The 52,084-nt window shown below is 64.4% G+C and carries 53 protein-coding genes and 1 tRNA gene (1 of these 54 cut by a window edge); 29 read left to right on the top strand and 25 right to left on the bottom strand.

From position 1 onward, the window contains the following. On the bottom strand, positions 1–1,143 hold a 1,143-nt coding region (locus tag C7441_RS08230), incomplete at its 3' end, for a GGDEF domain-containing protein (protein ID WP_109612425.1). A 122-nt stretch (positions 1,144–1,265) separates the two neighbouring features. Beyond that, positions 1,266–2,450, bottom strand: a complete 1,185-nt coding sequence (locus tag C7441_RS08225) for a GGDEF domain-containing protein (RefSeq protein ID WP_109612424.1) — start codon at positions 2,448–2,450, stop codon at positions 1,266–1,268. 214 nt (positions 2,451–2,664) lie between these two features. Between C7441_RS08225 and C7441_RS08220 the strand changes: the two genes are divergently transcribed. From C7441_RS08220 to C7441_RS08205, 5 genes are all read left to right on the top strand, one after another. Continuing rightward, a complete protein-coding gene (locus C7441_RS08220) occupies positions 2,665–2,979 on the top strand; it encodes a hypothetical protein (protein ID WP_109612423.1) in 315 nt (104 codons plus the stop codon). Between the two features lie 114 nt (positions 2,980–3,093). Next, positions 3,094–5,001 (top strand): propionyl-CoA synthetase, encoded by a 1,908-nt coding sequence (locus tag C7441_RS08215; protein ID WP_109612422.1) that lies wholly within the window; start codon positions 3,094–3,096, stop codon positions 4,999–5,001. A gap of 112 nt (positions 5,002–5,113) precedes the next feature. After that, positions 5,114–5,281 carry a hypothetical protein gene (locus C7441_RS24015; protein WP_019170736.1) on the top strand — a complete coding sequence of 56 codons (168 nt, stop codon included), beginning with the start codon at positions 5,114–5,116 and terminating at the stop codon, positions 5,279–5,281. A 20-nt stretch (positions 5,282–5,301) separates the two neighbouring features. Then, positions 5,302–5,883 carry a DJ-1/PfpI family protein gene (locus C7441_RS08210; protein ID WP_109612421.1) on the top strand — a complete coding sequence of 194 codons (582 nt, stop codon included), beginning with the start codon at positions 5,302–5,304 and terminating at the stop codon, positions 5,881–5,883. Between the two features lie 90 nt (positions 5,884–5,973). Further along, positions 5,974–6,693: a helix-turn-helix transcriptional regulator gene (locus C7441_RS08205; protein WP_109612420.1), complete on the top strand. Its 720-nt coding sequence runs from the start codon at positions 5,974–5,976 to the stop codon at positions 6,691–6,693. Positions 6,694–6,699: 6 nt separating this feature from the next. Here the strand turns inward: C7441_RS08205 and C7441_RS08200 are convergent, their stop codons facing one another. Further along, complete coding sequence (locus C7441_RS08200; RefSeq protein WP_109612464.1) at positions 6,700–7,347, bottom strand: class I SAM-dependent methyltransferase; 648 nt, start codon at positions 7,345–7,347, stop codon at positions 6,700–6,702. An 88-nt stretch (positions 7,348–7,435) separates the two neighbouring features. Next, the gene (locus tag C7441_RS08195) at positions 7,436–8,146 is read right to left on the bottom strand and encodes a DUF1013 domain-containing protein (RefSeq protein WP_109612419.1); all 711 of its coding nucleotides are present in this window, start codon (positions 8,144–8,146) and stop codon (positions 7,436–7,438) included. A 233-nt stretch (positions 8,147–8,379) separates the two neighbouring features. Here C7441_RS08195 and C7441_RS08190 point away from each other — a divergent pair, with 233 nt between their 5' ends. The 3 genes from C7441_RS08190 (at position 8,380) to C7441_RS24010 (ending at position 11,643) form a co-directional block, all read left to right on the top strand. Next, positions 8,380–10,578 carry an esterase-like activity of phytase family protein gene (locus C7441_RS08190; protein ID WP_109612418.1) on the top strand — a complete coding sequence of 733 codons (2,199 nt, stop codon included), beginning with the start codon at positions 8,380–8,382 and terminating at the stop codon, positions 10,576–10,578. A gap of 524 nt (positions 10,579–11,102) precedes the next feature. Next, a complete protein-coding gene (locus tag C7441_RS08185; RefSeq protein WP_109612417.1) occupies positions 11,103–11,420 on the top strand; it encodes a hypothetical protein in 318 nt (105 codons plus the stop codon). 61 nt (positions 11,421–11,481) lie between these two features. Next, the gene (locus tag C7441_RS24010) at positions 11,482–11,643 is read left to right on the top strand and encodes a hypothetical protein (protein WP_019172867.1); all 162 of its coding nucleotides are present in this window, start codon (positions 11,482–11,484) and stop codon (positions 11,641–11,643) included. Positions 11,644–11,819: 176 nt separating this feature from the next. Here C7441_RS24010 and C7441_RS08180 read toward each other — a convergent pair whose 3' ends face one another. The 5 genes from C7441_RS08180 to tkt all read right to left on the bottom strand — a co-directional run bounded on the left by C7441_RS08180 (position 11,820) and on the right by tkt (position 19,507). Further along, positions 11,820–12,845: a class I fructose-bisphosphate aldolase gene (locus C7441_RS08180; RefSeq protein WP_109612416.1), complete on the bottom strand. Its 1,026-nt coding sequence runs from the start codon at positions 12,843–12,845 to the stop codon at positions 11,820–11,822. Between the two features lie 263 nt (positions 12,846–13,108). Next, on the bottom strand, positions 13,109–14,305 hold the full coding sequence (locus C7441_RS08175; protein WP_109612415.1) for a phosphoglycerate kinase: 1,197 nt from the start codon (positions 14,303–14,305) through the stop codon (positions 13,109–13,111). Positions 14,306–14,401: 96 nt separating this feature from the next. After that, a complete protein-coding gene (locus C7441_RS08170) occupies positions 14,402–16,213 on the bottom strand; it encodes a potassium/proton antiporter (protein WP_109612414.1) in 1,812 nt (603 codons plus the stop codon). A 177-nt stretch (positions 16,214–16,390) separates the two neighbouring features. Then, entirely contained in the window at positions 16,391–17,401 is a 1,011-nt protein-coding gene (gene gap / locus C7441_RS08165; RefSeq protein ID WP_109612413.1) for a type I glyceraldehyde-3-phosphate dehydrogenase, read from the bottom strand. Positions 17,402–17,521: 120 nt separating this feature from the next. Next, a complete protein-coding gene (gene tkt, locus C7441_RS08160) occupies positions 17,522–19,507 on the bottom strand; it encodes a transketolase (RefSeq protein ID WP_109612412.1) in 1,986 nt (661 codons plus the stop codon). 247 nt (positions 19,508–19,754) lie between these two features. On the opposite strand from tkt, the gene C7441_RS08155 reads away from it, so the two are divergent. Next, the gene (locus C7441_RS08155) at positions 19,755–20,027 is read left to right on the top strand and encodes a DUF4164 domain-containing protein (protein ID WP_019172861.1); all 273 of its coding nucleotides are present in this window, start codon (positions 19,755–19,757) and stop codon (positions 20,025–20,027) included. Between the two features lie 6 nt (positions 20,028–20,033). Further along, the gene (locus C7441_RS08150; RefSeq protein ID WP_109612411.1) at positions 20,034–20,396 is read left to right on the top strand and encodes a cell division protein ZapA; all 363 of its coding nucleotides are present in this window, start codon (positions 20,034–20,036) and stop codon (positions 20,394–20,396) included. A 203-nt stretch (positions 20,397–20,599) separates the two neighbouring features. Here the strand turns inward: C7441_RS08150 and rpoH are convergent, their stop codons facing one another. After that, positions 20,600–21,511 (bottom strand): RNA polymerase sigma factor RpoH, encoded by a 912-nt coding sequence (gene rpoH / locus C7441_RS08145; RefSeq protein WP_019172859.1) that lies wholly within the window; start codon positions 21,509–21,511, stop codon positions 20,600–20,602. A gap of 174 nt (positions 21,512–21,685) precedes the next feature. Continuing rightward, positions 21,686–22,714, bottom strand: a complete 1,029-nt coding sequence (locus tag C7441_RS08140; protein WP_109612410.1) for an RluA family pseudouridine synthase — start codon at positions 22,712–22,714, stop codon at positions 21,686–21,688. A 31-nt stretch (positions 22,715–22,745) separates the two neighbouring features. Between C7441_RS08140 and C7441_RS08135 the strand changes: the two genes are divergently transcribed. Beyond that, entirely contained in the window at positions 22,746–23,135 is a 390-nt protein-coding gene (locus tag C7441_RS08135) for a fimbrial protein (protein ID WP_109612409.1), read from the top strand. A gap of 125 nt (positions 23,136–23,260) precedes the next feature. Beyond that, positions 23,261–23,335, top strand: a tRNA-Glu gene (locus tag C7441_RS08130). A gap of 121 nt (positions 23,336–23,456) precedes the next feature. Here the strand turns inward: C7441_RS08130 and C7441_RS08125 are convergent. Together C7441_RS08125 and htpX are read right to left on the bottom strand one after the other, a co-directional pair. Further along, on the bottom strand, positions 23,457–24,860 hold the full coding sequence (locus tag C7441_RS08125) for an RsmB/NOP family class I SAM-dependent RNA methyltransferase (RefSeq protein ID WP_109612408.1): 1,404 nt from the start codon (positions 24,858–24,860) through the stop codon (positions 23,457–23,459). Further along, positions 24,851–25,867, bottom strand: coding sequence for a zinc metalloprotease HtpX (htpX, locus tag C7441_RS08120; protein ID WP_109612407.1), 1,017 nt, complete (start codon positions 25,865–25,867; stop codon positions 24,851–24,853). The genes C7441_RS08125 and htpX overlap by 10 nt, the downstream gene beginning before the upstream one ends. A gap of 109 nt (positions 25,868–25,976) precedes the next feature. Between htpX and C7441_RS08115 the strand changes: the two genes are divergently transcribed. Continuing rightward, the gene (locus C7441_RS08115; protein ID WP_109612406.1) at positions 25,977–26,198 is read left to right on the top strand and encodes a DUF1674 domain-containing protein; all 222 of its coding nucleotides are present in this window, start codon (positions 25,977–25,979) and stop codon (positions 26,196–26,198) included. A 69-nt stretch (positions 26,199–26,267) separates the two neighbouring features. Then, positions 26,268–26,729 carry a thermonuclease family protein gene (locus C7441_RS08110; protein ID WP_244916083.1) on the top strand — a complete coding sequence of 154 codons (462 nt, stop codon included), beginning with the start codon at positions 26,268–26,270 and terminating at the stop codon, positions 26,727–26,729. 141 nt (positions 26,730–26,870) lie between these two features. Here the strand turns inward: C7441_RS08110 and C7441_RS08105 are convergent, their stop codons facing one another. Continuing rightward, positions 26,871–27,686, bottom strand: a complete 816-nt coding sequence (locus tag C7441_RS08105; RefSeq protein ID WP_109612463.1) for a lytic murein transglycosylase — start codon at positions 27,684–27,686, stop codon at positions 26,871–26,873. 219 nt (positions 27,687–27,905) lie between these two features. Continuing rightward, on the bottom strand, positions 27,906–28,109 hold the full coding sequence (locus tag C7441_RS08100) for a YdcH family protein (protein ID WP_019172852.1): 204 nt from the start codon (positions 28,107–28,109) through the stop codon (positions 27,906–27,908). 238 nt (positions 28,110–28,347) lie between these two features. On the opposite strand from C7441_RS08100, the gene C7441_RS08095 reads away from it, so the two are divergent. After that, entirely contained in the window at positions 28,348–28,527 is a 180-nt protein-coding gene (locus tag C7441_RS08095) for a YdcH family protein (RefSeq protein ID WP_019172851.1), read from the top strand. A gap of 193 nt (positions 28,528–28,720) precedes the next feature. On the opposite strand, the gene C7441_RS08090 is transcribed toward C7441_RS08095, so the two are convergent. Both C7441_RS08090 and C7441_RS08085 read right to left on the bottom strand, forming a co-directional pair. Further along, positions 28,721–29,962, bottom strand: coding sequence for an MFS transporter (locus C7441_RS08090; protein WP_109612404.1), 1,242 nt, complete (start codon positions 29,960–29,962; stop codon positions 28,721–28,723). A gap of 156 nt (positions 29,963–30,118) precedes the next feature. Continuing rightward, a complete protein-coding gene (locus C7441_RS08085) occupies positions 30,119–30,310 on the bottom strand; it encodes a DUF1192 domain-containing protein (RefSeq protein ID WP_170125045.1) in 192 nt (63 codons plus the stop codon). Between the two features lie 138 nt (positions 30,311–30,448). Here C7441_RS08085 and C7441_RS08080 point away from each other — a divergent pair, with 138 nt between their 5' ends. Then, positions 30,449–31,429 carry an NAD(P)H-quinone oxidoreductase gene (locus C7441_RS08080; protein ID WP_170125047.1) on the top strand — a complete coding sequence of 327 codons (981 nt, stop codon included), beginning with the start codon at positions 30,449–30,451 and terminating at the stop codon, positions 31,427–31,429. Between the two features lie 172 nt (positions 31,430–31,601). Here C7441_RS08080 and ppa read toward each other — a convergent pair whose 3' ends face one another. From ppa to C7441_RS08055, 5 genes are all read right to left on the bottom strand, one after another. Continuing rightward, positions 31,602–32,138 carry an inorganic diphosphatase gene (gene ppa, locus C7441_RS08075; RefSeq protein ID WP_109612401.1) on the bottom strand — a complete coding sequence of 179 codons (537 nt, stop codon included), beginning with the start codon at positions 32,136–32,138 and terminating at the stop codon, positions 31,602–31,604. A 114-nt stretch (positions 32,139–32,252) separates the two neighbouring features. Further along, positions 32,253–32,759: a GNAT family N-acetyltransferase gene (locus C7441_RS08070; protein WP_019172846.1), complete on the bottom strand. Its 507-nt coding sequence runs from the start codon at positions 32,757–32,759 to the stop codon at positions 32,253–32,255. A gap of 86 nt (positions 32,760–32,845) precedes the next feature. Beyond that, on the bottom strand, positions 32,846–33,490 hold the full coding sequence (locus C7441_RS08065; protein WP_109612400.1) for a TPM domain-containing protein: 645 nt from the start codon (positions 33,488–33,490) through the stop codon (positions 32,846–32,848). Between the two features lies 1 nt (position 33,491). After that, complete coding sequence (locus C7441_RS08060) at positions 33,492–34,334, bottom strand: TPM domain-containing protein (protein WP_109612399.1); 843 nt, start codon at positions 34,332–34,334, stop codon at positions 33,492–33,494. 16 nt (positions 34,335–34,350) lie between these two features. Then, entirely contained in the window at positions 34,351–34,974 is a 624-nt protein-coding gene (locus C7441_RS08055) for a LemA family protein (RefSeq protein WP_109612398.1), read from the bottom strand. Positions 34,975–35,141: 167 nt separating this feature from the next. Here C7441_RS08055 and C7441_RS08050 point away from each other — a divergent pair, with 167 nt between their 5' ends. The 4 genes from C7441_RS08050 (at position 35,142) to C7441_RS08035 (ending at position 37,759) form a co-directional block, all read left to right on the top strand. Further along, on the top strand, positions 35,142–35,390 hold the full coding sequence (locus tag C7441_RS08050; RefSeq protein ID WP_026060516.1) for a hypothetical protein: 249 nt from the start codon (positions 35,142–35,144) through the stop codon (positions 35,388–35,390). 5 nt (positions 35,391–35,395) lie between these two features. Beyond that, a complete protein-coding gene (gene pdxY / locus C7441_RS08045) occupies positions 35,396–36,280 on the top strand; it encodes a pyridoxal kinase PdxY (RefSeq protein ID WP_109612397.1) in 885 nt (294 codons plus the stop codon). After that, on the top strand, positions 36,277–37,053 hold the full coding sequence (locus C7441_RS08040) for a DUF429 domain-containing protein (protein WP_109612396.1): 777 nt from the start codon (positions 36,277–36,279) through the stop codon (positions 37,051–37,053). The genes pdxY and C7441_RS08040 overlap by 4 nt, the downstream gene beginning before the upstream one ends. Positions 37,054–37,114: 61 nt before the next feature. Next, positions 37,115–37,759, top strand: a complete 645-nt coding sequence (locus C7441_RS08035; protein ID WP_109612395.1) for a carbonic anhydrase — start codon at positions 37,115–37,117, stop codon at positions 37,757–37,759. Between the two features lie 109 nt (positions 37,760–37,868). On the opposite strand, the gene C7441_RS08030 is transcribed toward C7441_RS08035, so the two are convergent. After that, on the bottom strand, positions 37,869–39,095 hold the full coding sequence (locus C7441_RS08030; RefSeq protein ID WP_342353266.1) for a multidrug effflux MFS transporter: 1,227 nt from the start codon (positions 39,093–39,095) through the stop codon (positions 37,869–37,871). Positions 39,096–39,097: 2 nt separating this feature from the next. Beyond that, complete coding sequence (locus C7441_RS08025; protein WP_109612393.1) at positions 39,098–39,574, bottom strand: MarR family winged helix-turn-helix transcriptional regulator; 477 nt, start codon at positions 39,572–39,574, stop codon at positions 39,098–39,100. A 156-nt stretch (positions 39,575–39,730) separates the two neighbouring features. Here C7441_RS08025 and C7441_RS08020 point away from each other — a divergent pair, with 156 nt between their 5' ends. Together C7441_RS08020 and typA are read left to right on the top strand one after the other, a co-directional pair. Then, positions 39,731–41,785 carry a M3 family metallopeptidase gene (locus C7441_RS08020; protein WP_109612462.1) on the top strand — a complete coding sequence of 685 codons (2,055 nt, stop codon included), beginning with the start codon at positions 39,731–39,733 and terminating at the stop codon, positions 41,783–41,785. A 172-nt stretch (positions 41,786–41,957) separates the two neighbouring features. After that, the gene (typA, locus tag C7441_RS08015; RefSeq protein ID WP_019172835.1) at positions 41,958–43,784 is read left to right on the top strand and encodes a translational GTPase TypA; all 1,827 of its coding nucleotides are present in this window, start codon (positions 41,958–41,960) and stop codon (positions 43,782–43,784) included. A gap of 138 nt (positions 43,785–43,922) precedes the next feature. Here typA and C7441_RS08010 read toward each other — a convergent pair whose 3' ends face one another. Further along, a complete protein-coding gene (locus C7441_RS08010; RefSeq protein ID WP_109612392.1) occupies positions 43,923–45,719 on the bottom strand; it encodes a hypothetical protein in 1,797 nt (598 codons plus the stop codon). 284 nt (positions 45,720–46,003) lie between these two features. Here C7441_RS08010 and C7441_RS08005 point away from each other — a divergent pair, with 284 nt between their 5' ends. The 7 genes from C7441_RS08005 to C7441_RS07975 form a co-directional block, all read left to right on the top strand. Further along, positions 46,004–46,978, top strand: coding sequence for a dTDP-glucose 4,6-dehydratase (locus tag C7441_RS08005; protein ID WP_109612391.1), 975 nt, complete (start codon positions 46,004–46,006; stop codon positions 46,976–46,978). A 30-nt stretch (positions 46,979–47,008) separates the two neighbouring features. Further along, positions 47,009–48,172: a DegT/DnrJ/EryC1/StrS family aminotransferase gene (locus C7441_RS08000; RefSeq protein WP_109612390.1), complete on the top strand. Its 1,164-nt coding sequence runs from the start codon at positions 47,009–47,011 to the stop codon at positions 48,170–48,172. Between the two features lie 46 nt (positions 48,173–48,218). Next, a complete protein-coding gene (locus C7441_RS07995; protein WP_040693003.1) occupies positions 48,219–48,845 on the top strand; it encodes a class I SAM-dependent methyltransferase in 627 nt (208 codons plus the stop codon). Then, positions 48,842–49,798: a lysylphosphatidylglycerol synthase transmembrane domain-containing protein gene (locus tag C7441_RS07990; protein ID WP_109612389.1), complete on the top strand. Its 957-nt coding sequence runs from the start codon at positions 48,842–48,844 to the stop codon at positions 49,796–49,798. The genes C7441_RS07995 and C7441_RS07990 overlap by 4 nt, the downstream gene beginning before the upstream one ends. A 109-nt stretch (positions 49,799–49,907) precedes the next feature. After that, positions 49,908–51,077: a DegT/DnrJ/EryC1/StrS family aminotransferase gene (locus tag C7441_RS07985; protein ID WP_109612388.1), complete on the top strand. Its 1,170-nt coding sequence runs from the start codon at positions 49,908–49,910 to the stop codon at positions 51,075–51,077. Next, positions 51,077–51,841 carry a class I SAM-dependent methyltransferase gene (locus C7441_RS07980; RefSeq protein ID WP_109612387.1) on the top strand — a complete coding sequence of 255 codons (765 nt, stop codon included), beginning with the start codon at positions 51,077–51,079 and terminating at the stop codon, positions 51,839–51,841. Before C7441_RS07985 ends, C7441_RS07980 begins: the two co-directional genes overlap by 1 nt. A gap of 1 nt (position 51,842) precedes the next feature. After that, on the top strand, positions 51,843–52,084 hold the beginning of the coding sequence (locus tag C7441_RS07975) for a glycosyltransferase family 2 protein (protein WP_170125043.1). The gene runs 748 nt beyond the window's last position; 242 of the gene's 990 nt are visible here — the first part of the coding sequence; the start codon lies at positions 51,843–51,845; the stop codon falls past the right edge of the window.

Raw genomic sequence — 52,084 nt, 5'->3', positions numbered from 1 at the left:
CCGCACGCAGTCGCGCCCGCCCCGCTTGGCCTCGTAGAGCGCCTTGTCGGCGCGCGACAGCAGGTCGGAGAGGGTTTCGCGCGGCATCCGTTCGGCCACGCCGAAGCTGGCGGTGAAGCGCAGATGGGACGGAAGCCCCTCCACCGGCAGGCCGCAGAAGGCGGTGCGGGTCGCCTCGGCGAACAGCCGCGCCGTCACCAGATTGGCGCCCGGCAGCAATATGGCGAATTCCTCGCCGCCGATGCGGCCCGCGACATGGCCGGCGCTGGCGGTGTCGCGCAGGAAGCCGGCGAAGGCGCGGATCACCCGGTCGCCGCTGGCATGGCCGAACGTGTCGTTGATATCCTTGAAGTGGTCGAGGTCGCAGATCACCAGCGCCATCGGCCGGCCGCCGGCGTCGGCCTTGCGCAGCAGGGCCTTGGCGCGGTCCTCGAAGCCGCCACGGTTGAGCAGCCGCGACAGCGCATCGGTTTCCGACAATATGCGTACGTCCCCGATCACGTCGCGCGCCAGGATCACCAGGAACAGAAGCGCGATGGCGATGGCGAAGACCGTGCCCATGGCCTGCGAGACCAGCGCATAGTCGGTGCTGAGATAGGTCTGCGGCGAGGCGCCGGTGCCGCCGAGCGCCTGCGACAGGAACGGCTTGCTGAGGAACTGCAGCGAACTCATCGCCAACAGGCACATCAGCACGGTGTCGAGCCGGCCGCGCGCGCCCGCCCGCCACAACGTGCCCGCGCCGATCGCCTGCATCACGAAATACGGCACCTGGTAGATCATCATGCGCAGGAAGGATGCGCGCGGCATGTCCTGGATGAGATAGCAGGCGATGATCGAAACGGCGAGCACCGCCGCCATCAGCCGCCACGGCACCGGCACCAGATATTTGCGCGCTATGCCGACATTGAACAGGGCCAGCGCCAGCAGGAACGCGGCGAAGGAGCCGACCACCACCAGCCGCGAACCGCCGAGATTGGCGATGCCGAATTCGACCAGCACATAGAACGCGCCCAGCCCGTAGACGCAGGCTATCCAGCGTGCCGCCACCTGCTTGGGATCGTAGACTGCGACCATGGTGAAGGAGGCGGACAGCAAGCCGGCGACGATCAGGTTGATTATGAGGACAACCACCGCTCCCGTCATGTTTCGTTGCGCCCCCCACGCATGGCGGCCTTTTCAATCATGTTCGTGCAAAAAAGCCGTTAACGCCGCCATCCGGGCGGCAGTCTGCAAGCGGTTTGCGGTCGGGCAAAGACGGTTTTCCTTCAGGGGCTGCGCGCGCTGGAGCGGGTGCCGGCAGGTGTCGAGGCAAGGCGCACGCAGTCGCGCCCGCCCCGCTTGGCCTCGTAGAGCGCCTTGTCGGCGCGCGACAGCAGGTCGGAGAGGGTTTCGCGCGGCATCCGTTCGGCCACGCCGAAGCTGGCGGTGAAGCGCAGATGGGACGGAAGCCCCTCCACCGGCAGGCCGCAGAAGGCGGTGCGGGTCGCCTCGGCGAACAGCCGCGCCGTCACCAGATTGGCGCCCGGCAGCAATATGGCGAATTCCTCGCCGCCGATGCGGCCGGCGACATGGCCGGCGCTGGCGGTGTCGCGCAGGAAGCCGGCGAAGGCGCGGATCACCCGGTCGCCGCTGGCATGGCCGAACGTGTCGTTGATATCCTTGAAGTGGTCGAGGTCGCAGATCACCAGCGCCATCGGCCGGCCGCCGGCGTCGGCCTTGCGCAGCAGGGCCTTGGCGCGGTCCTCGAAGCCGCCACGGTTGAGCAGCCGCGACAGCGCATCGGTTTCCGACAATATGCGTACGTCCCCGATCACGTCGCGCGCCAGGATCACCAGGAACAGGAGCGCGCTGGCCACGGAAAAGACAGTGCCCATGGCCTGGGAGATCATCGCATAGTTCGAATGCAGATAGGTCTGCGCGGTGCCGCCGCCCAGCAGAGGCTGCAGAAAGGGCTTGCTGAGGAAATGCAGCGCGCTCAGGACCAGCAGCCCCATCAGCGCGGTGTCCAGCCGGCCGCGCGAGCGCGCGCGCCACAAAACGCCTGCGCCGATCGCCTGAAGCATGAAGAAAGGCATCTGATAGACCATCGTGCGGCTGAATGCGCTGCGCGGCAGGTCGCTGACGAACCAGCAGGCGATCATCGAGAGCGCAAACACCGCCGTCAGCAGGCGCTTCGGCACCGGCACCGCGTATTTGCGGGCGACCCCGACGTCGAACAAGGTCAGCGCGCCGAGCAGCGTGGCAAAGCACAGCAGCAGCAGAAGCGGCGGCTCGCCGAGGCGGGCAACGGCGAATTCCAGCAGGAAATAGGCCGCACCCAGCCCGTAGACGCCAACCATCCAGCGCGCGATCGTCTGCTTGCGGTCGTAAAGCCAGATCGTGGCGAAGGACGCCGACAACAGGCTGACGACGATCAGGTTGATCGCCAGGACGACTGTCGCTCCCGTCATGTTTCCCCGCGCGCCCCCAATGCATGCCGCCATATGGCGCAAAACGGCGCTCTTATCCCATTGCCTGCCTTCTTCAACCATCCGTCGGCAAAGATCGGGTTAACGCGACGGAACGCAATTTCTGCAATTGCCGAAATTGGCCTGAGGGGTTGCCCCGGCGCGGAACCCGATGCCCTGCTTCGCGTTGCCTTGCGGGGTGACAAGGAGATCGCCGATGAAGACCGTCATGCTTGTCGATCATGAGGCAATTCGCGACTGGGTGGCCGCCCGCGCCGGCAGCCCGGCGTTGCAGGAGGCGACGTCGGCCGGCGGCGATCCGGTGCTGCGCATCGTCTTCGGCCAGAGCGCCTATGAAGACGACGACCGCCCGGAGCGGTCGGAGGCGACCGGCGGGCTGGAGCTGATCGACTGGGACGAATGGTTTACCCTTTTCGACAAGCGCCGCCTGGCTCTCGTCGTGCCGGAGGACAGGCCCGGCATACGCGACGAGTTCCACGAACTCGTCAGGCGCTTCGATCCCGGCGATTGAGGGGCGCGCGGAGGCGGTCAAAATTAGCCCATAGTCAGATGGACGCAACCCGCCATCATTGTCTAAGACACCATTCCGGCCATGCCGGATCGGTGTCTGGGAGGAGATGTCGCCATGTCGTCGCGCTATCGTGAAGTCTATCAAAGCTGGAAAAGCGATCCGGAAGGGTTTTGGGCCGAGGCCGCGCGCGACATCGACTGGTTCAGGCCGTGGGACAAGGTTTTCGACGCCGAAGCCGGCGTCTATGGCCGCTGGTTCGCGGGTGCCGAATGCAACACCTGCCACAATGCGGTGGACCGCCATGTCGCCGGCGGTCGTGCCGCCCAGCCAGCGCTGATCTATGACAGTCCGATCACCGGCCGGCAGAAGACATTCACCTATGCCGAATTGCTCGCCGAGGTGACGGCGCTCGCCGCCGTGCTGCAGGATCAGGGCGTGGGCAAGGGCGACCGCGTCATCATCTATATGCCGATGGTGCCGGAAGCGGTGTTCGCCATGCTCGCCTGCGCGCGGCTGGGCGCAATCCATTCCGTGGTGTTCGGCGGCTTCGCGGCCAAGGAACTTGCCACCCGCATCGACGATGCAACGCCGAAACTCATCGTCTCGGCCTCCTGCGGCGTCGAGCCCGGCCGCGTCATCGCCTACAAGCCGCTGCTCGACGGCGCGATCGACATGGCGCGCCACAAGCCCGAACGCTGCATCGTGCTGCAGCGCGACGAGCAGCCCTGCGAACTCATCGCCGGGCGCGACATCGACTATGCGCAGTCCGTCGCCGCGGCGAAGGCGTCGGGCCGCGAGGTGGCGTGCGTGCCGGTCAAGGCCACCGATCCGCTCTATATCCTCTACACCTCCGGCACGACCGGCCAGCCCAAGGGCGTGGTGCGCGACAATGGCGGCCACATGGTCATGCTGAAATGGTCGATGGAGAACGAGTTCGGCGTGAAGCCGGGCGAGGTGTTCTGGGCGGCGTCGGATGTCGGCTGGGTGGTCGGCCATTCCTACATCGTCTATGCGCCGCTCTTCCACGGCTGCACGACCATATTGTTCGAGGGCAAGCCGATCGGCACGCCCGATGCCGGCACTTTCTGGCGCGTCATTTCCGAGCATGGCGCGGTCGCCCTGTTCACCGCGCCGACCGCCTTTCGCGCCATCCGCAAGGAGGATCCGAACGGCAGCTTCATCCCGCGCTACGACCTCACGAAATTCCGCACCCTGTTCCTCGCCGGCGAGCGCGCCGACCCCGAAACGATCAAATGGGCCGAGCAGCGGCTGGACCGCCCGGTCATCGACCATTGGTGGCAGACCGAGACCGGTGCGCCGATCAGCCACAATCCGGTCGGGCTCGGCAGCCTGCCGGTCAAATACGGCTCGCCCGGCGTCTCCATGCCGGGCTATGACGTGCAGGTGCTGGACGATGCAGGCCATCGCGTGCCGGCCGGAACGCTCGGCAATGTGGTGATAAAGCTGCCGCTGCCGCCCGGCTGCCTGCCAACGCTGTGGCACGCCGACGAGCGCTTCCATCGCGCCTATCTCGACGAGTTTCCCGGCTACTACAAGACGGCCGATGCCGGCTATCTGGACGATGACGGCTATCTCTTCGTCATGGCCCGCACCGACGACATCATCAATGTCGCCGGCCATCGCCTCTCGACGGGGGCGATGGAGGAGGTGCTGGCCGAACATCCCGACGTTGCCGAATGCGCGGTGGTGGGCATACAGGACGCGCTGAAAGGACAGGTGCCGTGCGGCTTCGTCGTGCTGTCCTCGGCCGCCACGCGCGACACGGCCACGATCGAGCGGGAGATCGTCCAGCTCGTGCGCAACCGCATCGGGGCGGTCGCGGCGCTCAAGCTGGTCGTCACCATCAAGCGGTTGCCCAAGACGCGCTCGGGCAAGATCCTGCGCTCGACCATGCAGAAGATCGCCGACAGGGAGGAATGGGTGATGCCCGCCACCATCGACGATCCCGCCATTCTGGAGGAGATCAGGGCGGCGCTCGCCGCGCGCGGCCTCGGCGTGTGACGGCAGACATGGCGGCCGCCTGTAGAAGACGCGCGGCTGGCACGGGTTCCTGACGCACTGCTGTCAGCATGGGTGTGAGACACTGCCTCCCGTAAGCCAGAGGAGAGTCGCCATGTTCACCCCCGATGTATTCCGCACAGTGCGCCACTATGCCGGCAAGCTGCAGACCCTGCGCGACCAGATCCGCACGGAGCGTTTTCTGAATTCCCTGCCCGAAAGCCTCCAGAAGGATATAGGCTGGCCGGACAACTACGCCGCCCGGCGCGCGCGGCGCGGCTGAACCAGAAAGGAAGCGGCACAATGACGGACAGCAAGACGATCGGCTTCGTGTTCATCGACGGTTTTGCCGACTGGGAATATGGCCTGCTTTCGGCTTCCGCGTCGGAATGGTTCGCCACGCGCACCCTTTCGCTCACGCCCACCGGCGAAGCCGTCAGGTCGATGAGCGGCTTTCGCCTGATGCCGGATCGCGGCGCCGACCCCGCTGAAAACGCCGACCTCGATGCAGTTGCCGTCATCGGCTCCGATGTCTGGGCAACGCCGCGCGCGCCGGACGTTTCGGCGCTGCTGCGCACCGTCGAGGAGCGTGGCGGCGTGGTCGGCGGCATCTGCGCGGGCACGCTGGCGCTCGCGCGCGCCGGGCTGTTCGAGCAGGCCGACCATACCAGCAACGGCCGCGACTGGATATTGAAGCATGAGCCCGACTATGCCGGTGCTGCGCGCTATCGCGACGTGCCGCATGCGGTGGCGGACGGCCGCATCGTTTCGGCGCCGGGTTCCGCGCCCGGCACCTTCGCGCTCGCCTTCCTGGAAGCGCTGCTGCCTGGACGCGAGGAACAGCTTGCCGAGATGCGCGCATTGTTCGCGCGCGAATATTCATGAGATTGCCGAAGATGCTCCTGACATTATGTTGTCAGGAGCATCATGCCAACATGCGACGGTTCGATTCCTCCGTCCTGACAGATAGTGCCCATGCGACGCGCAGACCGGCTATTCCAGATCGTTCAACACCTTCGCGGCGGACGTCTCGTCACCGCGCAGAAGCTGGGGCTTTGGCTCGAGGTTTCGGAGCGCACCATCTATCGCGACATTGCGGACCTGCAATCGACCGGCGTGCCGATCGATGGCGAGGCCGGTGTCGGCTACATGATGAGGGAAGGCTTCGACCTTCCGCCGCTGATGTTCACGCGTGACGAGATCGTGGCGCTGGTGGCCGGCGCACGCATGGTGCGCGCCTTCGGCGGCGCCGCCATGGCGCGCGCGGCCGACGAGGCGCTGGTCAAGATCGGCGCCGTGCTGCCCGACGCCGAAAAGGCCCGCATCTCGCGCACCGAGATCCACACGCCGATGTGGGTGGTGAGCGATGCCGACCGCGACGCCATCGACATTCTCGAACGCTCCATCGAGCGCCGCGACGTGCTGGCGCTCGACTATCGCGACGAGGCCGGCCGCAACACGCTGCGCGACGTGCGCCCGCTCGGCCTGTGGTTCTGGGGCAAGGTGTGGACGCTGGTCGCCTGGTGCGAGATGCGCGACGATTTCCGCGCCTTCCGCATCGACCGCATCGGCAGCATCACCCAGGCCGGCCGCATCTTCCGTCCCGAGCGCGGCAAGCAACTCGCCGATTTCTACCGGCGCGTCGAGCGCAACGAATATTCCGGCGACGCGGCCGGCCGCTCGATGCGCGGATGATGAATTTCAGGGCCGCCGCGAGCCGCCGCTCTCCGGCAGGTGCCGAAACACGCTGAACTGGAATGACTGGGTCGATCCCCACGGCGTGGTGTGAACGTGCCTGCGCTCGTCCACCAGCTGGAAATGTGGCCCGATGACGCCGGCGAGCGCCTGCGGATCATATCTCATGACGGGCAGGCCACTGCACTTTTCCGGCCCGTCGGGGGCGAATGTCGCGATGATCGCATGGCCGTGCGGCTTCACCGCCGCATGCAGGCGCTCGACATAGGCCGCGCGATCCTCCGGACGGATCAGGAAGTGGAAGGCGGCGCGGTCGTGCCAGAAGTCGTAGGTGCGCGCGGGCTGCCACGCCGTGATGTCGGAAACGATCCACTCCACCTGAGCCGCCGCCGCGCCCAGCCGCGCTTCCGCCACGTCGAGGGCCGCGGCCGAGAGGTCGAGCACGGCAAGGTCGTGCATGCCTTGCGCCAGCAGCGCGTCCACCAGCCGCGACGCGCCGCCGCCGATGTCGATGAGGCTCGACTTCGCCGTCGCGCCGCACTGCCTCATGAGGTCGAGGGACGGCATCGGGGCGTCCTCGTACCAGCTCACGCCTTTCTCGCCCTTGGTCGCGTAGGCTTCGTTCCAATGCGCCTGCCGGCCGTTGTCCTGCATGGCCACCTCCTGCACTGAACATATGGCTGGTGCCCGGACAAAAAAAGCCCCGCCGGAGCGGGGCTTTTCACATGTGAAGGGGATGCGATCAGCGACGGTGAAGATCGTCCTCGTCTTCGTCGTCCTCATGCTTGGACTTGAGCGAGGAAAGCTTGGCGAACACGGCGTCGGCGTCGAGTTCCTTCTCTTCCTCCTCGTGCGCGCCGGTTTCCGGCTCCAGCCGCTCGGTCATGGCGGCGGGCAGCAGCGTGTCGCCCGTGGGGGCTGCCGGCGGGCGGCCATGCGAGGCGCGCTGCACTTCGATGTCGAGGTCGATCTGCGAGCACAGGCCCAGCGTCACCGGGTCCATTGGCGTCAGGTTGGGCGAGTTCCAGTGGGTGCGGTTGCGAATCTGCTCGATGGTCGACTTGGTGGTGCCGACGAGGCGCGAGATCTGCGCGTCCTTCAGTTCGGGGTGGTTGCGCACCAGCCAGAGAATGGCGTTGGGGCGATCCTGGCGCTTGGACAGCGGCGTGTAGCGCGGGCCCTTGCGCTTGCTTTCGGGCACCCGCACCTTGGGCTCGGAAAGCTTGAGGCGATGGTTGATGTCGCGCTCGCCGCGCGCGATCTCGTCGCGCGAAAGCTGGCCGGTCATGATCGGATCCATGCCCTTGATGCCCTGCGCCGACTCGCCGTCGGCAATCGCCTTCACCTCGAGCGGATGCAGGCCGCAGAACTGGGCGATCTGGTCGAAGGAAAGCGCGGTGTTGTCAACGAGCCAGACGGCGGTCGCCTTGGGCATCAGAAGCGTATTGGCCATCAGATAATATCCTCTTGTTCGCCCGCGTCCCTTTGCGCGGGCGGTGGATCAGACCACCGAAAATTGGGAAATCGCGATTTATATAACGTTGTTCGCACCATCCGGCAAGAAAACTTCGCGCCGCGGCGCACAGCGATCTTTCCCGATCCTGTCATGAAACCGTCGCCTATCCGTCATTTCGCTGAAATATCGATGCCGCAAGGGAGCATGGACATTGCAAACAGGAGAGGTCCATGAAATCCCGACTGCTCGTGCTCACCGCAGCCCTTGCCGCCTCGGCTGCGCTGCCGGCCCATGCCGATAGCGTCTTCAACCGCATCGCCACCTTTCCGGTGGCCGAAAACCTGCCCGCCGGCACCGATGCCAGGACCCCGACCTCGTCGGAAATCATCAAGGCAAGCGCCGACGGCAAGACGCTGGTCTATTCCGACAGCCCGCTGGGCGCGGTCGGCTTCATCGACATTTCCGACGCGAAAGCGCCCAGGCCGGCCGGCATCGTAAAGTTCGAGGGCGAGCCGACCTCGGTCGTCGTCGCCGGCGCCAAGGTGCTGGCCGGCGTCAACATCTCCGAGAGCTTCAAGAACCCCTCGGGCCATCTCGCCGTCATCGATCTTGCCTCCAGGAAGATCGAGGCCACCTGCGACCTCGGCGGCCAGCCCGATTCCGTCGCCGTCAGCCTCGACGGCAAGTTCGCGGCGGTCGCCATCGAGAACGAGCGCGACGAGGACCTCAACGACGGCGAGCTGCCGCAGCTTCCGGCCGGCGACCTGAAGATCTTCAACCTCTCCGAAGGCACGCCTGACTGCGCCACGATGAAAACCGTCGACCTCACCGGTCTTGCCGAAATCGGCGCGGAGGACCCCGAGCCCGAATTCGTCGATTTCAACGCGGCCGGCGAGATCGCCCTGACGCTGCAGGAAAACAACCATATCGTCATCATCGATGCGGCGACCGCCAGGGTCACCGCGCATTTCTCCGCCGGCGCGGTGGACCTCGACGGCATCGACATCAGGAACGATGGCGCGCTCGACTTTACCGGCAGCCAGAAGGAAGCGCTGCGCGAGCCCGACGCCATCAAATGGCTCGACAATGACCGCTTCGTGATCGCCAACGAGGGCGACTACCACGGCGGCGCGCGCGGCTTCACCATCTTCGACAAGACCGGCAAGCTGCTTTACGAATCCGGCCCATCGCTGGAAATGAAGATCGCCGCCGCCGGTCATTATCCCGAAAAGCGCTCCAACAAGAAGGGCGTCGAGCTGGAAGGCCTCGAGGTCGCGAAGTTCGGCGACACGCAATATATCTTCGTCGCCAGCGAGCGCGGCTCCGTCGTGGGCGTCTACAAGGACACCGGCGCCGAGCCGGAATTCGTCCAGCTCCTGCCTTCGGGCATCGGCCCCGAGGGTCTGGTGGCCATTCCCTCGCGCAACCTGCTCGTCACCGCCAACGAGACCGATCTGGTGGAAGATGGCGGCGTGCGCTCGCATGTCATGCTGTATGAGCTGGGCGAGGGGCCGGCCGCCTATCCGATGATCGTCTCGGCCGATGACGGGAACGGCAAGCCGATCGGCTGGGGCGCGCTGTCGGGTCTCGCCGCCGACCCGAAGGAGGCCGGCAAGCTCTATGCGGTCTCCGATTCCTTCTACCGTTCGCAGCCCGCCATCTTCACGATAGACGCCACCAGCCGGCCGGCCGGGATCGTCGCAAAGACCGTCATCACCCGTGACGGCCAGCCGGCCCAGAAGCTCGATCTCGAAGGCATTGCCTCCGATGGCAACGACGGTTTCTGGCTCGCGTCGGAAGGCGACGCGGCCAGGCTCACGCCCAACGCCATCTATCACGTCAACGCCAGGGGCGAGATCAAGCAGGAAATCGCACTGCCGGCGGAACTTCTCGGCAAGGATGGCCGCTTCGGCTATGAGGGCATCACCACGCTGGGCGAGGGCGACGACCTCACGCTCGTCATGGCCGTGCAGCGCGAATGGGCCGGCGATGCCAGGGGCGAGGTGAAGCTGCTGGCCTACAAGCCCAAGGCAAAGGAATGGTCGGCCGTGCGCTACCCGCTGGAAAAGGCGGAAAAGGGCTGGGTGGGCCTGTCCGAAGTCACCGCGCATGACGGCAAGCTCTACATCGTCGAGCGCGACAACCAGATCGGCGCGGAAGCCAGGCTGAAGGCCGTCTATGCGGTCGCCCTCGAAGACTTCCGGCCAGCCGCGCTGGGCGGCGAGCTGCCGCTGGTGACGAAGACGCTGGTGCGCGACCTGATCCCCGACCTGAAGGCCGCCACCAACGGCTATGTGGTGGACAAGGTGGAAGGCTTTGCCATCGACGCCGCCGGCGACGCCTATGTCGTGACCGACAATGACGGCGTGGACGATTCCTCGGGCGAGACACTGTTCCTGCGTCTGGGCACCATCGCAGCGATCAATTGAGGCTGGCAAGGCAGCCGGGGAAAATGCAGCCGCGGGGAAACCCGCGGCTGTTTTTTATTGCCGCAGTCTGCCGATCCTGCGCCGGATGCGACAAACGGGGATGAAATCCCATACCATTTTTGCCGCAACATATTGAGGCGAAACATCTTTCAAAAATAATTGCCAGCCCGTTGATCCCCCGCCTGTGCGGCTGCCACATAATCCTCGGCATCGCCCTCGCGGGAACACGGGTCATGAACCGGATGAGCGTGGAGGGCGGCGGCGGCCGGGCTGGCGGTGTGTCGGAAGCACCGCTGGGCATAAGCCCTCAAGCCCGGGCCTCAGGTTGCGGCTGGCGGCGCGAATGCCGAGGCGTACGAACCGGGCAAGAACGCCGGGTGGACGCATGGCAAGCGTCATACCAATACCCCTTAGCGGCGCGAGCCATGCGTCCACGTTCCCATGATCCGGCTTCGCTTGCGAGGCGCGGTAATGCCCCGGCGCGCCCGGATTTCCCGACACATCCGAAACAGGAGGAGAATGCGATGACTTACGTTCCCAGCATGTACAAGCGCGCGGCGCGCAAGGCCACCGAGCCGAAACCGCTTCTGGAGGCGGACGGCAAGCCCCTGCCGCGCAAGCTTTCCGACGCCATCGTGCTGGCCGGCAGCATTGCCGCCACGCTGCAGGGCGCGCCCCGTCGGTGCCAGCGGCGTGAATGCCGCCGCACCCAGCGTTGCTGCTCGGCGGACGGCGCCGCCAAGGGCACCGGCTGCGACGTGCCGCTGCCGCAGCAGGCGACGATCCGGCTGATGGCCGGCATGTTCGCCTTCATGCATGCGCTGGTGGAGAAAAAGCGATGAGGGCGGGCCGCCCGCGCCATGAGCGGTGGACAAGACGGCGCATTGCTGTTCAAACACGCGCATGTCCAAGGCGCTTTCGCTCGTCATCATCGGCATCATGCTGATCCAGATCATCAAGCCGCTCGGCCTGCCGGGCCTGCGGCAGCGGCGCGATTTCTGGAAACTGGCGCTGATCGCGCTGGCGGCAATCGCGCTGACGGTGATCCTGAGCCACGGCTACTGACGCGGCACGACCCCGCAAGGCCGCAGGCTTTTCGCCGAGATGGCGGCTCGGGAAACAATCATCCCGCTTCCGCCGGAGCGATGATGCCGGAAGCCGGACGTTCATGCAGGGCCGGACAGGCGGACAACAAAAAACCCCGCCGGAGCGGGGTTTTTCATGGACATGCCGAAGACGGCTCAGGCGGCCTTTTCCAGCGCCTGCTGCCACTTGCCGCTGGCTGCCAGGCCGTTCATGCGGGCGCGGTGGGCAAAGGCTGCCTGTGCGGCGGCGACGTTCTCGGCCTTGCCGCTCCACGCCTTCTGCGGCGCGGCCTGCAGCGCGCGGCCGTAGGAGAAGGTGAGCTTCCACGGATGCGGGCCGACGGCGTTCATGGCGTTGAGGTTGGCGGTGGCCTCCTCATCCGACTGGCCGCCCGACAGGAAGGCGATGCCCGGCACGGCGACCGGCACCGTCTCACGGAACAGGCGCAGCGTCTTTTCGGCGATTTCTTCGGGCGTGTTCTTCTGGCCCGACTTCTTGCCGGCAATCACCATGTTCGGCTTCAGCACGGTGCCTTCCAGCTTCACGCGCGCGTCGTAGAGCGCGTCATAGAGCTTGACCAGCGTGGCGCGGGTGACGTCGTAGCACGTGTCGATGTCGTGGGCGCCGTCCATCAGCACTTCCGGCTCGACGATCGGCACGATGCCGGCTTCCTGGCACAGCGCCGCATAGCGGGCGAGCGCCTGGGTGTTGGCGTCGATCGTATAGCGCGAGGGCACGTTCTTCGCGGTGTCGATGTCGATCACCGCACGCCATTTGGCGAAGCGCGCGCCGATCTTGTAGTACTCGGCCAGACGTTCGCGCAGGCCGTCGAGGCCTTCGGTGACGGTGTCGCCCGGATAGCCCGGAATGGCCTTGGCGCCGGCATCGACCTTGATGCCGGGGATGGCGCCGGCGGCCTTGATCAGATCGACCAGCGGCGTGCCGTCGGCGGCCTTCTGGCGGATCGTCTCGTCGTAGAGAATAACGCCGGAGATGCAGTTCTTCATCGCATCGGTCGAGCGGAACAGCAGTTCGCGATAGTCGCGGCGGCTGTCGGCCGTGGATTCGACGCCGATCACGTCAAAGCGCTTCTTGATCGTGCCGCTGCTTTCGTCGGCTGCCAGAATACCCTTGCCGTCGGCCACCATCGCGGCGGCAATATCTTCCAGACGTTCGCTCATGCAAATCCTCCTGAGGCTTTCATTGAGGGCCGCATAACAGAAGTATCGGCACAACGGAACGCCGCGCAAATGTTTGAATCGATTGAAAGACGATCAACTCGGCCTACAAAAGATTTCGCCCCTCGCCAGACCATGATGCCGAAAAGCGGGAACCGGTTTTCGGACGATATCATGGTCTGTCCAATTGTGCCGCATTTGTGCGACGCGAGGTCAAAACCACCCTGCTGCAAAATGCTTGGGGGGCGAAACAGAAGGTTGCGCGGTTATTTTTTCAGCACTTCCACACCCGGAAGCGCCTTGCCTTCCATCCATTCGAGGAAGGCGCCGCCGGCGGTGGAGACATAGGTGAAGTCGTCGGCGACGCCCGCATGGTTGAGCGCGGCGACCGTGTCGCCGCCGCCGGCCACCGACACCAGCTTGCCATCCTTGCTGCGGGCGGCGGCATGGCGCGCCGCCGCGACTGTGGCGCGGTCGAAGGGCGAAATCTCGAAGGCGCCGAGCGGGCCGTTCCACACCAGCGTCGCGGCGCGGTCGATCCACTGGTTGACGGTCTCCACCGTCCTGGGGCCGACATCGAGGATCATGGCGTCGGCCGGTACGGCATCGACCCCCACGACCTCATTGGCGGCATCGGCCTTGAACTCGCGCGCCACCACGGCATCCGACGGCAGGATGATGGCGCAACCGGCCTGCGCGGCCTCGATCATGATTTGCCTGGCGGTCTGGGCAAGATCGTGCTCGCACAGCGACTTGCCGACATCGGTGCCGCGCGCGGCGAGGAACGTGTTGGCCATGCCGCCGCCGATGACCAGCGCATCGACCTTCTTCACCAGGTTCATGAGCAGGTCGATCTTGGACGAGACCTTGGCGCCGCCGACGATCGCCACCACCGGGCGGGCCGGATTGCCGAGGCCCCTTTCCAGCGCCTCCAGTTCGGCCTGCATGGTGCGGCCGGCAAAAGCCGGCAGGAGATGCGCAAGTCCCTCGGTGGAGGCATGCGCGCGGTGCGCGGCCGAGAAAGCGTCATTGACGAAGATGTCGCCATTGGCGGCCAGCGCCCTGGTGAATTCGGGATCGTTCTTTTCCTCGCCCTTGTGGAAGCGAGTGTTTTCCAGAAGCAGGATGTCGCCGTCCTGCATGGCCGCGACCGCGGCGGTGGCCTTGTCGCCGATGCAGTCGCCGGCAAAGGCGACGGGCTTGCCCAGCACGCCGGCGGTGGCGGCGGCGATGGGTTCGAGCGAGTATTTCGTTTCCGGACCTTCCTTGGGGCGGCCGAAATGCGCGAGCAGGATGACCTTCGCGCCGCGGCGCGAAAGCTCCAGAATGGTCGGCGAGACGCGCTCGATGCGGGTGGCGTCGGTCACCTTGCCGTCGGCCATGGGCACGTTGAGATCGACGCGCGCGAGAACCCGCTTGCCCCTGACCTCCGCGAGGTCGTCGAGCGTCTTGAAACCGGCCATAGGCAATCCTCTCCTTGCTGTGAGTCGGCGAAACCTTATCGTGACACGTGGCGGATTCAAGGCGCTTTGGGCCGGCGCGGCGATTGGCAGCGGCGATCAGACGTCCTGCTCCACCGGGCTTCCGCGCAGCCAGCGCAAGACCCGCTGCACCCGGTCGCGCAAGCGTTCGGGCACCAGCGGCTGGGGTCGGGTCGGCTCGAAGGACAGGCCGATCGCCGTGATCCTGCCCTTCTCGTCGATGTCGCGCACGATCAGCTCGATGGACCCGAGCGTGAGCCGGTCGGCATATTCGACATGACCGCCGAAGCGGGACAGGAACAGCTCGCCGATGGTCATCTTTATCTCGGCTTCGGTCAGGCCGGTTCCGTAGGCCGCTTCGAGTTCGGCGGCCGGGCGGGCGGGATCGACGGCGAAGGCGCCGAAGAATTCGGCATCCTCGGGGTCGAGATCGACGCGGCTGGTGAACAGGCGGTCGAGCAGGGCCGGGTAGCGGTCGGAGACGAAGATATAGACGCGGTCGCCGGCCACCAGGCGGCCGAAATCGGGGAACTTCATCGACCGCCCTTCGCGCACCACCAGCGAGGGGCGCGCCCAGCGCGGGAAGCGCTCGCCGCGCAGCACCGGGCTGCCCGGCACCACGCGGTAGCTGAGCAGTTCGTGGTGCGCCGATCCGGGCAGTTCCAGCTCCACCTTTTCGATGGGCCCGGCACGGGCCGGCACGATGAGGCCAAGACGGCGCGCGAGCGGTCCGACCGTCCAGCCCTGCACGACCAGCGACACCAGCACGATCATGAAGGCGATGTTGAAGATGGTGCGGCCATGCTCCAGTCCGCTGATCAGCGGGGTGAGCGCAAGCAGGATCGAGACCGCGCCGCGCAGACCCACCCAGGAGATGAAGGTCGTCTCCGTCTGCGTCAGCGAGAAAGGCTTCAGGCACAGCCACACGGCTATCGGCCGGGCGATGAACATGAGCACCAGCCCAAGCGCCAGCGCAACCGGCATCAGCGGCAGGAACTGCGAGGGCGTGGCAAACAGACCCAGCACCAGGAACATGATGATCTGCCCGAGCCAGGAGATGCCGTCCTGGAAGCGGCCGAGCGCGCCGGATGCCCGCATGTTGGAATTGCCGGCAACGAGACCGGCCAGATAGACCGCAAGGAAGCCCGAGCCGCCGATGGAGCCGGCGGCCGCGAAGACCAGCAGCGACAGCGCCAGCACGAAGATCGGCAGCAGGCCCCGGTCGAGATTGAGCCATTCGACCAGCCGCACGATGCCGAAGCCGCCGAGGATGCCGACGGCGGCGCCAAGCCCCATGGTGACGAAGAAACCGAGCACGAGGTCGAGGAACAACACCTGCGCTTCCGGATCGGCGCCGATAGCTATGATCTCGACCAGGGTCAGCGTCAGGAAGATCGCGATCGGATCGTTGGTGCCGGATTCGATCTCCAGCGTCGAGCGTACGCGTTCGCGCAGATTGATGTTTCCCGCGCGCAGCAGGAAAAACACGGCCGCCGCGTCGGTGGACGCGGTGGCGGCGCCGAGCAGGAAGGATTCAAGCCACGAAAAGCCGGTAAGATAATGCGCCGCGACGCCGAAGATGGCGGTCGTTATGGCGACGCCGATGGTCGCCAGGGACAGTGCCGGCAGGCCTGCCTGCCGCAGCACGTTGACCGGCGTGCCGAAGCCCGAATCGAACAGGATAACGGCCAGCGCCAGCGAGCCCACGAAATAGGCGATGCCGGCATTGTCGAATTCGATGCCGAGCCCGTCCTGGCCCGAGGCGAGGCCGATGGCCAGGAAGAGCAGCAGCAGCGGCGCACCGAAACGGAAGGCGATCAGGCTCGAAAATGCTGCCGCGAGCACCAGTGCCGTTCCGACCAGTGTCGCGAGATAGATGGCCTGATCCATGGGTGGTCTGCTTCCGTGCGCTCCGCGTGGTTCGACTTCTCCACAGAGTGCGGCGAAGACATGGCCACGCGCAAGCGACTTTGCCGAAAGTCGTTATGCCAAATGTATTTTTTCGTCACGGAAACGAAAACGCCCGGCCTTGAGGCCGGGCGTCGATGCAGACTGGACGGCGTCCGGTCAGGCGATGGTCCTGCCCATGGCGACAGCGGTGTCGGCCATGCGGTTGGAGAAGCCCCACTCATTGTCGTACCAGGACATGACACGCACCAGGTTGCCCTCGATGACCTTGGTCTGGTCGAGCGCGAAGGTGGACGAAGCCGGGTTGTGGTTCAGGTCGATGGAGACCAGCGGCTCCTTGGTGTAGGCGAGGATGCCCTTGAGCGGCCCCTCGGAAGCGGCGACGAGCACGGCATTGACCTCGTCCACGGTGACCGGCTTGCTGGCCACGAACTTGAAGTCGATGACCGAGACGTTCGGGGTCGGCACGCGGATCGACACGCCGTCGAGCTTGCCCTTCAGTTCCGGCAGCACAAGGCCGACGGCCTTGGCCGCACCCGTCGAGGTCGGGATCATCGACATGGCGGCGGCGCGGGCCCGGTAGAGGTCCTTATGCATGGTGTCGAGCGTCGGCTGGTCGCCGGTATAGGCGTGAATCGTCGTCATGAAGCCCTTCTCGATGCCGAAGGCATTGTTGAGCACCATGGCCACGGGCGCCAGGCAGTTGGTGGTGCAAGACGCATTGGAAATCACGATGTGTTCCCTGGCGATCTTGTCGTGGTTGACGCCGTAGACGACCGTCAGGTCGGCGCCGTCGGCCGGAGCCGAGACGATGACGCGCTTGGCGCCGGCGGTCAGATGCGCCGAGGCCTTCTCCTTCGAGGTGAAGATGCCGGTGCATTCGAGCGCGATGTCGACGCCGAGTTCCTTCCACGGAAGCTGCGCCGGATCCTTGACGGCGGTGACCTTGATGGCGCCGCTGCCGATGTTGATGGTGTCGCCCTCGACCCTCACCTCGTGCGGGAAGCGGCCGTGCACGCTGTCGTAGCGCAGCAGATGCGCATTGGTCTCGACCGGGCCGAGATCGTTGATGGCGACGACCTCGATGTCCTTGCGGCCGGATTCGTAGATGGCGCGCAAGATGTTGCGGCCAATGCGGCCAAATCCGTTGATGGCTACTTTGACGGTCATGTGAGCTTCTCCCTGGGAGCGAAAAATCAGTTCGATGAGGATCGATCGGCACTCAGGAGCCGGGCGCGGTCGGGCGATTTCCGCTCATGCCGCGCTCCAGGCCCCAGGTGCCGGTCGGTCCTAATGCAGGCGTTCTTCGGCGGCCTTCACCGCGGCCTCGGCGGTGATACCGAAATGCGGATAAAGCTGCTCGATCGGGGCACTTGCGCCAAAACCGTGCATGCCGATGAAGATGCCGTCCACGCCGATGAAGCGGTCCCAGCCCATGCGGATCGCCGCCTCGATGGCGATCTTGACCGGGGCGTTGCCGATGAGGGCGGCCTTGTAGGTGTCGCTCTGCTGCTCGAACAGCTCGAAGGACGGCACCGAAACCACGCGGGTGGGGTGGCCGTGGGCCTGAAGCTGCGTGCGCGCGGCAAGCGCGATCTCGACCTCGGAGCCGGTGGCGAAGATCGTCACCGCCGCCTCGCCGTCGGCCGTGGCCAGCTCGTAGGCGCCGTAGGCACAGAGGTTCTCTTCCACATATTCGGTGCGCAGCGCCGGCAGGTTCTGGCGGGTGAGCGCCAGCGTCGAGGGCGTCCTGGTCGAATGCAGGGCAAGCTGCCAGCACTCGGCGGCTTCCATCGCGTCAGCCGGACGGAACACCGTGTGGTTGGGAATGGCGCGAAGCGCCGCCAGATGCTCGACCGGCTGGTGGGTCGGGCCGTCTTCGCCCAGCCCGATGGAATCGTGCGTCATGACGAAGATCGACCGGATGCCCATCAGCGACGCCAGGCGCATGGCCGGGCGTGCATAGTCCGAGAAGGTCAGGAAGGTGCCGCCATAGGGAATGACGCCGCCATGCAGCGCCATGCCGTTCATGGCCGCGGCCATACCGTGCTCGCGGATGCCGTAATAGACATAGCGGCCGTTGTAGTCGTCCGGGGTGATCGGCTTGGTCTGGCTGGTCTTGGTGTTGTTGGAGCCGGTCAGGTCAGCCGAGCCGCCGATCGTCTCGGGCACCACGGCGTTGATGACTTCCAGCGCCATTTCCGACGACTTGCGGGTGGCGACCTTGGGCTTGTCGGCGGCAAGCTTCTGCTTGTACTCGGCAATCACCGCATCCAGATCGCCCGGCAGCTCGCCGCTCATGCGGCGTTCGAACTCGGCGCGGATCTCGGCGTCGGCCTCGGCCAGGCGGGCCTCCCATTCCTTGCGCTTCTTGCAGGCGTTGAGGCCCGAAACGCGCCAGGCGTCGAGAATTTCGGACGGAACCTCGAAGGGCGGGTAGGGCCAGTTCAGCGTCTTGCGCGCGCCGGCGATCTCCTCCGCGCCCAGCGGCGAGCCGTGCGCCTTGCTGGTGCCGGACTTGGTGGGCGCGCCGAAGCCGATGGTGGTCTTGCAGGCGATCAGCGTGGGGCGATCCGAGCGGCGCGCGATCTCGAGCGCGCCGGCAATCGCTTCCGGATCGTGACCGTCGATGCTCATGGTGTTCCACTGGCAGGCGGCGAAACGCTCGAGCTGGTCGGTGGAATCGGACAGCGAGAGCTGGCCGTCGATGGTGATGTTGTTGTCGTCCCACATCACGATCAGCTTGTTGAGCTTCAGGTGGCCGGCGAGCGCGATGGCTTCCTGGCTGATGCCTTCCATGAGGCAGCCGTCGCCCGACAGCACATAGGTGTAATGGTCGACGAGGTCATCACCAAAACGGGCATTGAGGATGCGCTCCGCCAGCGCCATGCCGACAGCGTTGGCGATGCCCTGGCCGAGCGGGCCGGTGGTCGTCTCGATGCCGGCCGCATGGCCGAATTCAGGGTGGCCCGCGGTGCGCGAGCCGAGCTGGCGGAACTGCTTGATCTGGTCGATCGTGATGTCTTCGTAGCCGGTCAGGTAAAGCAGCGAATAGAGCAGCATGGAGCCGTGGCCGGCCGACAGCACGAAGCGGTCGCGGTCGGGCCAGTGCGGGTTCTTCGGATCGTGCTTCATGAAGCGCGTGTAAAGCACGGTGGCAATGTCGGCCGCGCCCATCGGCAGGCCGGGATGTCCGGAATTCGCCTTTTCGACAGCATCCATGGACAGAAAGCGGATCGCGTTGGCCATCCGGTCGTGTTTTTCGCGTGAGGTCATGATCGCTCGCCAAGCCTTGGTTTTCGGGGCCGTGGTGCCCTAGGGAAAAGCAGGCGACACATAGCAGGCATGCGGCCTGAGTCAACCAAAGCCGGGGTCGTTTAGGACCATAGTCGGGGCTTCAGGGTGCGATAGCAGGGGAAAGCGTGAAACGCTTTGTTGACGGCTCGTTTTCACGATGCCTAATGTTTCACGGATAAGTCGTTCTGAATATGAGCGATTCGGTGATGGGAGTTCAGACAAAGCCATGACCGGGGAAACAACACTCAAGGACGTCATCAGCCGGCTCGGCAGGGCGATCGACACGCTGGAACAGAGTGTCGCAGCGCGGCTGGAACACGAGCAGGACTACAGCGAAGCCGAGGCCGAAGTGCAGCGCATGAACGCCGACCGCAGCCGGCTGGCGCAGGAACTCGACAATTCGGAAGCGCGCGCCGAGCGCCTCGAAGAAGCCAACAAGGAGGTCTCGCGCCGGCTGGTGACCGCGATGGAAACCATCCGCGCGGTGCTGGACAGGTAGGGTCCCATGGCGCAAGTAACTGTCACGATCGACGGCAAGACCTATCGCATGGCATGCGATGAGGGGCAGGAAGAGCACCTCATGGACCTTGCCCAGAATTTCGATCTCTATGTCTCGCATCTGAAGGATTCTTTCGGCGAGATCGGCGACCAGCGCCTGACGGTCATGGCCGGCATCATGGTGATGGACGAACTGTCCGAACTGCGCAAGCGCGTGAAGGGCATGGAGGGCGAGATCACCACCCTGCGCAAGACCCGCGACGAAGCCCTGCAGAAGGCCGGCAAGAACGACGAAGCGCTGACCGGCGCGCTCTCAGGCCTTGCCCAGCGCATGGAAGACCTTGCCGAAAAGCTGGCGGCGCGGAAGTAGGACCAGCCGCCGCTTCGGTTCCGGACGGTCCCCGTTCCTCACTGCGCGGCTGTTGCGCTCATTTTCCGTCCCATTTTGGTCCCGGCCCATAGGCTTCACCGCGACAGCGGCAGCCGTGCCCGCCGGACATCAAGCCACAAAAAAACGCGCCGGCCGAAGCCGACGCGTTTTTGTTTTCAAGCCGAAGCTGCCGGACCGGATCGTCAGGCGGCGGGCTGGGCCTCGATGGTGCGCAGGGCCTGCGCCTGCCGCTTGGCGGCGGCCTTGACGGCGTCCTGCACCTTCTCGAAGGCGCGCACCTCGATCTGGCGCACGCGCTCGCGACTGATGTCGAATTCGCCGGAAAGCTCTTCCAGCGTCATCGGATCTTCCGAAAGACGGCGCGCCTCGAAGATGCGGCGTTCGCGGTCGTTCAGCACCGACATGGCGCCTGCGAGCATGCCGCGCCGGTTTTCCAGCTCGTCCTGCTCGATCAGCATTTCTTCCTGGCTGTCATGGTCGTCGACCAGCCAGTCCTGCCATTCGCCGGACTCGCCCTCGGTGGCGCGGATCGGCGCGTTCAGCGAAGCGTCGCCTGACAGGCGGCGGTTCATCGAAACGACCTCTTCCTCGCTGACGTTCAGACGCGTCGCGATCTCGGCGATCTGTTCGGGCCGCAGGTCGCCATCGTCAAGCGCCTGGATCTTGCCCTTCACCTTGCGCAGGTTGAAGAACAGACGCTTCTGGTTGGCGGTGGTGCCCATCTTCACGAGGCTCCACGAACGCAGGATGTATTCCTGGATCGATGCCTTGATCCACCACATGGCGTAGGTCGCCAGGCGGAAGCCGCGTTCGGGCTCGAATTTCTTCACGGCCTGCATGAGGCCGACATTGCCTTCCGAGATGACCTCGCCGATCGGCAGGCCATAGCCGCGATAGCCCATGGCAATCTTGGCCACGAGCCGCAGATGGCTGGTGACAAGCTTGTGGGCCGCATTGGTGTCGTCATGCTCCTGGTACCGCTTGGCGAGCATGTACTCTTCCTGCGGCTGCAACATCGGAAAACGACGGATTTCTTCCAGATAGCGGCTCAGGCCGCCTTCCCCGGAAACGATGCTTGGTAATGTCTGGGCCATGATAGCGCCCTCCCTCTTGAAGGATTTGCCCCCTGATTCAGGCAGGCATATGACACCGATGCCTCACGCGCTCCGGCGTCAAATATGGTTATACAGGAACAAAGCGGGAAAAGCACCCATTTGTTCAACGCGAAACAGACTGTCACGCTAAAGTGAACAAACGAAGTCAAGTTTTCACAACTTGCGGAAACCCTCGATGATTTCGGCCATATCCCCCGGCAGCGGTGCCTCGAACTTCATGACCATATGGGTATCGGGATGACGAAATTCCAGTAGGCGTGCATGCAGGGCCTGTCGCGGCAGCGCCGCAACCTGCGACCTGAGCGGTTCGGGCAGCCGGTTGGCCTTGGTGCGGAAGGCGGTGCCGTAGTCGGGATCGCCCACGACCGGATGGCCGATATGGGCCATGTGCACGCGAATCTGGTGCGTGCGCCCGGTTTCCAGCCGGCATTCCACCAGCGCGGCCTCAACGCTGCGGGCATCGGCCTGCCCGTAGCGCTCCAGCACGGTGTAGTGCGTCACGGCATGGCGCGCGTCGTCGCGGGTCTCGGGCACCACGGCGCGGCGTACACGGTCGGCGGCGCGACCGAGCGGGGCGTCCACCGTTCCGGCCATGCGGGCGGGGATGTTCCAGACCAACGCGACATAGGCGCGCTTCAGGTCGCCCTCGCGCCCATGGTCGGCAAAAGCCTCCGACAGCGCCTTGTGCGCCTTGTCGGTCTTGGCCGCGACCATGACACCGGACGTGTCCTTGTCGAGACGATGGACGATGCCGGGCCGCTTCACGCCGCCGATGCCCGAGAGGCTGTCGCCGCAATGGTGGATCAGCGCATTGACCAGCGTGCCTGTCCAGTTGCCGGCGCCCGGATGGACGACGAGGCCGGTCGGCTTGTTGATGACGATGAGCTGGTCGTCCTCGTAAAGAATATCGAGCGCGATGTCCTCGCCCTGCGGCTCGGCCGGCTCCGGTTCGGGCATCTGCACCGTCACGCAGTCGGCCTCGGCCATCTTGCGCTTGGCCTCGGTGACGGCCATGCCATTGACCGAAACCGCACCCTGGCGGATGAGCGCCTGCACGCGATTGCGCGAAAAATCCGGGCCCAGTGCGGCGGCGAGCCATTGATCGAGGCGCGTACCTGCGGCGTCGGCGCCGGCGCTGAGCTCTTTCATTCCGTGACCGGCTTCGCTATCAGGGTCGCTCATTGCGTCTCAACAATCCGGAACCGTTTCGATAATGGCATCGCCCAACCTGCACGACGAAGACGAAAAGCCGCTCGACCCTGCGGTCGAGAAGGTCCGCCGCAAGCTGGTGCGTTTCGTCGCCATCAATCTTGGCCTGCTGTTCATCGCCCTTATGGCCGTGCTTGGGGCGGTTGTCTACAAATCCGACATCTTCAGGTCCGAGACGCCGGTAGCCGGCAATACCCTCGTGCCTTCGCCGGCCGAAGGCGCCTTCCTGTCGGGCGAGATCGCGCTGCCGGCCGGTGCGAAGATCGTTTCGCAGTCACTGTCGGGCAACCGCATCTCGATCGAGGCGGAGCTTGCCGACGGCAGCCGCGCCATCTTCCTCTACGACTTCGCCGCGCGCCGCATGATCGGCCGTTTCGCGGTGACGCAGCAGTAAATGGCTCGCGGGCCGGGCGTGGTTGAAAAGCCACGTCGCCGGCCCGCCGTCCACATCCTTTGCACATGCCGCAAGAATCGCGGTTGCGTTTTGCGAAAGCCTCGCCTATATGGCGCAAGTCTTCCGCGCCCATCGTCTAGCGGTCAGGACGGCGCCCTCTCACGGCGCAAACAGGGGTTCGATTCCCCTTGGGCGTACCAATCCCTCCATTATCCATGAATAGCCGGCTTTTCACGCCAGCGCGTTGGCGTTGTCGGTATCCCGCGCGGCAAGCCGAAACGGCAGCGCCTGCGCGCCGCCGAATCATCTGTATATGCCTGTTCAGGCGGTGCGGCGCAGCCGTGCGGCAAAGAAGCCGTCGAGTCCGGAAAGCTCTGGCGAGCCCATGTCCATGTCGGCCGGTGTCGTGCGCAGCGTGCCCTGCGGCGTCAGGAACGGATCGATGCCGGCAATCTCGCCCGGCCGGATCGGATCGTCGGTGATGCCGGGAGTGGCGAGGAAGGCGGCATGCATCTCCTCGCCCTCCAGCGGGTCGAGCGAGCAATTGGAAAAGACGATGCGGCCGCCGGGCTTGACCAGCATTGCGGCGCGGGCGAGCAGCCGGCCTTGCAGGTCGGCGAGTTTGGCGATGTCGTCCGGCGTCTTGGTCCAGGGCACGTCCGGATGGCGGCGCACGGTGCCGGTGGACGAGCAGGGCGCGTCGAGCAGCACCGCATCGAACAGGTCTTCCGGCTCGAAACGCAGAATATCGGCCTGCACGGTCCTTGCCGAAAGCCCAAGGCGGGCGAGGTTCTGTTCCAGCCGCACCAGACGGTTTTTAGAACTGTCGATGGCCGTGACGCGCGCTCTGGCGGCCAGAAGCTGCGCCGTCTTGCCGCCGGGTGCGGCGCACAGATCGGCGACATGCAGGCCCGCGACATCGCCGAACAGGCGGGCGGGCAAGGCGGCGGCCGCATCTTGCACCCACCATGCGCCATCGGCAAAGCCGGGCAGGTCGGGCACGTTGGCGGGCAGGTGCGCAACGCGCACCGAGCCGGTTGGCAGCACGATGCCGCCGAGCTTTTCGGCCCAATGCACGGGATCGGCCTTCACGGTGAAATCGACCGGCGCCTCGATGCGATGAATGTCGAGGATGCGGGCGGCGGAGTCCGCGCCATAGGCGCTGCTCAGGCGCCCGGCAAACCAGTCGGGTGCGTCCTGCGTGCGCGCCAGCATGGCGGGAAGCTCGACATCCTTGCCGCGCACGATGGCGCGCAGCACGCCATTGACCAGACCGGAAAAGCGGGCGGTGCGCGGGTCGGCCTTGGCGTGGGTGACAGCGAGATCGACGGCGGCGCTGTCGGGAATGTCGAGGAACAGGATCTGTGCGGCGGCCACGTTGAGGATGTGGGAAAGCGCCGTGGCATTGGCCGGCAGCGGTCGTTCCAGCCGGGCTGCAATCAGATTGTCGATGGTGCGGCGATAGCGCAGCGCGGTGATCAGAATGGCACGCACCAGGGCACGGTCGCGCATGTCGAGCGCACGGAATTGCGGATGGCCATGATCATGATCGGTCAGGCCATCGAGCGAGGTGTGGGCGTCGATGACGGCGGCCAGCAGCCTTGCGGCGGCCTTGCGCGCGGCAAGGCCGGGCGTGCCGTTGCCGTCCCCGCGTTCGGGGCCGGCAGGTCTGGAAAGGGATTTTTTCGGTTTCGGGCGCCGGCGCTCGTCCACCTTCACGACCATGGACCCTTCGGCCGCGCCGGATTGTTGCCCCAGGGTCCGGCATCAGGCTCGGAAGGCTTCGCTCCCCACGGTCCGCCCTCGTTGCGCGGCGCGATGTCGCGCGGTGCGCCTGAACGGATATTGACCTCGCTGGTGCTCATGCCGCCGCTGCCGCCCATGCCCTGGCTGGCCATCTTCTGCAGCGCGGCGATGCGGTTTTCGGTGTCGGGGTGGGTGGAAAACAAATTGTCCATGCGCTCGCCGGAAAGCGGATTGATGATGAAGAGAGGCGCCATGGCGGGATTGCGCTCTGCTTCGGGGTTGTGGATGCGTTCGACGTTGCGGGCGATCTTGTCAAGGGCGGAAGCCAGCCACAGCGGCTGGCCACAGATTTCGGCGCCGCGCCGGTCGGCCGAATATTCGCGCGTGCGGCTGATCGCCATCTGCACCAGCATGGCCGCGAAGGGCGCGACGATGATCGCCACCAGAACGCCAATCATGCCGAGCGGGTTGTTGTTCTCGCGATTGCCGCCCCCGCCGAGGAAGAAGGCGAAATTGCCGAGCATGGAGATGGCGCCGGCAAGCGTGGCGGTGATCGTCATGGTCAGCGTGTCGCGGTTCTGGACATGCGCAAGCTCATGCGCCATCACGCCGGCCACTTCTTCGTGCGACAGCCGCTCCAACAGGCCGGTCGTGGCGGCGACCGCCGCGTTCTGCGGGTTGCGGCCGGTGGCAAAGGCATTGGGCTGCGGATTGTCGATGAGATAGACCCTGGGCATGGGCAGGCCGGCGCGCCTGGCCAGTTCGCGCACGATGGCGTAATATTCGGGCGCATTGCGCTCATCGACCTCGACCGCGTTGTTCATGCGCAGAACCATCTTGTCAGCGTTCCAGTAGCTGAAGAGGTTCATCGCAGCCGCGATCAGGAAGGCGATGACCATGCCGTTGCCGCCGCCGATCAGATATCCGACCGCCATGAACAATGCGGTCATGAAGGCCAGCAGCATTGCGGTGCGTATCGTGTTCATCGTCGTCTCCGTTGGGGCGGCGGTGGGAACGGGTCGATCATCGGCCCTTGTTTCGCTATATGATGGGTAGCAACCCGTTCAGTTTCAATCGCGTTTGCGAGGAGTTTCCATGGCAGAAAATGCCCCAGACAGTGCCGCCCCGCAGGATGAACGTGCCGCGCCGCGCGCGCTGACGCCGGCTGCCGAACGGGCTTTGAAGGAAGCCGACGCGCGGCGCAAGGCCTATCTGGAAAAGGAGGCGGCGGTTCCGCGCGAACTTGGCGGGCGCGGGGGCAAGGAGCCCGCACGATATGGCGACTGGGAAGTGAAGGGCATCGCCAGCGATTTCTAGCGCGCGACGAGCGCATTCCCAAAGGCGAAAACCGTTGCTGAGAACCCGAAATAGGAATAAATACCTTGAATGGGTTTGCAACGAATCGCCGGAATGGGGAACGCGCGTCCAGCCGCGCTGCTGGCCATGTCGCTCGCCGGCCTTCAGCCCGCTGGCGCCGGGCAGGATTTTGCCGGGCCGGTTGCCGCGCGCGTCGTCGAGGTGCTGGACGGCGACACGTTCGTTGCGGATGCCCATGTCTGGCCCGGCCAGACGGTACGGGTGAACATCCGCATACGCGGCATCGACGCGCCGGAAATGAAAAGCCGCTGCGTGCGCGAGCATTCCGCCGCAATCGAGGCGCGCGAGGTTCTGGCCGGACTGCTTGAGGATGGCGAGGTTTCGATCTCCAATATCGGCGGTGCCAAATATTACGGCCGGGTGCTGGCCGATGTCTCGACGCGCGACGGTTCGGCGGTGGGGGAAATCCTGCTCGACCTGGGACTGGCGCGGCCCTATTGGGGTGGCCGGCGTGCCGGCTGGTGCAAATAGAGCACGATCCCGAACCGAAGGACCGCGCTATGGCTGCACGCAGCCATCGCCAAAATGCGAAAGCCCGGACGGTTGGTCCGGGCTTTGCTGTTTTTCGTTCTGCGGCAATGCCCGAAAGGGCCTGTCTGCAGGATTGCGATCTCAGTTGGCGATCTGGCTTGCGAACCGGGCCAGCGCCTGCTGATAGATCGTGGCGCGGTTCCACTCGTTCCACATGGCGTAGTTGACCTCGCCCGGACCGTAGCCGCCGCCCGCTCTCCAGCCGTGCCCCTTCAGGAAGTTCGCCGTGGAGGCCAGCACGTCCGAGCGCGAATGGATCAGGTCGCGGTGGCCGTCGCCGTCGAAATCGACGGCATATTGCAGATATTTCGACGGCAGGAACTGCGTCTGCCCCAGTTCGCCAAAACCCGCGCCCTTCATCTGGTTGGCCGAGATGTAGCCCTTCTGGGCGATCTCAAGGGCCGAATCGAGCTCGTTGGTGAAGAAGGCCGAGCGGCGGCAGTCATAGGCAAGGGTGGCCAGCGGCTGGAACACGCTCTTGTTGCCGGAATTGGCTCCGAACCCGGTTTCCATGCCCCAGATGGCCAGCAAAACCTCGGGTTGCACGCCGTAGCGCTGCTCGATCTTGGCGAACAGGCCGGCATTCTGCTTCCACAGGCTCTTGGCCTTCTTCACATAGGAGGCCGGCGCGCGGCGGGCCATGAACTGGTCCAGCGTGCCCTTGAACGCGCCCTTCTGGTTGCGGTCGATGCGGATGACGCCGGTGTCGTATTTGATGCCGGCCAGCGGCGCGGTATCGATGCCGCGTGCCTTGGCTTCGGCCTTGTAGCTTTGCAGCCAGGCAGCGAAACCGCTGCCGTCATTGCCGCACTGCGCCGCATACACGCTGCCGGTCGAAAGACCGAGCATGGCGAAGGCGGCAGCCGCAAAAATCTTTCCCTTGGCAAAAACTGCCATGCTGCTCTCCTGGTTGCCTGAATCACATTCCGGCGCGCTTTCCGCCAGCAAAACGCTTGGCAGGACATGGTTAATATGAGGTTCATGCCCTGTCCCTCGGGCGCGCGAGGGATCAATTCCCCTATGATCAAGGGCATAATGTGGCAATAGGGAAAGATACCGGCATCGCAACCGTGCCCGAATGCGCCTCGTCCGCGACAGGCGATCGGCGCACGCCGTTCAGGCGATGATGTCGGGAATGATCCTGTCTTCCAGCTTGGAAAGCTTGTCTTTCAGGATCAGCTTCTTCTTTTTCATGCGCTGGATTTGCAGGGGATCGCAGGCGGTTGCAATCATCGCATTGATTGCCGCGTCGAAGTCGGCATGTTCCTGCTTCAGCTTTGCAAACTCAAGACGAATCTCGGTCTGTTCCTGATCTGACATATCTACCGTCTGCAGAATTCCGAACGCCGCAAGCGTCGGCGGGAGAAGCCGGAAGCACCATGCCCGCCGACCCGATCTTCATATCACATTTCACACATTCAGGAAATGCTACCAAGCCCTATTCGACATAGGCGAAAACTGGTGGCAGACTGTCATCATACCGTCACAGGGCAAGGCGCGACGGTGAGTCGCCCGGTGGCGCGTATGATCGAGGAAACCATCAAAGGGAGTACCAATCATGTCTCTTGCCAACCATCTTGAAGAGTTGCAGCGGAAGCACGGCGATATCGAGCGTGAACTGGTCATGGCCATGAATCATCCGTCCGTGGATGATCTCGAAATCGCCTCTCTCAAGCGACGCAAGCTGGCCATCAAGGACGAGATTGAAAAACTGAAGGGAAAGGTCACCACCCACTGAATCACGTTTCCTGAAAACCGCGCGCCCAGACGCGCATGACATGCCGGCGGCGACAAACCCTGTCACCGCCGGAACGGATACGTGAATTCAGGATTCCACTCCCCTGCCGGCTCGCATGGACAGCCGGAATCACCCGAATCAGCTATAGAGACGATACGCGCGAGCATGATCGCTGCCCGCACGCGGGCTGCGATCAGGCATCTTCTTCCGCCCGTGGGTCGAGGCGCGCCACTTCGGGCGTGACGCCGCGTTCGGCGGGCAGCGTCTTGAACGCCTCGCGCTCTTCCAGCGGTACCGGGGCGCGCCGGCGAATGCGCAGCAGCGTGTAGCCGGCAAGAACAAAATGGGCCAGCGCGGTCGCCAGAAACAGGCTTTCGGGGCTGAGCGGCCCCATCAGGCCCGCGCCGATCATCGGCCCGATCATGGTTCCGAAGCCGTAGAGCAGCAGCAAGCCGCCCGAGACCTTTACGAAATCCTCGGCCGATGCGTGGTCGTTGGCATGCGCGACCGCCAGCGAATAGAGCGTATAGGCGAGGGCGCCATAGGCGGCGGTCATGGCGATGACCGCCGTGCCGCCGCGCGGAGCGATGATGAAGATCAGCACGCCCACCAGGGCGGCGCCGAAGGAGGCGGCCGCCAGCACGAAACGGCGATCGGTCCTGTCGGATATGCGGCCCATCGGCATTTGCATGACGGCGCCGGCGACGACGACCAGGCTCATCATCAGCGCGATCTGGGGTGTCGAGATGCCGATGCGCGCGCCGTAAACCGCGCCCAGCGTGCCCCAGGCGCCATTGGCGACGCCGATCAGCAGACAGCCGAAGAAGGCGACGGGCGAATTGGCATAGAGTCCCTTCAGGTTCAGCGAGACGTCCTGCAGCGGCTTTGGATGCGCGGCGGTCGAGACGGCGGTGGGAATGAGCGATGCGCAGAAGAAGATGCCGGTGACCATGAACAGCGAGGCGCTGCCCACATCGCCCGCCGCGACGATCATCTGGCCGGCCATGATGGAGGCATAGGTCACCATCATGTAGAGGCCGAACACGGTGCCGCGGTTCTCGTTGGTGGCGCGTTCGTTGAGCCAGCTTTCGATGATCATGAAGGCGCCGGCCATGACGAAGCCGGTGGCGGCGCGCAGCACGATCCAGATCGCCTCGTCGATCCACAGGCCGGTCAGCAGGGCGATGATCGCGGCGCAGGCGGCGAAGGTGCCGAAGGCGCGCACATGGCCAGCCCGCCGCACCAGTCGCGGCGCCAGGAAGCAGCCGGCCACGAAACCGCCCGCCCAGGCGGTGCCCATCAGGCCGAGAGCGGCGGTCGAAAATCCCTCGGCCTGGCCGCGCAGCGGCAGGAGCAGGCCATGAAGCCCGGAGCCGGCCAGCAGGAACGCCGTGCCGCGCAGAAGCGAGAAGATCGGCCTGTAGGTTGCGAGCATGCGTCTATCCGGCGAATCGAAATGAACTGGAAGGTTGCCTGAACAATAGCGGCTTTTCGGCTTTTCAGCGGCGTGACAGCGACATTGCGTGGCTCGGTCCGCCGGGTGAAGCGCTGGCCGGCGCGCAAGCCGGGCGCAATGGGAGGGGTGCGAACCTCACCGGCGAAACAGCGATTCTGCCGCGTTTTTCGTGGCGTCCCTGGTCTTCAGCTCGGCCTCGAGCCGGCCGATCTCGGCCTTGAGTTCCTCGATATGCCGGGCAAGGTCGGCCACCGACATCAGCGACACGTCCTGTCCCACCACATAGGCCGTGGAGGGTTTCTTCGGTTCGTCGTCGAAGAGCGCCATTGCCATCTCCCGGATTGTGCGTTTGCCTGTTCGTCCCACAGACTACATAAGGGACATGACGATGCAACGGCGGACGCGCCTCCCTGCGTCCGCAAGGAGAGGGAGAAGAGACGGAACATGACTTCAATACCCGACAAGATGACGGCGGTTGCGATTTCCACCCCCGGAGGGCCGCAGGTGCTGAAGCCCGAGCAACGCGACGTGCCGCGCCCCGAGGCAGGCGAAATCCTCATTCAGGTGAAGGCCGCCGGCGTCAACCGTCCGGACGTGCTGCAGCGCAAGGGCGCCTATCCGGCCCCGCCCGGAGCCTCCGACCTGCCGGGCCTGGAAGTGGCCGGCGTCGTGGCGGCTGTCGGCGAAGGCGTGACGCGCTGGAATGTCGATGACCGCGTCTGCGCGCTGACGCCGGGCGGCGGTTATGCCGAATATGCGATCGTGCACGGCACCAATGCGCTGCCCTTGCCGCAGGGCTTCACCTTCAGCGAGGCGGCGGCGCTGCCCGAAACCTTCTTTACCGTGTGGCACAACGTGTTCGAGCGCGGCGGGCTGAAGAGCGGCGAGACGCTGCTGGTTCATGGCGGCACGTCGGGCATCGGCACCACCGCCATCCAGCTCGGCAAGGCTTTCGGCGCCCGCGTCATCGTGACGGCGGGAACGCCGGAGAAATGCGAGGCCTGCGAAAAACTCGGGGCCGACCGCGCCATCAACTACCGCACGGAGGATTTCGTGGCGGTGGTGAAGGAGGTGACGGGAGGCAAGGGCGCCAATGTCATCCTCGACATGGTGGGCGGCGACTATGTCGCGCGCAACTATTCCGCGGCGTCGGTGGAAGGCCGCATCGTGCAGATCGCCACGATGGGCGGCGCGGTGGCCAGCGCCGATTTTTCCAGGCTCATGCTCAAGCGGCTGGTGCATACCGGCTCGACGCTGCGGCCGCGCCCCGTCGAGGTCAAGGCGGGCATCGCCGCCGGGCTGGAGGCGCAGGTCTGGCCGCTTCTGGCCACACGCCGGATCGCGCCGGTCATGGACATGATCTTCCCGCTGCGCGAGGCCTGGCGCGCGCATGAGCGCATGGAGGAAGGCGACCATATCGGCAAGATCGTACTGGACGTGGCGTAGTTCTGGACCATGATGCCGAACCGAAGCGGCTTCGGACGGCATCACGGTCTGTCTGATTGATTTGCCGCATGTGTGCGACGCCAAGTGATCCCACTTGGCTGCAACATGCTTCAGTACCAACGAAAAAGGCCGGCTGCGTGGGCCGGCCTTTTTCAACTGATGGAAGGTGCGATCAGCCCTTCTGCGCGTTGTAGCGCTCGACCGCTTCCAGGATCATCTTCTTGGCGTGGGCGGAATCCTTCCAGCCGCCGATCTTCACCCACTTGCCGGGCTCCAGATCCTTGTAGTGCTCGAAGAAGTGCTGCACCTGCTGCAGGGTGATCTCGGGAAGCTGGTTGTATTCGGTGATGTTCTCGTAGCGGCGGGTGATGTGCGCGGAAGGCACGGCAATCACCTTCTCGTCCTCGCCGGCATTGTCCTCCATCACCAGAACGCCGATCGGGCGCACGCTGATGACGCAGCCCGGAATCAGCGCGCGGGTGTTGCACACCAGCACGTCGATCGGGTCGCCGTCGCCCGACAGCGTGTGCGGGACGAAGCCGTAATTGCCGGGATAGCGCATCGGCGTATAGAGGAAGCGGTCGACGAAGAGCGTGCCGGCATCCTTGTCCATCTCATACTTGATCGGCTCGCCGCCGACCGGAACCTCGATGATGACGTTGACGTCTTCGGGCGGGTTCTTGCCCGTGGGTATTGCTTCCATGCGCATGAGCGAGAGGTCTCCTTTTCGGGCCAGCAAATAGCCCCCGAAGGCGTTGCGCGCAACAGGTGCAAGCTCTCCTTGCGCCTCAACAATTGCGTTTTTGCGCTTATGTCCGTGAAATCAGTCCCAGACGAAGGCGACCTTGCGCAGCGCCTTCTGGTCGAAGACCTCGACACCCTCGGCGACATCGCGGCCACCGGCGCCGGCATAGAAGGCCAGCGCGTTGTCATTGTCCTCCAGCGCCCAGACCACCAGCCCCTTGAGGCCGTGAGCGGCGAGCTTTTCGCGCGCGGCGGCAAACAGCCGGCTGCCCAGCCCGATGCCCTGATATTCCGGCCGCAGGTAAAGCTCGTAGATCTCGCCCTGTTGCGGCAGTTCGCGGGCGCGGTTGCGGCCTACCGTCGCATAGCCTGCAACGCGGCCGCCGATCTCCACGACCAGCACGGTCGCCGCGCGCTGGATGGCATTGGACCACCAGGCGCCACCGCGCCGGTTGATCATCGCCGTCAGCGCGCGATGCGGGATGATGCCGGCATAAGCGCCCTGCCATGCCAGACGATGCACATCGGCAATGGCATCGGCGTCGCGAGGTTCCGCCCGGCGAATATCTATGGAGAGCGTCGTCATGATTTGTTAACCATAAATCCCGCGCATGCCGGTGGCAAGCAAGCGATGCATTCGCCTCGCACGCTTTTGACTTCAATGCGGTCGGCTCAGATTTCCACCAGATGGTCGTCGAGTTCGTTGCGGTCGCCGGGGCGGATCGGGAAATGCGTTTCCAGATGCGCGCCGACGGCTGCGATCGCCGCGACGAAGCCCTCGGCCAGCCTGTTCTGCCCGGCATGGTTCACCAGCCCGGCCACGATGTCGTCCCAGGCTTTCTGCGGCACATGAAGGTTGATGCCACTGTCGGCCACCACGGCCGCGTAGCGCTCGGCCAGCGAAACGAAGATCAGCACGCCGGTGCGCTCGGCGGTCGTATGGACGTTGCGGGCAAGGAACTGCTTCATGGCATTGTCGTGGGCGCGGCGATAGCGCAGGCCGCGCGGTACGAACCAAAGCCGGATTCCCGGCACCAGCCACAGCAGCGCCAGCGCGGCCGCCGCCGCCAGAAGCTGGGCGGCGACGAAGACCGGCAGCCGCAGGCTGATCCACCAATATTCGAGCGCGAAGGCGGCTGGCAGGCTCAGAATCAGGATAGCCCCGAGCACGAAGCAGGCGGCCGGGAAGAAATAGCTGTCGCTGACGCGGGCCACCACGCAGTAGATTTCACCGGCCGTGCGTTTCTCGGCCTCGCGGATGGCTTCGGCAATGCGGGCGTGATCTGAAGCCGCGATGCTGCTTTTGACCGTTGCCATCTTACCAGCTCCCCGACGATCCGCCGCCGCCTGACGATCCGCCGCCACCGGAAAAGCCGCCGCCGCCCGACCAGCCGCCGCCACCCCCGGACCAGCCGCCACCGCCGACCCAGCCGCCGCCCGACCCGCGCGAACGGTTGCTGTAGTTGAAGTCCATGCCGAGCCAGCGATAGCGGCCGGGCGCGATCTTGCGGCCGAACATGCGCGGCAGGATGGCCATGGCGAAGCCGCCAAAGAAGAGCGTGGCCCACAGCAGGAAGAAAATCAGCGCCACGACCTCCTCGGAGTCCATGCCGCTGCTTTGCTCCTGGTTGCGCCTGGCACGCGCCTCCAGCTCCTCGGCATTGCCGTTCAGCACCATGATGATGTCGTCGACGGCCTTGTCGATGCCGCCGGCGAAATCGCCGGCACGGAAGGCCGGCACCATGTCGTTTTCGATGATCAGGCGCGAATGCAGGTCGGTCAGCGTGCCCTCCAGCCCGTAGCCGACCTCGATGCGCATCTTGCGGTCGCCCTTCGCCACCAGCAGCAGGATGCCGTTGTTCTCGCCGATCTGGCCAAGCTTCCAGGCGCGGAACAGCCGGTTGGCGTAGGGCTCGATCGCCTCGCCGTCGAGGCTGTCGATGGTTGCCACCACGATCTGGTCGGACGATCTCTTCTCGAAATCGGCAAGCTTCTGCTCCAGCGCCGCGCGCTGGGAAGGGCTCATCATGCCGGCATCGTCGACGACACGGCCGGTCAGCGCCGGCAGTCCGGCGGCCAACGCCGTCATGGCGACGAAAAGAAGGGCCGCCAGCGCGGCCAGAGTGGCCGCGACATTTCCGATACGGACTGGCCTGGTCATGCTGCCGGGGCCTGCGTCAGTTGAAGTTCACCTTCGGCACTTCGATCTTGTCTTCCGACACGGTGAAGTTCTGGAAAGGCTGGGCATCGGTGAACCAGAATTTTGCCCAGAGCATCGTCGGGAAGGTCCGCAGCGACGTGTTGTAGACGCGCACTGCCTCGATATAGTCGCGCCGCGCCACCGCGATGCGGTTTTCCGTACCTTCGAGCTGCGCCTGCAAGGCAAGGAAATTCTGGTTGGCCTTGAGGTCGGGATAATTTTCCGTGATGGCCAGCAGCCGCGACAGCGCGTTGGTGAGGCCGGACTGGCTTTCCTGGAAGGCCTTGAACTTTTCCGGATCGTTCAGCGCCTCGGGCGGCAATGTGGTCTGGGTCGCCTTGGCGCGGGCTTCCACCACGGCATCCAGCGTTTCCTTTTCGTGCGAGGCGTAGCCCTTCACCGTCTCGACCAGATTGGGAATGAGGTCGGCGCGGCGCTGGTACTGGTTCAGCACTTCGCTCCAGGCCGCCTTGGCCTTTTCCTCATTGGTTGGAATGGTGTTGAAGCCGCAGCCTGCCAGCAAGGGCAGCACGAAGGCCATGAGCAGGAAAGCCGGCAAGACACGCAAGGCCGGAAGCGAAAGACTGCGCTGGGCGAACATCTAATATCCCCATGGTCCATGATCGAACGTCTCATAAGTAGCACAGTCCTCGCGCGAGGAAATGGCAACGAGGCGCGGCAAGACGAAATTGGCGATTGATTCCCGGCCTTTGCGCTGTCAATGCCACGTCCGAAACGCTACAGTTGCCTGTAAACGAGGCCGGAAACGTGGCTGAACGGGATCGGGACAGGACACTGGAATCGCGACGCATCCTCGAGCGCGTGTCGCGCGAGGCCGATAGCGGCGCCATGTCTGTCGTGGCGCGTGTCGCCAGAAAGACACGCAACCATGTTACGGCGGGCGATGCCGATGACCGGATCGAACAGATCGGCACGCGTATCGGCCGCGTGCTCGGCCTTCTCATATGTGCCGGGCTCCTGCTCTGGCTTTTGATCTTCCTGCTGCGAGGCGCTTGAATTCCATGACATCCGAAATTGCCGGCACGCCGCGCGCGGTCATCGTCGTTTCCAGCCATGTCGCCCGCGGATCGGTGGGCAACCGCGCCGCCGTCTTCGCGCTGGAAACGCTGGGCTATCCGGTCTGGGCGGTGCCCACGGTCATCCTGCCCTGGCATCCGGGACATGGCCGCGCCACGCGTATTGTACCGGATCCGGAACAATTCGCCGCGCTGATGAAGGATCTGGAAAACGCGCCCTGGCTGGGCGAGGTCGCGGGCGTGCTCTCGGGCTATCTGGGCGATGCCGGGCAGGCGGCGGCGGTGGCCTCGCTGGTGAAAGCCGTGCGGGCAAAGAACCCCAGCGCGCTCTATGTCTGCGATCCGGTGATGGGCGATCTCGGCGGGCTCTACGTGCCCGAAGCGCTGGCGGTGGCGCTGCGCGACATGCTGCTGCCGCTGGCCGACATCGCAACTCCGAACCGCTACGAGCTGGAATGGATCGTCGGTGAAAAGCTTGCCGACCAGCGCGCCGTGATGGAGGCGGCCATGCGCGCGGGGCCGCCCAACATGCTGGTCACGTCCGCGCCGGCGATGATGGCGGGCAGCACCGGCAACCTGCTGGTGACGCCCACCGCCGCCTTGCTGGCCGAGCACCGCACGGTGCCGCGTCCGCCCAACGGGCTTGGCGATCTCACCGGCGCGGTGTTCCTCGCGCGGCTCTTGTCGGGCCAGACGATGGAGGCGGCATTGCAGTCAACCACCGCATCCGTGTTCGAGATCCTGGCGCGCACGGCCAAGCGCGGCGGCGACGAGTTGCAGCTTGCAACGGATGCCCAAAGCCTGTCGCACCCCATGGCCATGGTCCATCTCAGCCGCCTGCTGCGGCCGGAGCGGAACAAGCGCGCATGACCGCAGCGCCGGCCGGACGTACAGTTGCCGGGGCGGATGGCTGCAAGGCCGGTTGGGTCGCGGTATGGCGCCGACCCGAAGCGACGCCCGAAACGCGCGTGTTCTCCAGCTTCGCCGAACTCATCGCATATTTGCCGCAGGATGCGGCGATCGCCGTGGACATGCCGATCGGCCTGCCGGAGTTTTCCGGTTACGGCGGGCGTGGCCCCGAGGCGCTGGTGCGGCCGCTTCTCGGCGCGCGGCAATCCAGCGTCTTTTCCATCCCTTCGCGCGCGGCGGTCTATGCCGATACGAACGGGTTCACGACGCTGGAGACCTGGTATGAGGCCCATCGCAGGGCAAGCGCGGTGGCTCGCGCCACTTCCTTGCCGTCGCGCGGTGTGTCCATCCAGGCATTCGGCATTTTCTCCAGGATCCGCGAGTTGGACATAATGCTGCGCGAGCAGCCCGCACTCATTGGCCGCGTCATTGAATCCCACCCGGAGGTGGCGTTCTGGCAGCTCAATGGCGGGCAGGCGATGGCGCTGCCCAAGAAGATCAAGGGTCGCGTCAATCCGGCAGGCATGGCCGAGCGCAAGGCGCTTCTGGAGGACAAGGGCGTGCCGCGCGCCTTTCTCGATATGCCGCCGCCGCGCGGGGCCGGGGAAGACGATTTTCTGGACGCAACGGCGGTGATGCTGGTGGCGGCGCGTTTCGCGCGTGGCGAGGCGATCTCGTTTCCGGACCCCGCGGGCATGGACGCGCACGGCCTGCCGATCGCGATCCGGGTGTAAAATCCACCGAAGCCCGCGCAATTGCGTTGATTGGAGACGGCTTTGGTTTTATTGCCGTCGCATGACCCATCTCCCAGAGAAGCTTCTCACAGGTTACCACAACTTCATGCACGGCCGCTTCGAGGTCGAAAGCGACCGCTATCGAAGGCTGGCGCAAGAGGGGCAGGCGCCCGACACGCTGGTGATTGCCTGTTGCGATTCACGCTCGGCCCCGGAAACCATCTTCGACGCCGGCCCCGGCGAACTGTTCGTGCTGCGCAATGTCGCCAATCTGGTGCCGCCCTACGAGCCCGATGGCGAGTTTCACGCCACGTCGGCGGCACTGGAATTCGCCGTGCAGGCGCTGAAGGTCAAGAACATCGTCGTCATGGGCCACGGCCGTTGCGGCGGTATCAAGGCGGCGCTCGACCCGGCGATGAAGCCGCTCTCGCCCGGCGATTTCATCGGCCGCTGGATGAGCCTTCTGGCGCCTGCAACCGAAGCGGTTGCAGGCAACAGCATGATGACCACCACCGAGCGCCAGACGGCGCTTGAACGCATCTCGATCCGCTATTCCATCGCCAATCTGCGCACCTTTCCCTGCGTGAAGATCCTCGAGGACAAGGGCAGGCTCACGATTTACGGCGCATGGTTCGATATCTCGACCGGCGAGTTGTGGGTGATGAACAAGGAAACCGGCGATTTCGAGCGGCCAGAGGCCGGCTGACCCGGAGCCTTCCAGCACAAGGTGCGAAGCGGCTTTGCGGCCGCAAATGCGCGGAAGCGGATAGGGCGGTCTCGACGGCTTCGTCAAAAGGGAGACCGCTCCAGCCCCATTACGGGTGTCGCGAGGTCGTCTGGTGCGGCTCCGGGAGTGTGCGCCAGATCACCCAGGACAGGATGGCGATCAGGCCCATGATCGGAATGATGGTCGCGACGGCAACGACCGTATCGGCCACCATCGCCGCGCAGGCGCTGCCGAGCAGGCCCGCGCCCATCTGGAAAAAGCCCATCATGGCCGAGGCGGCGCCGGCATTCTTCTGGAAGGGTGCCATGGCCGCCGTGCTCATGGCCGGCATGACATAGGCGATGCCGAAGGCGTAGACCCCCACCGGCACCATGACGTTGTAGAAATTCGGCTCGAACAGCCGCAGGCCGATCGCCAGCGCAAGGCTCGCCACGCCGATGCAGACGAGGCCCACCGGAACCAGCCGGAAAGCGCCGAAACGGCCGATGAGGCGGCGCAGCACCAGCGACCCGACCAGATAGCTCGCCGACTGGATCATCATGCCCACGCCGAACTGCGTCGGCGTCAGCCCCACGCGCTCCATCATCACGAAGGGAAGCACGGAGGCGAGCACATAGAGCGCGCCGGCCGAGCCGCCGATGGCGAGGCTGGAGAGCGTGAAATAGGGCGTGCCCAGGATCAGGGCGTAGTTCTTGAGCAACTGGCGCGGACGCAGCCGCGACGGATCGCGCATTACCGTCTCGCGCATGGAAACCATCGTCACCGCCACGACCAGACCGCCCATGGCCACCATCAGCAGGAAGATGGCATGCCAGCCGAACAGCTCCATGGTGAAGCCGCCCAGCGTGGGCGAAACCGCCGGGCCGATGGCCAGAATGATACCGATGAGGTTCATGATGCGCGCCGAGCGCTCATGGGTGAAGAGGTCGCGCACCAGAGCACGCGAAACCGCCACGCCCACTGCCGCGCCCACGCCTTGCAGGAAGCGCGCCGCGATCAGCATCTCGATGGTGGGCGACAGCAGCGCGAAGATGCTGCCGGCCAGATAGATGGCCATGAACGCGACTGTCACCGGCCTGCGGCCGAAGGCATCCGACAGCGGCCCGCAGGCGAGTTGGGCAAAGGCGAAGCCGCCAAAATACAGCGACATCGTCATTTTCACCGCAGATTGCGTGGTGCCGAAGGCATGCACGATCTCGGGCATGGCCGGCGTGAACAGCGACAGGGACATCGGCCCGATGGCCGCCATCAGGCCGCCGATCAGCGCCACCCGGCGCTCGCTCATCACCGCAGCCGGCTGGAGGGGCGTTTGCATGTTCATCCGGATGCGGCTTCCCTGGCGCCCGGTTCGGACTTGGCGGCCGACAGCGTGGCGCGCACCGTCTTGAGAAGGTCGAGCAGGCGGTCCCAGTCTTGTGGCGTGATCCCCAGCGACGCGTCGGCGCGAATGGAGGCGCTGATGGGCGCCATGCGCTCCAGCATCTCGCCGGCCTTTTCGGTGACATGGACGAGCTTCGCGCGGCGGTCGGTCGGATCGGGCTGCCGCTCGACAAGCCCCTGCGCTTCCAGCCGGTCGAGTGCGGCACTCAGCGTCATCGCTTCCACGCCCATGCGCTCGGCCAGCACGTTCTGGCGCACGACGCCGGCGCGGGCGGCATGCGAGAGCGTGCGCCCTTCGGCGGGCGTCAGGCCGAGACCTGCCTCGCCGATACGGCGGTCCATCTCGGCGCGGATCAGCCGCGCCACATCCGTGACCAGGAACCCGAAGCTGTCGGGGTTGACCTTGTAGACCATAAAATTAGTAATGATACCTTATTATAAGCGTTCCTTATAAAATGTTCCTGCCCGCGTCAAGAGTTGCGCGCGCCGGGACCGCGCCTTACATCGGTCGTGACCGCCGGTTTCGTGCCGGCCCCGCCGACCATCCGTCCGCAAGAGAAAGAGCTGCCCATGTCTTCCGAAATCGCCGTCGATCTGAAGAGCAATCCGCTGACGCTGTGGAACGGGCCGCTCGGCCTGCCGGATTTTTCACGCATCGGCGATGGCGATTTCGCGCCGGTCTTTGAGGCGGCTCTGAAGGCGCATGAGGCCGAGATCGGGGCGATCGCCGGCAATCCTGACAAGCCCACGGTCGAAAACACGCTTGCCGCGCTGGAGCTTTCGGGCGATGCGCTGGACCGCGTCTCGGCCATCTTCTGGTGCCGGGCAGGGGCTCACACCAACAAGACCATCCAGGCGCTGGAGCGCGACATCTCGCCCAAGATGGCGCGGCACTATTCGGCGATCTCGATGAATGCGAAGCTCTTCGCCCGCATCGACGGTCTCTATCGGCGCCGCGACACGCTGGGTCTCGATGCCGAGACGCTTCGCGTGCTGGAACGGACATGGAAAGGCTTCGTGCGCGCCGGCGCAAAGCTCGACGACGAGGGCAAGAAGCGGCTGGCAAGCATCAATGAGGAGCTTGCCGGGCTGGGTGCGCATTTCGGCCAGAACGTTCTGGCCGACGAGGCCGACTGGGCGCTGTTCCTCGACGCGGATGCTCTTGCCGGCCTGCCGGAATTTGTCAAAAGCGCCATGGCGCAGGCCGCCGAGGCGCGCGGCCAGAAGGGCCGTTATGCGGTGACGCTGTCGCGCTCGATCTACGAGCCCTTCACCACTTTCTCCGAGCGCCGCGACCTGCGCGAAAAGGCCTACAGGGCTTTCATCATGCGCGGCGAGAATGGCGGCGATACTGACAATAGCGGGATCGTGGCGAAGACGCTGGCGCTGCGCGCCGAAAAGGCAAGGCTGCTCGGCTACGAGAACTATGCGGCGCTGAAGCTCGACGACACCATGGCCAAGACGCCATCGGCCGTGATGGCGCTGCTGGAGCCGGTCTGGGACAAGGCGCGCGAGAAGGCGGCGGCCGATGAGGCGGAACTGCAGCGCATCGCCGCCGCCTCCGGCTCCAACGACAAGCTCGCCGCCTGGGACTGGCGCTTCTACCAGGAGAAGCTGCGCGCCGAAAAATACGCCTTCGACGAGGCCGAGCTGAAGCCGTATCTCCAGCTTGAGCGCGTCATCGATGCCTGTTTCGACGTGGCCAACCGCCTGTTCGGCGTCAGCTTCGTGGAAAAGAAGGGCATTCCCGCCTGGCATCCGGATGTGCGCCTCTTTGAGGTGAAGAACGCCGACGGCAGCCATCGCGCCCTGTTCCTGGCCGATTATTTCGCGCGTTCGTCCAAGCGCTCGGGCGCGTGGATGAGCTCGCTGCAATCCGGCTACAAGCTCGGCAAGGGCTCCAGCCCGATCATCTACAACATCATGAATTTCGCGAAACCCGCCGAAGGCGAGCCGGCTCTGCTGTCGCTGGACGAGGCCAGGACCCTGTTCCACGAATTCGGCCATGCATTGCACGGTATGCTCACCGAAGTCACCTGGCCGTCCGTGTCGGGCACCTCCGTCTCGCGCGATTTCGTGGAACTGCCCTCGCAGCTCTACGAACATTGGCTGACCGTCCCGCAGGTGCTGGAAAAGCATGCGCTGCATTTCAAGACCGGCGAGCCCATGCCCAAGGCGCTGCTCGACAAGATGCTGGCGGCAAAAACCTTCGGCGCGGGCTTCGCGACGGTCGAGTTCGCGGCGTCGGCGCTGGTCGACATGGCTTATCACGCGCGCGCCGATGCGCCGAGCCAGCCGCTTGCCTTCGAGGCCGAGACGTTGAAGGCGCTCCACATGCCCGACACCATCGCCATGCGCCACCGCACGCCGCATTTCCAGCATGTGTTCTCGGGCGAGGGCTATTCGGCCGGCTATTATTCCTACATGTGGTCGGAAGTGCTCGATGCCGACGCTTTCTCGGCCTTCGAGGAGACCGGCAATGCCTTCGATCCGGCCATGGCCGAGCGTTTGCGCAAATACATCTATTCGGCCGGCGGTTCGGCCGATCCGGAAGAGCTCTACACGCATTTCCGCGGCAAGATGCCGACGGCCGACGCCATGATGGAGAAGCGCGGGCTCGTCTGACCGCCAGTTCCGCCGCCCGGTCCGGATGATTTTTTCGCATGTCTGCGGCCCGTTTCGGCGGGCCGTTTTGCGTGCGCCTCTTTCGCATTTGCGAAAAACCATGTAAGAGCGCGCGCAAGTGAAACGCGGGGCGTCGCCTTTCCGGCGCCCGCCAACCCTCCTCGGAACCCATATGAAACTCCGCAATATCGCGATCATCGCGCACGTTGACCATGGCAAGACGACGCTGGTCGATGCGCTCCTGAAACAATCCGGCTCCGTGCGCGACAACCAGCGCGTCGCCGAGCGCGTGATGGACTCGGGCGATATCGAAAAGGAACGCGGCATCACCATTCTGGCCAAGGCCACCTCGGTGGAATGGAAGGATACGCGCATCAACATCGTCGACACGCCCGGCCACGCCGATTTCGGCGGCGAGGTGGAGCGCATCCTCAACATGGTCGATGGCGCCATCGTGCTGGTGGACGCCGCTGAAGGCCCGATGCCGCAGACCAAGTTCGTGGTCGGCAAGGCGCTCAAGGTCGGCCTCAAGCCGATCGTCGCGGTCAACAAGATCGACCGTCCCGATGCCCGTCACAACGAGGTCATCAACGAGGTGTTCGACCTTTTCGCAGCGCTCGACGCCACTGACGAGCAGCTCGACTTCCCCATCATGTACGGCTCGGGCCGTGACGGCTGGATGGCCGAAAACCCGGAAGGCCCGAAGGATCAGGGGCTCGCGCCGCTGTTCGACCTCGTGCTCAAGCATGTGCCGGAGCCCAAGGTCGCGGAGGGTCCGTTCCGCATGATCGGCACCATCCTGGAGGCCAATCCGTTCCTCGGTCGCATCATCACCGGCCGCATCGAGGCCGGCACGCTGAAGCCGAACCAGCCGGTCAAGGTGCTGCACCATGACGGCACGCTGCTGGAAAATGGCCGCGTCTCCAAGATCCTCGCTTTCCGCGGCATCGACCGCCAGCCCATCGAGGAAGCGCAGGCCGGCGATATCGTCGCCATTGCCGGGCTTTCCAAGGGCACCGTCGCAGATACGTTCTGCGATCCGGCCATCGCCGCGCCGATGGCGGCCCAGCCCATCGACCCGCCCACCGTCACCATGTCCTTCTTGGTCAACGACTCGCCGCTGGCGGGCACCGAGGGCGACAAGGTCACCAGCCGCGTCATCCGCGACCGCCTGTTGAAAGAGGCTGAGGGCAATGTCGCGCTGAAGATCGAGGAATCGGCCGACAAGGACAGCTTCTACGTTTCCGGTCGCGGCGAACTGCAGCTTGCCGTGCTGATCGAAACCATGCGCCGCGAAGGCTTCGAGCTTGCCGTGTCGCGTCCGCGCGTCGTCATGCAGAAAGACGAGAACGGCCAGCTGCTCGAGCCGATCGAGGAAGTCGTCATCGACGTGGACGAGGAACATGCCGGCGTCGTCGTGCAGAAGATGTCGGAGCGCAAGGCCGATATGACGGAACTGCGCCCTTCGGGCGGCAACCGCCAGCGTCTGGTCTTCCATGCGCCGACGCGCGGCCTTATCGGCTACCAGTCGGAACTCCTGACCGACACGCGCGGCACGGCGGTGATGAACCGCCTGTTCCACGCCTATGAGCCCTACAAGGGCGAGCTGCCCGGCCGTGTCAACGGCGTCCTGATCTCGAACGATCAGGGCGAGGCGGTTGCCTATGCGCTGTTCAACCTCGAAGACCGCGGCCCGATGGTCATTGACGCCGGCGTGAAGGTCTATCAGGGCATGATCATCGGCATCCATAGCCGCGACAACGACCTCGAGGTCAATGTGCTGAAGGGCAAGAAGCTCACCAACATCCGCGCCGCCGGCAAGGACGAGGCGGTGAAGCTGACCCCGCCGATCCGCATGACGCTGGAGCGCGCGCTGTCCTGGATCCAGGACGACGAACTGGTCGAGGTGACGCCGAAGTCGATCCGCCTGCGCAAGATGTATCTCGACCCGAACGAGCGCAAGCGCTTCGAGAAGTCGAAGACCGTCGGCGCCGCCTGATTGCCCAGCCAAACCTGTGGCGCATCGCTCTCAAGCGGTGCGCCCGAGGCATCAGGATATAATCCCGAGTGCAAGGCGCGCGTCAGCGAAAACCGGTTTCCGCTTTTCGCTGGCCAGTCTTCGGTTCGGGGCGGTGTTCTATTGCTTGTCGCCGTGCAGCGGTGCGTAGACGCCGATCCGCCATTTCTGAATTGAATGCGGCACTTCCGTCACCAGTGAATAGCCCGTCTCGAGGTCAAATCCGAGTTCGCGCAAGCGATCGCGACTGACGGCCCGCCGGTTTTCTCCCCACAATATCCATGCATTGCGGCGTTGCTCCTCGCTGAGCGAGTCCAGTATGGCAACGAGCTGGCGATCCGACCACTGGTATCCGCCGACCAGCCACGGTGTTCCCGGCGCCGATCCTCCCATGGCAAAGACAATGCCGGGGCTTTGTCCCGTGAAATCGAGCACAGGCGTATCTTCGGCAAAGCCGTGCAGGACGGCGGCGTCACGTATCGTGCTCAGCATGGCATGCGTGCCGCTGTCGAGCAGGAGCGTGCCATGCCGCGGAAACGCGAAGGCGGTGGATTGCGACCAGATATCGGCGGGCAGCCGGTAGGGCTTGGCGAGGCTGGCCCACAAGGTGCAAGCGAGCATCACCACAAAGCAGAGTGCCGGAATGGCTGCCACGTTCCTCCCGAAAGCCCTGGCCGTGGAAACGACCACTACGACAGCCGTTATTCCCAGGGAATTGAAGGCCGCCCTGGTGATGTCGCTGCCCGTGCCCAGTTGCGCGACGAAGGGGATCAGCAATGCCAGCGCCAGGACCACATAAGGGTGGGCTGGACGGTTGGAGTCCAGCACTATCGCAATGCTGATGATCGCGATGGCGCTGCAGGTCGCCAGCATGATCAGGAGGATGGGATAGTTCAGGTGGTGCTCAATCGAAACTATCAGAGCGCATGCGATCAGAAGGTAGAGGACGGCGAGCGCCACCACGCCGCGTTTGGCGACGGATGGGGCAAGTCGCCGGATGACAAGGGCCAGACCGATCAACCCGAAGCCGGCGACCAGGAGCGCTCCCCTCGATGGTGACGTCGCAAAGCGGTGCAACTGTTTGCCCAGTTGTGACGAGAGTTCGCCTGATCCCATCCAGAGCAGGGAGAATTGCTGATACTGCCGCCATATGGCGGCCGGATCGACAATCAGCAGGCCGAACAGAATGCCGAGAAGCAGTGTCGCCACGCCGGCCGCCAGGAAGTCGCGCAGCGCCTGCCGCGGAGATCTGGCGGAGACGATGATGGCGGCGGCGTAAATCGCGGCAAAGGCGGCGCCAGCGCTGGGGCGCGACGCAAACGAGCAGAGCCCAGCAAACCCGGCCAGAAGCGCTGCGGCCGGCCGGGCAGCATCGCGCGCCAACAGGCCCAATGCCGCAAACAGCGCGAAGCCCGCGAATATTGCGAGCGCATTGTAGGATGGCGTGGGGATCCACAAATTGCCCTGCAGGAAAAGAGAAAAGGCGCTCAAACAGAGTGCGATTGTGGCGCTGGAAAGCAGAGAAGCGGACGCTTCAGGCTTCCAGGCAAACCAGCCGGCCCCGGAAATTATCACCAGCAGTACAAGAGAAAGCCGCCGAAGGGTGGCGATGTCGCCGCCTGCGAGAGCCATGAAGGGCTCGAGCAGATGCCCGAACATCGTGCCCGAATACAGATACTCTCCGGGCGTGGAAATCCAGAACAGATAGTAGGCCTCGTCGGTAATGTCGAAGCCGCGATCGACGATGTAAAGCGCTCCCAGGATGATCGCCAGGCTGGCAAGTGACGCCAATATCCAGCACAAACGTTGCGCCGTATGCGTTGCCGTTTGCGGTTTTGTGCCGTCTTCGGCGCCTTCCAGGCGGTAGTGATCGGATTTTTGGGGAAACAGGGCGCTTGCGCGAGAGCTTGAAAACATTTCCCACTCATTGCTGACCGGATGTAGGGGCCGAAGGTTCTGACATCCTATGCCCGGATGTGGCCGACGAGCAAAGATGCCGGCACGAGAAGCCGTTTTCCTAGAGGGTGTGCCGGCGGCAGGCAACTCGAATTTCAGGAAGCTCGATGTGGAGCCTGCTTGAATGAACCGGAGGAAACTGTCGCAATCTCGATGCCGGGGGTGCTAAAGGCGTGTCGATCAGGGAATCGCTGATAAAGTTTGTGCTCCGTGTGCGATGGTCATAGTAAGTTGGCCGGAACGAGGTGGGGCGCCACGAGGGGGAATCGAAGACTGTGAGCGGTGCAGAAATTATCGTCGTAACCGGCGGGTTGGGATTCATCGGCAAGCACTTCGTTCGAAGATGCCTGGAAGATGGTCGATTTGTGAAGAACATCGACTGCATCAGCTATGCCGCCGATCGCAGTGTGAATGCGGAATTTTCCAAGTTCAAGAATTACCGCTTCTACGAGTCGGATATATGCAATCTGGATTTCCTGCCGGAATGCGACATCTTCGTTAATTTTGCAGCCGAAAGCCATGTAGATAACGCAATCACAAACGCCAAAAGGTTCTGCGAAACCAATTTCCTGGGTGTTCAAAGATGTCTTGAACTCGTGCGCCTGAAGCATGAGCGGGAGCGTCCGCTTTTCATTCAGATCAGCACAGACGAGGTTTACGGAGACATTCGCGACGGCTCGCATACCGAAACCGATACGCTCGTTCCGTCCAATCCTTATGCCGCGACGAAGGCGGCGGCCGACATGCTGGTCCAAAGCTGGGGCAGGACCTATTCGGTAAGCTGGAACATCGTGCGCCCGACCAACAATTACGGCGTTCACCAATATCCCGAAAAGCTTATCCCCAAAAGCGCCTGGCGGATGAAGCGCGGCATGCCCGCGATCATGCATGGTGATGGCAGCTACATCCGGTCGTGGTTGCATGTCGATGACACCATCAACGGCATATTGACGGTGATCGAGAAGGGCAGCAGGAACCAGATCTACAATATCGGCAGTACGGAAGAGCGCCGGAACATCGATGTGCTGCGCCGCATCGCCGGCGTGCTCGGAATCAGCGAGAACGCAGCGTTCGTTTCGGTTGCGGATCGCTCCGGCCAGGATGTCAGGTACAGCCTCGACGATTCCAGGCTGCGGGGGCTCGGCTGGTCGCCGCGCAGGAAGTTCGATGACGAAATCATCGGGATCGTCGAGCAACTGGACAATTCGCGTTTCATCTGAGTGCACCTCCTCCAACAAGGTTCTATCCCCATGAAGGTCGATTTCTATCGTCATGCGTTGAGTGAGGCCGATGCCAGCGCTGTCGCCGCAGTGCTCGCCACCCCGTTCCTGACGACCGGCAAGGTCTGTTCATCCGTCGAGCGACAGCTTGAGAGCTATTTCACGGTGCCGCATGCGCTTCTGGTCAATAGCTGGACAAATGGCGCGCTAGCCGTGCTGCTGGCCATGGACCTTCAGCCGGGCGACGAGGTGATCGTTCCGGCCATGACTTTCATCGCCAGTGCGAATGTGGTGCATCTGGCCGGGGGTACGCCGGTGTTCGTGGATGTCGATCCGCGCACCCTCCTGATGACGCCCGAGCATGTGGAAAAGGCCGTCACGCCACGGACCCGTGCGGTCATGCCTGTCCATATCTACGGTCAGATGTGCGACATGAAGGGCATCAGGGCCGCGCTCCGTCGCGCCCGTCCGGCAGGGGGCGAGCCGGTCCTTATCGAAGATTGCGCGCATTGCTTCGAAGGCACGCGCGATGGCTATCGGCCGGGACGCCATTCGGATGTGGCGATCTTTTCTTTCTACGCCACGAAGAACGTGACCTGCGGTGAAGGCGGGGCCGCGATTTTCAACTCCGAGGATCTTTATCGAAAGACCCTGGAAACGCGACTGCACGGCATGTCGGCCATCGCGGTCGACCGGTTCAGCGGTGGTCGCTACAATCACTGGGACATGAACCGGCTTGGTACCAAGGCCAATCTTCCCGATTTGCTTGCCGCCCTGCTTCCGCACCAGATTTCGACGATCGACGAACGGCTGCCCGAACGCAAAAGGCTGGCGGACCGCTATCGCGCTGCCTTCGCAGGCGGACCGCTGCGGCTGGTGGAGCAGGTCGACACCGCCGTCAGTGCCGAGCACCTGTTCGTTATCGGGGTAGGCAACGGCGCGCGCGATGCCGCCATCGCCAGGCTGAACGAGGCCGGCGTGAGCGTGACGGTCAATTACCGCAGTGTCCCGGAAATGAGTTTCTACAAGACCCGCCTTGCAGGTTCGGCCGAGAGTTGGCCGGTTTCCTGGCAGTGGGGGGAAGAAACCCTGACCCTGCCGCTTTTTCCCGGACTGTCCGAGGCGGAACAGGACCATGTCATCTCTACCGTCAGGAACCATGTCTATCCGCTCATCGCGGCGGACAAGGCCTGACCGCCCGCCGCTGTTCAGCCGGCGGCTATTGGGATAGATGTCGACCATGAAACCTTTTGGAAAGCTCGATCCGCGTGCCCTGCTCGAGAGCCCGGCCGCATATGGCATGCATTCGCGGCTGGCAGCGCCTCACGCGAGAAAGCGGGACTTTGTCGACCGGTTTCTGCGCCCCGGCGCGAGCGACAGGGTTCTGGATATCGGGTGCGGAACGGCGGCGCTGCTTCCGCATCTGCCGGCTGGCGTCACCTATGTGGGTTTCGATCTCAGCGAGCGGTATATCGAGGATGCCCGCCGCATTCACGGCTCGCGCGGCGCGTTCCACCACCGCGCACTGACGGCCGAGGCCGCGCGGGAGTTCGAGCCCTTCGATCTCGTGATGGCGATCGGCGTCCTGCATCACCTCGACGACAGGGAAGCGGAGTTGCTGTTCCGTGTCGCGCATGAAGCGCTGAAGCCAGGCGGCCGCCTGGTCACCTGTGACGGCGCATTCGTACCAGGCCAAAATCCGATCGCGCGGCTGCTGCTGAAGATGGACCGCGGCAGATATGTCCGCCCTCCGGCTGCCTATGAAGCGATAGGCCGACGGGTTTTTTCAGGCATCGAGCATTCAGTGCATCACGACCTGAACTCGTTTCCCTACACGCATTGCGTCATGACCGGCACGCGAACATGAGCGATGCCGGCTCGCATGGAACCAGACGCGGACCTGGCTGGCCAAAGCTGCTGATCGGTGCGGCGTGCCTGGCCGTCATCGTTGCATGGACCTTTCATGCGATCGACATCAATGCCGTGATTGCCAATCTCGGCAATGCCGATCCGTGGATCGTGCTGGTGGAACTGCCGCTGCTGCTGCTTCTCGTGTGGCTCATGCGCGCCGTCCGCTGGTTCACCGTGCTGGACACGCTGGGCGCGCGGCCCCGCTTCCTGCCGACCTATGTTTCGACGGCTGTTTCGCTGGGGCTGGCCGTCATAACGCCGATGCAGCTCGGGGAAGCTCTCAAGGTGGCTCATGCCAAGGCTCATCACGGCATGACGATCGCGACGGGGGCGAGTGGCTTCGCTATCGAGCGGATAGCCGATGTTCTCGTGTTGCTTCTGCTGACGGCGCTGGCGGGCCTGTTCATGGTGCGGACAGACATGCCTGTTACATTCGTGGCGGTGGTCCTGTGTGTGGCGATCCCTGTCGGATTGCTGGTCGCAGTCGCACTGGGTCGCAGATTTGCACCCGGTGCGCTCGCCGATGCCATGCGCGCCTTTCGCATGATGGCAGAGCGTCCTTATGCAGCGCTGAGCGTTTTCCTCACGACCCTGCTGTGCTGGCTGCTCACGGCATTCATCTGGCGCGCCGGCCTGATGGCCATAGATGTCGTCATTTCGTTTCCAGCCGCCATGTTCATGGTCGGAATGGTCACCTTCGCCATCGTGCTGACGGCAATTCCCGGCGGGGCCGGCATCTCCGAGATCACGATAATGTCCCTTGTGGTGCAAAGCGGGTTTTCGCCGGAGCAGGGCTTGTCGGCTGCGCTCATCCTGCGTTTCCTTTCGCTGATCGCCATCGCCCTGGGGATTGCCCACTGGCTTGCGAGCCCTTACGCCTTGTCTTCCTCCGAGCCGCGCGGTCGATGACAGGAGCCGGGAGATGCGGGCAGGGATAAACCGGATTGAGATGCGCCGTCAGGATATGTCCATACATGCGTCGCCGCCATCCGCTTCCGATGCCCGCTGAGGCTGCGTCATGATCCCACGCGCGAGACCCAACTATGGCTTCAAGGACCTACTGAAGGCCGCGCCGAAATCGCGTGATCCCGGGCCGGCTTCTGCGGAGGTCGCCGAACGTCTTCGCGATATTCTTGGTCTGCCCTACGTGCTGCTCACCCCGTCCGGTCGGGGCGCCCTCTATATCCTGCTGAAAGCCACGCCAGGGGCCGAGGTCCTCATCCCGTCCTATACCTGCTCGGCAGTGGCCGAGGCCGCGCTTCTTGCAGGAAAGCAACCGATTTTCGCCGAACATGGCAGCCTGTCATACAATCAAAGCGTCGATGACCTCGCACCGCATCTTCAGGATGGGAGGACATATATCGCCACCCATCAATACGGTTTCGGCGCGCCGATCGAGGCGATGACCGATGCGTGCCGGTCGGCTGGCGTGACGGTCTATGAAGACATTGCCGCCGCGTTCGGCACGCGCGTCAACGGTCGCCTTGCCGGTACATTCGGCGCTGCCTGCTTCGGCAGTTTCGACACCACCAAACTCGTGAATGCACCGCTCAAGGGCGGCTTTCTGGCGACCGCCGACCCGGACCTGTTCCGGCGTGCGCAGAACGTCGCGCAAGGCGAGCTGCGCACCATGTCGGTGATGCGCAAGATGGCCTTGATCGGGGCGGCGTTCGTTCTGGTGGGGTTGCGAAATCCCCTCCTCTACAAGGCATTCCACACGCTCAACTTTGCCTGGAGAGGCCGCGCGACTGCCGAATCCGGTGAACTCCGGACCACACCTTCGCAAGTCTATCTGGACAGGTTCGCCGACTGGCAGGCACAGGTGGTGTTGCCGCAACTGGACGGCTTCGAGGATACGATCCGCCGCCGGAGAGCGAATTACCAACTGTTGAGAAGCCGCTTGCAGCATCTTCGCAAGGTCGCGCTGCCGCCCGAGGATGCGGGCTCCGAATGGGTGCCGATCCGCTTTCCGGTTCTTTGCTATGACGAGAAGATGAATTATTATGAACGGGGCGTCGGCAAGGGGATGGATTTCGGCTTCAGCTTTACGAAAATCGCCGCGCCTACGGCACATGTGTCGGCCCACGCCATTGCCGCCGGTGTGCTCAATCTTCCTTTCGATGCCGCCCTTACTCCGATGGAAATCGAGACAATGATCAATGTGCTCACTGAACTGGAGGCCGCGTAATGGGCGACAGTTTCAGCAATATGCTGTCGCGCCGCAACCAGCGCGCCGATGTCTACAGCCAGGCCGACTTCTGGAACGAGAAGGCGCGCAACTATGACGGTTCCGCGGTTTCCATGTGGAAGAATCAGGCGCTCAACGCCTGCTATGAACGCGAGCAGTTCGCCTTCATCGACAAGGCGATCGGGGACCCCAAGGGCCTTCACATACTGGACATGGGATGCGGTACCGGTCGCTTGTCACGGCATCTGACCTCACAGGGGGCGGCCGTCGAGGCTTTCGATTTCGCGGAGGAGACGATCCGGATCGCAAAAGCGCAGGACCCGTCAAGCAGCATCCGGTATCGCGTGCAGTCGTCGTTCGATATTTCGGAGGTTTCCACCTTCGATGTCGTCGCAGCCATCGGCAACCTGACCGTGGCCTGCAAGACGCCCGCAGATGTCGAGACCATCGTGCGCCTCGTCCATAGGGCTTTGAAACCGGGCGGACGCTTCATCGTGGTCGAGCCGTTTCACGATTCCTTCCTGTCGCGCGTCTTGAGGCTGACGACGGCCGGTTACGCCGACATCCTGACGCGCAACGGATTTCGCGTCGATGCCCGCAAGGAACTGCACTTCTGGCCGGCACGCCTGCCGCTTTGTCTGGCCGCTTGGCCGCGCCCTCTTACCGTCACCGGATACTATGCAGGCCAGGCCCTGCTCGCGGCCGGCGGTCAATGGCTTGGACTGGGCGACTACAAGGGCGTGGCGGCGACGAGGGCAGGTTGACATGCAGCATTCGCCCACGCCCGAAACTACAGCGCCGGACGAGAAGGCAGTCAAGGCCGGCGCCCGGAAAGTCAGCGTCGTCGTACCGACCTACGGGAGCGCTGCCTTCATCGACAAGCTCGTCGCGAGCCTTCTCGCCGTCTTTGCCGGTCGCACGGAAGAATGTGAGATCATCCTGGTCGATGACTGCAGCCCGGATACCGTTACATGGCCGGCCCTGACGCGACTCCACGAGCAATACCC

This window comes from Pseudaminobacter salicylatoxidans, assembly GCF_003148475.1.
Classification (GTDB): domain Bacteria; phylum Pseudomonadota; class Alphaproteobacteria; order Rhizobiales; family Rhizobiaceae; genus Pseudaminobacter; species Pseudaminobacter salicylatoxidans.
Note: the sequence above shows the minus strand (reverse complement) of the source record. Positions and strands in the feature narration are given on the sequence as shown.

Bases quoted from the DNA above. Each gene is read 5' to 3' on its own strand.
- C7441_RS08225 (WP_109612424.1), bottom strand. From the start codon at position 2,450: ATGACGGGAGCGACAGTCGTCCTGGCGATCAACCTGATCGTCGTCAGC.
- C7441_RS08220 (WP_109612423.1), top strand. From the start codon at position 2,665: ATGAAGACCGTCATGCTTGTCGATCATGAGGCAATTCGCGACTGGGTG.
- C7441_RS08215 (WP_109612422.1), top strand. From the start codon at position 3,094: ATGTCGTCGCGCTATCGTGAAGTCTATCAAAGCTGGAAAAGCGATCCG.
- C7441_RS24015 (WP_019170736.1), top strand. From the start codon at position 5,114: ATGTTCACCCCCGATGTATTCCGCACAGTGCGCCACTATGCCGGCAAG.
- C7441_RS08210 (WP_109612421.1), top strand. From the start codon at position 5,302: ATGACGGACAGCAAGACGATCGGCTTCGTGTTCATCGACGGTTTTGCC.
- C7441_RS08205 (WP_109612420.1), top strand. From the start codon at position 5,974: ATGCGACGCGCAGACCGGCTATTCCAGATCGTTCAACACCTTCGCGGC.
- C7441_RS08200 (WP_109612464.1), bottom strand. From the start codon at position 7,347: ATGCAGGACAACGGCCGGCAGGCGCATTGGAACGAAGCCTACGCGACC.
- C7441_RS08195 (WP_109612419.1), bottom strand. From the start codon at position 8,146: ATGGCCAATACGCTTCTGATGCCCAAGGCGACCGCCGTCTGGCTCGTT.
- C7441_RS08190 (WP_109612418.1), top strand. From the start codon at position 8,380: ATGAAATCCCGACTGCTCGTGCTCACCGCAGCCCTTGCCGCCTCGGCT.
- C7441_RS08185 (WP_109612417.1), top strand. From the start codon at position 11,103: ATGACTTACGTTCCCAGCATGTACAAGCGCGCGGCGCGCAAGGCCACC.
- C7441_RS24010 (WP_019172867.1), top strand. From the start codon at position 11,482: ATGTCCAAGGCGCTTTCGCTCGTCATCATCGGCATCATGCTGATCCAG.
- C7441_RS08180 (WP_109612416.1), bottom strand. From the start codon at position 12,845: ATGAGCGAACGTCTGGAAGATATTGCCGCCGCGATGGTGGCCGACGGC.
- C7441_RS08175 (WP_109612415.1), bottom strand. From the start codon at position 14,305: ATGGCCGGTTTCAAGACGCTCGACGACCTCGCGGAGGTCAGGGGCAAG.
- C7441_RS08170 (WP_109612414.1), bottom strand. From the start codon at position 16,213: ATGGATCAGGCCATCTATCTCGCGACACTGGTCGGAACGGCACTGGTG.
- gap (WP_109612413.1), bottom strand. From the start codon at position 17,401: ATGACCGTCAAAGTAGCCATCAACGGATTTGGCCGCATTGGCCGCAAC.
- tkt (WP_109612412.1), bottom strand. From the start codon at position 19,507: ATGACCTCACGCGAAAAACACGACCGGATGGCCAACGCGATCCGCTTT.
- C7441_RS08155 (WP_019172861.1), top strand. From the start codon at position 19,755: ATGACCGGGGAAACAACACTCAAGGACGTCATCAGCCGGCTCGGCAGG.
- C7441_RS08150 (WP_109612411.1), top strand. From the start codon at position 20,034: ATGGCGCAAGTAACTGTCACGATCGACGGCAAGACCTATCGCATGGCA.
- rpoH (WP_019172859.1), bottom strand. From the start codon at position 21,511: ATGGCCCAGACATTACCAAGCATCGTTTCCGGGGAAGGCGGCCTGAGC.
- C7441_RS08140 (WP_109612410.1), bottom strand. From the start codon at position 22,714: ATGAGCGACCCTGATAGCGAAGCCGGTCACGGAATGAAAGAGCTCAGC.
- C7441_RS08135 (WP_109612409.1), top strand. From the start codon at position 22,746: ATGGCATCGCCCAACCTGCACGACGAAGACGAAAAGCCGCTCGACCCT.
- C7441_RS08125 (WP_109612408.1), bottom strand. From the start codon at position 24,860: ATGGTCGTGAAGGTGGACGAGCGCCGGCGCCCGAAACCGAAAAAATCC.
- htpX (WP_109612407.1), bottom strand. From the start codon at position 25,867: ATGAACACGATACGCACCGCAATGCTGCTGGCCTTCATGACCGCATTG.
- C7441_RS08115 (WP_109612406.1), top strand. From the start codon at position 25,977: ATGGCAGAAAATGCCCCAGACAGTGCCGCCCCGCAGGATGAACGTGCC.
- C7441_RS08110 (WP_244916083.1), top strand. From the start codon at position 26,268: ATGGGTTTGCAACGAATCGCCGGAATGGGGAACGCGCGTCCAGCCGCG.
- C7441_RS08105 (WP_109612463.1), bottom strand. From the start codon at position 27,686: ATGGCAGTTTTTGCCAAGGGAAAGATTTTTGCGGCTGCCGCCTTCGCC.
- C7441_RS08100 (WP_019172852.1), bottom strand. From the start codon at position 28,109: ATGTCAGATCAGGAACAGACCGAGATTCGTCTTGAGTTTGCAAAGCTG.
- C7441_RS08095 (WP_019172851.1), top strand. From the start codon at position 28,348: ATGTCTCTTGCCAACCATCTTGAAGAGTTGCAGCGGAAGCACGGCGAT.
- C7441_RS08090 (WP_109612404.1), bottom strand. From the start codon at position 29,962: ATGCTCGCAACCTACAGGCCGATCTTCTCGCTTCTGCGCGGCACGGCG.
- C7441_RS08085 (WP_170125045.1), bottom strand. From the start codon at position 30,310: ATGGCGCTCTTCGACGACGAACCGAAGAAACCCTCCACGGCCTATGTG.
- C7441_RS08080 (WP_170125047.1), top strand. From the start codon at position 30,449: ATGACGGCGGTTGCGATTTCCACCCCCGGAGGGCCGCAGGTGCTGAAG.
- ppa (WP_109612401.1), bottom strand. From the start codon at position 32,138: ATGCGCATGGAAGCAATACCCACGGGCAAGAACCCGCCCGAAGACGTC.
- C7441_RS08070 (WP_019172846.1), bottom strand. From the start codon at position 32,759: ATGACGACGCTCTCCATAGATATTCGCCGGGCGGAACCTCGCGACGCC.
- C7441_RS08065 (WP_109612400.1), bottom strand. From the start codon at position 33,490: ATGGCAACGGTCAAAAGCAGCATCGCGGCTTCAGATCACGCCCGCATT.
- C7441_RS08060 (WP_109612399.1), bottom strand. From the start codon at position 34,334: ATGACCAGGCCAGTCCGTATCGGAAATGTCGCGGCCACTCTGGCCGCG.
- C7441_RS08055 (WP_109612398.1), bottom strand. From the start codon at position 34,974: ATGTTCGCCCAGCGCAGTCTTTCGCTTCCGGCCTTGCGTGTCTTGCCG.
- pdxY (WP_109612397.1), top strand. From the start codon at position 35,396: ATGACATCCGAAATTGCCGGCACGCCGCGCGCGGTCATCGTCGTTTCC.
- C7441_RS08040 (WP_109612396.1), top strand. From the start codon at position 36,277: ATGACCGCAGCGCCGGCCGGACGTACAGTTGCCGGGGCGGATGGCTGC.
- C7441_RS08035 (WP_109612395.1), top strand. From the start codon at position 37,115: ATGACCCATCTCCCAGAGAAGCTTCTCACAGGTTACCACAACTTCATG.
- C7441_RS08030 (WP_342353266.1), bottom strand. From the start codon at position 39,095: ATGCAAACGCCCCTCCAGCCGGCTGCGGTGATGAGCGAGCGCCGGGTG.
- C7441_RS08025 (WP_109612393.1), bottom strand. From the start codon at position 39,574: ATGGTCTACAAGGTCAACCCCGACAGCTTCGGGTTCCTGGTCACGGAT.
- C7441_RS08020 (WP_109612462.1), top strand. From the start codon at position 39,731: ATGTCTTCCGAAATCGCCGTCGATCTGAAGAGCAATCCGCTGACGCTG.
- typA (WP_019172835.1), top strand. From the start codon at position 41,958: ATGAAACTCCGCAATATCGCGATCATCGCGCACGTTGACCATGGCAAG.
- C7441_RS08010 (WP_109612392.1), bottom strand. From the start codon at position 45,719: ATGTTTTCAAGCTCTCGCGCAAGCGCCCTGTTTCCCCAAAAATCCGAT.
- C7441_RS08000 (WP_109612390.1), top strand. From the start codon at position 47,009: ATGAAGGTCGATTTCTATCGTCATGCGTTGAGTGAGGCCGATGCCAGC.
- C7441_RS07995 (WP_040693003.1), top strand. From the start codon at position 48,219: ATGAAACCTTTTGGAAAGCTCGATCCGCGTGCCCTGCTCGAGAGCCCG.
- C7441_RS07990 (WP_109612389.1), top strand. From the start codon at position 48,842: ATGAGCGATGCCGGCTCGCATGGAACCAGACGCGGACCTGGCTGGCCA.
- C7441_RS07985 (WP_109612388.1), top strand. From the start codon at position 49,908: ATGATCCCACGCGCGAGACCCAACTATGGCTTCAAGGACCTACTGAAG.
- C7441_RS07980 (WP_109612387.1), top strand. From the start codon at position 51,077: ATGGGCGACAGTTTCAGCAATATGCTGTCGCGCCGCAACCAGCGCGCC.